Origin of the sequence: Pseudomonas agarici, assembly GCF_900109755.1 — a bacterium.
GTDB classification, from domain to species: domain Bacteria; phylum Pseudomonadota; class Gammaproteobacteria; order Pseudomonadales; family Pseudomonadaceae; genus Aquipseudomonas; species Aquipseudomonas agarici.
Genome location: NZ_FOAR01000017.1, coordinates 72,717 through 125,930, shown reverse-complemented (window position 1 = coordinate 125,930; position 53,214 = coordinate 72,717). Strand labels below are relative to the sequence as shown.

Here is a 53,214-nt window from a genome sequence, read left to right as displayed (position 1 = left end):
TCAATCTGAGCCATGATCAAACTCTTCAGTTCAAACATCTTTGGGTTTTGAGAAAACCCTAAACTTGGCTCAGCAATCGTTGGTTACATCTTTGATTTCTCGCGGAGTAACTTGTGATGCTGATAATCTAGTGACTATTCAGTCTGACTCCACAAGCACCCACACGAATTGCTTGATTCAGTTGTTAAAGAGCGGTGGGTTGAGCTGTTCGCTGAACCGAGGCGCGCATTCTACAGCAGCGCCAGTTACTGTCAAGTGATTATTTGAGAAGTTTTCAACGCTTTTCGTTCAAAAAACGCTTCAGCTTCAACCACTTGCGCTGTCGACCTGTCGGCAGCGGGAGGCGAATTCTACAGCGTTACACGCTGCTGTCAACACCTCTTCTACAGCGCTTCCGGGTTTCGACGAACTGAAGACCGCATCGACCTAAATCTACTTAACTCACTGAATGAAAAGGAATTTTTCGTTTCGACCGCGTCGGAAGTGGGGCGAATTATAGGCCCATGGAATTCGCCGTCAAGCATTGATTCAAATTTTCTATCGCAGGCACTTCTGATAGACGAGAAGGCATCCAAATTGGGCAATATATTGCTCAATCATTCATTGTTAAGCATCATAGGCTGACAGCCCCTCTTCATATGACTTATTGCCCGCTCTGGATGACACTACCCCATGACTCAGCAGTCTCGCAGACTGGCCACGGCACTCTTTCCCGTCGGCCTGCTGCTTATCGCAATGGCTTCCATTCAATCCGGTGCCTCCCTGGCCAAGAGCATGTTCCCCCTTGTCGGGGCCCAGGGCACCACTACCCTGCGCCTGATCTTTGCCAGCGTCATCATGCTGCTGATACTGCGCCCCTGGCGGGCAACGTTCACCGCCAGGTCCCTGCGTACCGTGATCATCTACGGCATCGCCCTGGGTGGCATGAACCTGCTTTTCTATATGGCTCTTCGCAGTGTGCCCCTGGGCATCGCGGTCGCCCTGGAGTTCACCGGGCCACTGGTTGTGGCGATCCTGGCCTCACACCGAGCCATCGACTATTTATGGATCGGTCTGGCGATTGGCGGCCTGCTGCTATTGATTCCAACGGGAAACACCAGCGCCAGCATTGACCTGGTCGGTACACTCTATGCGCTGGGTGCGGGTGCCTGCTGGGCCCTGTACATTCTGTTCGGACAGAAAGCCGGTGCGGACAACGGTATCCAGACCGCTGCCTGGGGCGTGATGATCGCCGCCTTCGTCGTGGCCCCGTTCGGCATCGTCCATGCCGGTGCGGCACTGCTGACGCCCTCGCTTATCCCGGTCGCCCTTGGCGTCGCCGTCCTCTCCACTGCCCTGCCCTACAGCCTTGAAATGGTCGCGATGACGCGAATCCCTGCGCGCACCTTCGGTACCTTGATGAGCATCGAACCGGCCTTCGGCGCCCTCTCGGGATTGCTGTTCCTGAGCGAGTACCTATCCCTGGCGCAATGGCTGGCTATCGCCTGTATTATCTGCGCTTGCTTCGGCGCAACCCTGACCATGCGCAACGAACCCAAGCCTGCCATGGCCGCCGATTGATACAACAGGTGACGCGGCTCTGGTATTTCTCGCGCAAATAAGACATGTTTACATCTAACTCAATGCCAGCCTTGATAATTTCGGACGAGGCATTCATGGAAGACAGCAGCGGGCACGAAAAAAAAGCCAAACTCGGACACGTTGATCCGTGGGCTGGAGATTAAGGACAGGAATGAAGCTCTTTTTGATCGTCTTGGCAGTACTCGCCGTCGCTGGCTGTAGCGCCACTTCCAAGCCAATAAAACATGGCAAGCGAGGCGTACATATCAACTGCTCGGGACTGACGTCCTCCTGGGAAAAATGCTACACCAAAGCCACCGAATCCTGCGGCGAAAATGGCTACAAGGTCATCGCCAAGTCCGGTGATGCCGTCGAAGACCCCGGCGACTACCCTTTCGGCCTGAACCCCGCGGGCTATACCAGTCGCAGCATGATCATCATGTGCAAGCGTTAGGAACGCCCCTGCGATCTGGCTTGTGGATAGACTCAATGCGCTGGCCAGTTTTGTCGCATCCCCCGACAAAAACCTGAAAACCGCGCCCTGGCAACGACGCGGTCAGCGATCAGATCGGCGCAGTGCGGGTATTCAACCAGTCCAATGCGGCACCGTTCAACAACGGGCTCAAGCGCTCACGCACTTGGGCATGATAGTCGTTTAACCACCCGCGCTCCTCCAGGCTCAGCAACGATGGCTCCAGGCAGCGAGTGTCGATCGGGCACAGGGTCAGGGTTTCGAAGCGCAGGAATTCGCCGAACTCGCTCTTGCCCGCTTCGCGGTTCATCGCCAGGTTCTCGATACGCACGCCCCAGCGACCGGGGCGGTAGGTGCCAGGCTCGATCGAGGTGATCATACCTGGCTGCATCGCCGTCTGCGGGGCCGCGACCGCCTGGTAGGCGATCACTTGCGGACCTTCATGGACATTGAGGAAGTAACCCACACCGTGGCCGGTACCATGGCCATAGTCGACACTCTCCGCCCAGATCGGTGCGCGGGCGATGGCATCGAGTAGCGGCGACAGGATGCCACGGGGGAATTGCGCGCGGGACAAGGCAATTACCCCCTTGAGCACCCGCGTGCAGTCACGCTTCTGCTCGGCGGTCGGTGTGCCCACCGGAACCATCCGAGTGATATCGGTGGTGCCGCCCAGGTATTGGCCTCCGGAGTCGATCAGCAACAGCCCGTCGCCTTCGATCACCGCGTGCTCCTGCTCGGTAGCGTGATAGTGCGGCATCGCGCCATTGGCATTGAACGCGGCAATGGTGTTGAAGCTCAGGGACACATAGCCAGGGCGGCGGGCCCTGGCAGCCGTCAGTTGTTCGTCGATGGTCAGCTCGGTGATCCGCTCACGTCCCAGCGCCGTTTCCAGCCAGGCGAAGAACTCACAGAGGGCTGCACCGTCTTGCTCCATGGCCTGGCGGATATGTACCGCATCCTCCAGGCTCTTGCGCGATTTCGCCAGGGTGGTCGGGTTCAGGCCTTCCACCAGTCTGACCTCAGCACCGAGATGGTCCAGCAAGCCGCAGGTGACACGGGCGGGATCCACCAACAGGCTCGAACCAGCCGGCACGTTCGCCAGGGCTGCGGCCATCTCGCTGTAGTCACGCAGGGTCACGCCATCCTGCTCCAGAATCTGCAGCAATTCGGCACTGACCTTATCGAGGGCGACAAACAGGCTGGCCTGGTCCTGGCTGATCAGGGCGAAGGAGAGGAACACCGGGTTGAACGACACATCGGCGCCACGCAGATTGAACAACCAGGCGATATCGTCCAGCGTTGCGATGAAATGCCAGTCGGCGCCGCGACTCTTCAGTTCCTCGCGCAACTGCACCAGTTTCTCACCGCGACTGACAGTCGCCTGTGGTGGCAGGTGCTGATAGATCGGTTGGTTCGGTAATACCGGGCGGTCTTCCCAGACTTGCCGTAACAGATCGATGTCGGTACGCAGGCGGGCACCGCGGCTTTGCAGCTTGTCTGCCAAAGTACGCGCCGAGGCCAGCGCCATCACCGCTCCATCGACTGCCACCACGCCACCTTCCGGCGTTTGCTCGGCCAGCCACTCCAGCGGTCCGGATTGCCCCGGTTGCAACTTGACCAGTTCGATGCCACTGCCGGTCAGCTCCTTGGTTGCCTGCTCCCAATAGCGGCTGTCAGCCCAGACCCCGGCAAACTTCGCCGTGACGATCAAGGTACCGACCGAGCCATGAAATCCCGATAGCCATTGCCTGCCCTGCCAGTAGGCGGGCAGGTATTCCGACAGGTGCGGATCGGCTGATGGCACCAGCAAAGCGTAGACGCCCTCGCGGCTCATCAGCTCGCGGGTACGCGCCAGGCGCTGGGGTACGGTTCCCTGACTCAAGGTCGGCGTGCTCATCATGTCTCCTGCTAATCACGTATTTAATTGTTATCCGGTGTCGATAATGGATCAGTCACCACCACGAGGCAACCGTCCAGGCGGATGGTTATCCCAAGGAGATGAGCAATGGCACACCCGCATCCGACGCTCAGGCCGAACGCCGGTACGCTAATGTTGTAGGGGGCACGGCAGTCATGGCAACTATCTGGGCGAAAACGCCAGTCAGATAGCTACCCTATAAGCACTTGAGGGACTTTGCACAGTTGGCAAAAAACTGAATCGCCGCAATTCGCACGTTCAGCTCTGATGGGTATACCGGTGACTGCCACGGTCGGCGCTGATTTCACGTTGCTCATCGAAGCCATAGACCTTGGATGGCTGTCCGAGCAATTCGGCTTTCTTTTGCTGATATTCATCGAAGGATAGCCCGCGCCGATTCAGCGCTTCCAGTGCCAGTTGCTTACTTTCTTGCGCGCTGTAGGGACGCAATTCGGGAGAGGGATGACTGGCGCAACCGGCCAACACCGACAGCAGCAGGAGCAGTAAAACCGCAGGTGAATGTCTCATGACGCAACTCCCGAAAACCTGGTGTAAGGCAATGGATACAGGCTACCCGGCACCCCGTCGAAGCAGAAATCACCCTGCTCGATAGTCGCTATCGATTGCTTTTACCGCTCCTTGGAAATTGCGCCTAATATTCCTTAAAGAATTACAAAAATTGAAATATATTCATTTAAAAAATATATAAACCCCTTATCAATCATAGAATCCGATAAGGTCGCGGCAACATTCGCTAATGAGTAAGATGGCGACCTTTGCGCGCCACCCTGCCGCGTACCCTGCCGACCTAAGCGGACTCCATGCCTTTCGATCTCAGCGTAGACCTGACCACCCTCGCCATTCTCGCCGTCGTTGCCTTTATCGCCGGATTCATCGACGCCATCGCCGGCGGCGGCGGCCTGTTGACCACCCCAGCGCTACTCACCGCCGGCCTGCCGCCGCACCTGGTGTTGGGCACCAACAAACTCAGCTCGACCTTCGGTTCGGCCACCGCCAGCTTCACCTTCTACCGGCGCAAGCTGTTCCATCCACGCCAGTGGAAACTGGCGATCTTTGGCACCCTCGCGGGCGCGCTGATCGGCGCGGTGACTGCGCATTTCCTCCCGGCCGAATGGCTGAACAAGATGCTCCCGGTGATTGTCTTCGGTTGCGGCCTATACCTGCTGTTCGGCGGCACGCCCAAGGCGCCGCTGGACAGCGATGCGCCGATCAAAAGAAAGTGGCAATTGCCTCAGGGTTTCAGCCTGGGTTTCTACGACGGTGTGGCCGGTCCCGGTACCGGCGCCTTCTGGACCGTCAGCAGCCTGCTGCTCTACCCCATCGACCTGGTGAAGGCCAGCGGCGTGGCCCGCAGCATGAACTTCGTCAGCAATATCGCAGCCCTGTCGGTGTTCATCTTTTCCGGCCAGGTGGATTGGCTCATCGGCCTGAGCATGGGTGTCTCGGTGATGATCGGGGCCTTCTTCGGCGCCCGCACCGCCATCAGCGGCGGGGCGAAATTCATTCGCCCGGTGTTCATCACCGTGGTCCTCGGTCTGACCGTGCGCCTAGCTTGGCAGCACTGGTTCAGCATGACCTAGACGGCGCGCCACATACAGGTCGATCAGGTGGCGGGCAATCGAGCGCGAGGCCGGTAGCGGTGGCAGGTTGTGGATATTGAACCACTGGGCGTCCTCGATCTCGTCAGCCTGGGGCACAATATCGCCAGCGGCATATTCGGCATGGAAACCGAGCATCATCGAATGCGGGAACGGCCAGCACTGGCTACCAACGTACTGAATATTGCTGACCTCGACCTGTACTTCCTCGCGCACCTCACGGATCAGGCACTCCTCCACCGACTCACCGGGTTCGGCGAAACCAGCCAGAGTGCTGTACATCCCGCTGACGAAACGCGGCGAGCGGGCCAGGAGTACCTCGTCGCCACGGGTGATCAACACGATCATGCTCGGTGAAATTCGCGGATAGGCCCGCAGATCGCAAGGCTGGCAATACATCGCACGCTCCCCCGGCACCTGCGTCGCCGGCTGCCCACAGCTTCCACAGAAACGGTGCTCACGGGCCCAGGTGCCGATCTGGGCGGCATAGCCGAGCATGCTGTACGTGGTAAAATCACCTTCGAGCATGAATCGGCGCAAGCCCTGCCAGCGGCAACCCGGCACATCGGCCGTGGATCTGAGCTCCAACAGGTACACCGGCTCACCGTCGTGATGACCGATCCCATGCTCGCAGAGTACCGGCAATGGCTGACGTTTGAGCCAATCGCGGGAAAATAGCACGCCGTTGTCATCCAGCAAAAAACCCTCTGGGCCTCGGGCTACGGCCCAGCCACCGGGTTGTTCGATATCCAGTACTGCGGTTGTCCAACCTTGAGTCATTGTGGTTCCTTAGGGACCGGGAAACGGCCCTCAGTCCTGAAATTCAGGTTTCTGCTTGCTCATGTGGGCCGCGATGGCCACACGTAAGTCCGTCGATTGCAACATGGCGGCGTTCCAAGTGGCAACGTATTCCAGACCGTCGTCGATACGGTGGTCACGCATGTAGCCGAGCATTTCCTTGGTGCCACTTACGGCGATCGGCGATTTACCGGCAATTTCGCGCGCGATCCCCAACACGCCAGCGAACAAGGCGTCGTGATCGGGATAGACACGATTGACCAGCCCGATACGCAGGGCTTCGTCGGCGCCGAATTGACGTCCTGTGTAGGCCAGCTCACGCAACATACCGTCGCCGATGATACGCGGCAGACGCTGCAAAGTGCCGACATCGGCGGCCATGCCGATATCCACTTCCTTGATCGAAAACCGCACATCCTCGGCGCAATAACGCATGTCGCAAGCGGCGATCAGATCGATGGCACCGCCCAGGCAATACCCCTGAATCGCCGCCAGTACCGGCTTGCGGCATTTATCCACGGCATTGAAGCACGCCTGCAACTGCAGGATCTTACGCCGCAACAAACGGGCGTTGCGACCGACATCCTGGCTCAACTCATTGCCAAGCGCGGCGAGTAGCGTTAGGTCGATGCCTGAGGAAAAGTGCTCGCCCGCACCACTCAGGACCACCACCCGCACGGCGTCGGTGTCGTCGATCCAGCGGAAGATCTCGACGATTTCGCTCCAGAACACCGCGTTCATCGCGTTGATCTTTTCCGGGCGATTGATCTGCACGTGGGCGATATGGTCGGCCAGGTCGACACGAAAGGCTTGGTATTCGGACATAACGAGCATCCTTGGCAGGGTATTGGGAAGGCTGGAACTATAGCAAGGGGTCGCACCAGGCTTCAGCAAGCGGATAGGCCAAAAAGCGGACCTACGCCTTGATCTTCATGATTTCTTACGTCACCTTGCGCGCACTCTTACAAACAAGGAGCTGCCGATGTCATCGCTGAGTTCAGCCTTCGCCCACAACTTCCTCGGGCACTCCCCTCGCTGGTATAAGGCCAGCATCCTGGCCTTCCTGATCCTCAATGCCTTGGTGCTGTGGCGCGTCGGCCCGGTCGCCGCCGGTTGGCTGCTGGTGGTGGAATTTATCTTCACCCTAGCCATGGCCCTCAAATGCTACCCGCTGATGCCCGGTGGGCTGTTGTTGGTCGAGGCTCTGCTGCTGCGCATGACCAGCCCCGAAACGGTGTACGACGAGCTGTTGCACAACTTCCCGGTAATCCTGCTGCTGATGTTCATGGTGGCCGGCATTTACTTTATGAAAGACCTGTTGCTGTTCCTGTTTTCCCGTCTGTTGTTGCGCGTGCATGCCAAGGCGCTGCTGGGGCTGCTGTTCTGTTTTCTCTCGGCGTTTCTCTCGGCCTTTCTCGATGCGCTGACCGTCACCGCAGTGATCATCAGCGCCGCCGTGGGTTTCTATTCGGTCTATCACCGCGTGGCCTCGGGCAATGACCCGCGCCAGGACAGCGACTTCAGCAGCGATCATCAGTTGCCGAGCCTGCACCACGCCGACCTCGAACAGTTCCGCGCCTTCCTGCGCAGCCTACTGATGCATGGCGCGGTAGGCACAGCGCTGGGCGGTGTCTGCACCCTGGTGGGCGAGCCGCAGAACCTGTTGATCGGCCATGAAATGGGTTGGCATTTCAGCGAGTTCTTCCAGAAAGTCGCGCCGGTTGCGTTACCGGTCCTGGCGGCGGGCCTGGTGACCTGCGTATTGCTGGAGAAACTGCGCTGGTTCGGCTACGGTGCCTTGCTGCCGGACAACGTGCGCGCCGTCCTGGCCGCCTATGCCCGTGAAGACGACGCCGAGCGTACCCCGCGCCAGTGCGCCGCGCTGATCGTGCAGGGGCTGGCGGCATTGATCCTGATTGCCGGGCTGGCCCTGCATGTCGCCGAGGTGGGCCTGATCGGCTTGCTGGTGATCGTGCTGATCACCGCCTTTACCGGCATCACCGACGAACACCGGCTAGGCAGCGCCTTCAAGGACGCGATGCCGTTCACTGCCTTACTGGTGGTGTTTTTTGCGGTGGTGGCAGTGATCCACGATCAACAACTGTTCGTGCCGCTGATTCACTGGGTACTGGGTCTGCCCGCCGACCAGCAGCCGGGCATGCTGTTTATTGCCAACGGTCTGTTGTCGGCCATCAGCGATAATGTGTTCGTCGCCACGATCTACATCACCGAGGTAAAACAAGCGTTCGCCAGCGGCCAGATGAGCCGCGAGCACTTCGAAACCCTGGCGATCGCGATCAACACCGGCACCAACCTACCGAGCGTGGCGACACCCAATGGCCAGGCAGCGTTCCTGTTCCTGCTGACGTCGGCGATTGCGCCATTGATTCGCCTCTCGTATGGGCGGATGGTGTGGATGGCCTTGCCCTATACGGTGGTGATGGGACTATTGGGTTGGTATGCGGTGAGTCATTGGCTTTGAGGGGATGGCCGTCTTTGGCGCCCTCAAGGCCACTAGCGCCGAGCCAGGATCAGCTCCTCGATGGCCCGCGCCGCGCCGTCCTCGGTATTGCTGCCGGTCACTGCATCCGCCTGGCGCTTGATCGCCTCTTCGGCCTGGCCCATGGCAATCGCCAGCCCGGCCCGGTGAAACATCGCCGGGTCGTTGCCGCCATCGCCGATGGCCGCCGTCTGTTCCAGTGGCACGCCGAGCCACTTCGCCAGCGTCACAAGCGCCTCGCCCTTGTTGGCCTGCCTCGCGGTGATATCCAGGTAGGCCCGCTGCGAACGACTGGCCAGCGCCTGATCCGCTACCAACGGCTGCAACAGCGCCTCCAGGTCGATCAGCAACTGTGCATTGCCGCTGGCGCCGACGATCTTGTCGATACGCTCCAGGTACGGACCGAAATCCTCCACCACCGTCGGCGGATAACCCAGCGCATGCTGTTCCCGAGGCACCAGGGGGCCGTGGGGATTACGCAGCAGCCACTGGTTGTCGGCAAATACCCAGACCTCGACGTCCTCATGTCGGGAGAGCAGCTCCAGGGTGCAAATCGCCGCGTCCCGTGGCACGTAGTGGGTGACTAGATAGCGGCCATCGGGGTGCATTAACGTGCCGCCATTGAACGCCGCCACCGGCAGGTCGACGCCCAGGGCCTCGATCTGCTCGCGCATCGCTCGCGGTGGACGCCCGGTGGCGAGGCTGAAGAACACCCCCGCCGCCCGCAAAGCCCGCACCGCCTCGACGGTACGCCGACTGAGGCTGTGATCGGGACGCAACAGGGTCCCGTCCATATCGCTGAGCACCAGCCGGATCGGATACCGCGCCGTGCCACTCATCCAAGGCTATGCCAGACACGGCCATCACGGGCCAATAACTCGTTGCCTGCTTCGGGACCGTTTTCGCCAGCCTTGTAGCCCTGCACCTGATTGTCCTCGCGCCAGGCATCGAGGAACGGTTGCACGGCCCGCCAGCCGTTCTCGATATTGTCGGCGCGCTGGAACAGCGTCTGGTCGCCAGTCAGACAATCGTAGATCAGCGTTTCGTAGCCAGTGGAAGGTTGCACCTCGAAGAAATCCTTGTAGGCGAAACCCAGCTCGACATTGGCCATGTCCAGCGCCGGCCCCGGACGCTTGGCCAGCAGGTCGAACCACATGCCTTCGTTGGGCTGAATCTGGATCTTCAGGTAGGTCGGTTGCAGGCGCTCGACCTCGGTGTCGCGGAACTGCGCATACGGCGCCGGCTTGAAGCAGATGGCGATTTCCGTATCGCGCACGCTCATGCGCTTGCCGGTGCGCAGGTAGAACGGCACGCCGACCCAGCGCCAGTTGTCGATCATCACCTTGAGGGCCACATAGGTTTCGGTGTTGCTGTCCGGTGCCACATGGTCTTCCTCACGGTAACCGGGCAGGGACTTACCGCCCAGTTCACCCGCCTGGTACTGGCCACGCACCGAGTTGGCCCGTGCCTCTTCGATACTCCAGGGACGGATCGCGCCAATCACCTTGGCCTTTTCTCCGCGCACCGCGTCGGCACCGAACGCCGCTGGCGGTTCCATCGCCACCATCGCCAGCAACTGGAACAGGTGATTGGGCACCATGTCACGCAGCGCGCCGGTATGCTCGTAGAAACTGCCACGGGTTTCGACACCGACGGTTTCGGCGGCGGTGATCTGCACATGGTCGATGTAATGGTTGTTCCAGAACGCCTCGAACAGGCCGTTGGAGAAGCGGCTGACCAAGATGTTCTGTACGGTTTCCTTGCCCAGGTAATGGTCGATGCGATAGATCTGCTTCTCGCTCATCACCTTGAGCAGACAGGCGTTGAGTGTCTCGGCGGTGGCCAGGTCGCAACCGAAGGGTTTTTCGATCACCACCCGGCGAAACGCCTCGGGGGTTTCCTCAAGCAGGCCCGCCGCGCCCAGGCGTCGCGCCACTTCACCGAAAAAGCGCGGGGCGGTGGCAAGATAGAACACTGCATTGCCGGTGCCGTTGGCGGCAATTTTGTCGGCCAGCGCCGCGTAGGTCGAATCGTCGAGAAAGTCGCCCTGGACGTAGCTGATGTTCTTCGCCAGTTTGCTCCAGAGCGCCGCGTCCAGCGCCTCCTCCGGGCTTTTTTTGCTCTTGGCGGCGACCTCGGCACGGCTGAAATCTTCCAGCTTCCGGGCGAAGTCGGCATCGCTGATGGCGTTGTGATCGACGCCGACGATGTGCAGGTTATCGCCCACCAGACCATCGCGACTGAGGTTATACAGCGCCGGCATCAGCAGGCGTTTGACCAGGTCGCCATGGGCGCCGAAGAGAAACAACGTGGTCGGCGGCGCCGGTTCGGCTTTGCGTTTGCTACGGATGGCAGTCATTTTTTCGGTGTCTCCACATGGCCGCCGAAGCCGAAGCGCATCGCCGACAGCAGTTTGTCGCCGTAGGTGCTTTGCTGACGGGAGCGGAAGCGGGCAAACAGCGAGTTGGCCAGTACCGGCACCGGCACCGCCTGCTCCATGGCCGCCTCGATAGTCCAGCGCCCTTCGCCGCTGTCGGCCACCGCTCCGCTGTAGCCCTCAAGTTGCGGGTCGCTGGCCAGGGCGTCGGCGGTGAGGTCCAGCAACCATGAGGACACCACGCTACCGCGCCGCCAGACCTCAGCGATATCCGCCAGATTCAGGTCGAAACGCTGGTCTTCGGGCAAGCTCGGCGAGTTCTTGGTCTTGAGGATATCGAAGCCTTCGGCGAAAGCCTGCATCATCCCGTACTCGATGCCGTTGTGGATCATCTTGACGAAGTGCCCGGAACCCGGCGGCCCGGCATGGATATAGCCGCGCTCGGCGCGATCGTCGGCGCTGACCCGGTCGCGGGTGCGGGCAATGCTGCCGACCCCGGGGGCCAGGGTGGCGAACAGCGGATCGAGGCGTTCGACCACCTTGGCGTCACCGCCGATCATCATGCAGTAGCCGCGCTCCAGGCCCCAGACTCCGCCGGAGGTGCCGACATCGATATAGTCGATACCCTGTTGCGCCAGCTCCTGACCGCGACGGATGTCGTCCTTGTAGAAGGTATTGCCGCCGTCGATGATCACATCGCCGGTGTCGAGTAGTGTGCTCAACTCGCCAATGGTGTCCTCGGTCGGCGCACCGGCCGGCAACATCACCCAGATTGCCCGGGGTTTATCCAAGCCGGCCACCAATGCCGGCAGGTCGGCGACACCTCGGGCGCCTTCTTTGACCAGGTTGGCGACAAAGTCGCTATTGCGGTCATACACCACAGTCTGATGGCCATCAAGCATCAGGCGCCGCGCAATATTGCCGCCCATGCGGCCCAGTCCGATGATTCCAAGTTGCATGCAGGGTACTCCCGATATCGATGAAAAACTCTGACACACCTTAGCCCAGCCACACGCGGATGTCTGTCTCGATAGCGGCTGAAACGCCGACACCCAGCGCCGATGCTACTATCTGTCAGTTAAGCCAACGTGCGTTTGAGCACGGGCTCGCCACACTGGCTCAGCACCTTTGTTGGCCCCCCTGTGCGGCGCAAAAGCCAGTCTGTCGCACCATTTGAAACACTGACCTCGACCGGGAGCCGAAAGTTGCGACCAATGTGGCGAGCGGGCCTAAGATCGTTCCTCACTGACAGGCATTGAACACCGAGCCACTTTTTTCAGCCGGCCCTGTCCGGTTCGTCGGTATCGAAAAACAACGCCTGGGCCATGCCCTTATCGAGAATCCGGGCACGGTGGATATCCAGTGTCAATTGCGCTCGGCCACCCTGCCCGGCCTCGATCTTCGCCGCCGCCTGCTGGCGAGCCGTGGCCTGGGCCTTGCGACCCAGGTAACGTTGCGCGAGGGTCTTCAGATGCGCGCTGACAAACTCCGTATCGACCGTGGTGGCCGCCGGATAATGAAAATGCGCATACCACAGGGGGCTGCCGTCCTTATTACTGATCACATACTCTTGCAGAAAGCCGCCCTGGCGCTGCGCCTGTCGCCCGCCGGCGCGGTGAATATCCACCTGGTCCTGTTCTTGCAAATACTGCAAACGTGCCAGCCGCGGCGCATTGCTCTTGATCGCGGCGATACGCGCCTTACGCCCTTCGGCAACCAGGCGAGTGGCTTCCTGGCGCAGGGAGTCCTTGAGTGCCTGGGCGGTTTTCACCGACGCGGATGCCCCACTGCCGTCATTGAGTACCTGTTGGATGTCGTTCGCCAGGGTATTGAGTGTCTGCCCTTTGAGTTCCAGGATACCTTGCAGATCGCGGGGATCCTTGGACGTGCCGGTCAACGCGGTGACTTGGAGAATCAAGGCCTTGACGCCATCGAGTTCAGCTTGCGCCTGAGTCACCAGTCGGGATAGGCCAACGTTACGCCGGCTCGCTGGGGCGGGCGCCGGCTTGGGCTTGACCTCCTCCCAAAAAGTATCTCCGGCATGCTCCTTGTTCTCCTTGAAGGCCGACACCAGTGCGCCGTTGGGATCGGTGATCTCGACGATTTCATCCTCCTGCTCGGGCGTGCGTTCGCGTATCCGGCCAACATAAACCTCGCGATTGCGCGTGCGGATAAACTTCTTCCGCCTGCCACCAACCGCCGGACCAGGTCTGGGCGCGGGTTCGGGTTCAACCGGTTCGGCCTCGTCCCATAACCCGGAAAGACTGCTCAACGCACCGTCGCGCAGCTGCGCCAACAGCTCGGATAAGCGGCGGGCATATTCAAGCAGACGCTGGCCCGGCATCAGCGTCTTGAGGTAATCGAGCAGGTCGCGGGTCTCGTCGTAGCGACCGATTGCCGTCAGCAAGGCGTCAATCCGGTCCTGGCGCGGATCCTCGGCACTCAGGCGATTGATAGTGTTGGTTACGTATCGGGTCTGCTCGGCACTGTGCTTGATGGCCGCGAATATCTGATCATCCAGTTGCAAGGTGATCTGCAAGGGCAACTCGTCCAGGGTCAAAGCCAGTAGGGTCGGTAGTTGCACTGCCTGCCAGTCCAGCGGTGTAAACGGCTCTATCACTGCCTGTTGCAGGGCATCGGCTTGCGCCGCCCCCCCTTCGGGAATCGCTCGCAACTCATCGAGCGCGGCGTATTCCTTGGTACTCCAGAGGATCTGCTTGTCGGTGATCTCGACATTGTTCTTCAGGTTGGCAACGACCTGGGCATAGCGGGCATCGGTGTTGCCGGCAATCATTTCGCCGATCTCTTGAGCACTCAGGCTGCCTTCGCGGCCCACCGTCAGGGATACGTTCAACAACGTCCGGCAATTGCGCACGCTGTCCGCCAAGGCCGCCACCAGCATCTGCGGCTTGGGCACCACCTGGCGATTGTCATTGAGTTCTTTGACAAGGCCGACTTTCTCTTCGAGGACCACCTGCAAATCCTCCAGCTTGCCCAGGTATTCGCGGCGTTTGTCACTGCGTTGGCGATCGCTGAAGTTTTTCGCGGTCTTGCCCTCGCTCATGGTTTCCAGGCGCTTGCGCAGCGTTTCAGCTTCGCCGATCAGACTACCGATACGTGCCGACGCTTGGCTGATTTGCCCATGCAACGCGGTGGCGCGGTCGCGCAGTTTGCGTTGCAGGCGCGCCTGCACGGTTTCGCGACCGCTGCCTCCACGCAGGCGCAAGCGCAGGTCCAGGCGCCAGCGATCTTGTCCGTCCCGGTCCAGAAACGGTCCTGGAGCTCCCATGGCATCGACCACACGGGGACCGTCGTCGCTCCATGCCACCCGATACAGAACGTTCTCGATCAGTACGTGCCAACCCTTGTCCCGAGCATCGCCAAGATGCACCAGGCCCTTATTCGGACCACTTGCAGAGACCGCACCGAGACTCTCCAGCCGCACAGGCGTCTCGAAGACCTTGACGCTGAACTTTTCCAACGCTAGACGCGAGGCCGCCGACAGGGCACGACGCGGATTCGACCAGGACAGGTCGAAAGGCATCTGGGGCCAATCATCGGCGGTCAAAGGCGAGGTGATCCGCTCCAGCCGCACCTCGCCCTCAGTCACCAGCAGCACCCGCTTATCCGCCCGCTCCGGCGGTGCTTCACGCCCGCCCGCTATCACCTCGTGTAACAGCAGTGCCGCCAGGTTGCTCAGCATATCGGCCCAGGCCTGGGCCCGGGCTTCCTCGTCGTCGCCCAACAACCCCGGCAGATCCTGGCGAACCCCTCGGTAGAGCAGAATCAGCCAGCCGGCCTGGGTCAAGGGACCGCTGGCGAACATCAGCCATGAACTGAACAGTTGCCAGCCGCTGTCCTTCAAGCGCGCCCAGCGTTTTTCCGCATTCGATAACAACTGTATATCGGCCTGTTGAATGACGGCATTGATGCAGGCATGAAACAGATGATGGATATAGCCCTCGGTCACTTCCTCGCAGCCCAAGGTGGCCGGGGCCGGTAGTGCCGGCAACGGCGCGGCTTCATCGCCTGGCAATAGCGCGCCGATATGAGGTTGGCGGAAACCGCCGTTGGCATACACGGCGACTCTGTGGCTAGCGAGCCAAGCCAGCACACTGTCCTGCAAGGCTCCGGGCTTTGCGATCGCCGCCAGCAGCGCCGACCGGCTGGCATATTCGCTCAGGGGCGGATCGAACAGTGGCCGGTACAGCACATGCGGCCCCTGGGCAAAGTCCCTGGGTTCGATAAGAAACATCCCTGTCACTTTGTCCGGGCTCGCCTCGGGACTGGCCCGAAAGGCCAGGGGCCGGAGCACGATCGGCAAACCGTCGACCTCGCGTTCATGGGCATCGAACGCCAATATCGCCTTGACCCATCGGTAGCCCCGCTCGGTGACTCCCTGCTCGCCACGGAGCTTGAGTTCCAGTGCCGTCAGGGGCAACTGGGCACGAATCTGCCGAAAAAAGCGCTGCTGGCGCACCAGCGCATAACGGTTATCGGCCAATAGCCGCTGGCGCAAGTAAGCCGGGTAACGAGCACCAATATCCACGGCGTTGACCAGTTCCACCAGATAGTCGGCCGTCATCCAGTCCGGCGGCGGGCTATCATCCGCGAGCCGGATATGCATCCGGGTGGCGCCGAAACGAAAATCGTCGAGATTTTCCAGGGCCAGTTCGGGCAGCGTTAGCTGGACTTCCTCGAACTCGCCCAGCACATCCGGCAGCATCGGCTTGCGCCGATATTTCTCCAGCCTGAGCTGGATATCCTGCATGCGGATCTCGGGCATCTGCGGATGCCGTCGCACCATGGCCTCCCTGAGCGCCTGGCGGCTGAAGCCCGACAACGAACTGATGTCGTCGAAAAGAGTGTGCGATGACGACTTGCCCAGCGCCGTGACCAGGGTCGACAGCAGCCCGGCATAGTCGCGCCGGTCGCTATCCGCCGCGTTCAACAACCACAGCGGCGCGGCCTCGCGCACCCGCCTTTGCAGACGAGTGAGTGGCGCGGGCTCAGGCATGACGAACCAGTATTGCGGATCGGTGACATGCTCGATGCGCGCCAGCCAGGACTGGCCAGCGCCGTCACTCACGCCACGCGGCAGCCGTTCCAGCGACTGCAACTGATTTTCCAGCAAGGCGCCGGCCAGGTTGTCGAAAACATTCAATTGTGAAGGGATCAGCTCCAGCCGACCGGGATCCGCCAGTTGGCCACGCAATAGCGTCCAAAGCTCATCGATGTGCCCCAGGCGTTGCACATCCTGACCTGGGCGCAGCAGGAAATAGGCAAAGGTTTGCGTCGACAACTGGCGGGCGAAAACCACCGCGACCGGCGTGACACCGAATGGTTCTCGCCGTCCCCTGGCATAGAGCAGATAGGCAACCAGGGCTTGCTTGCCCAGCAAACTGTCGCGTGTCGGCTGGTCTTCGCTGACCAGCGCTTTGGGTAGCAACTGGTTAGCCTGGAACGCCTGGCTATTGGGCAGGCGTCCGGCACCGTACATTGACACAAACAACAGGTTCGACAGCGCCGCGCAACGGCTGGGAATCTGCGGCGAGTGCCGATCCCAACCGGGCACCCAGGCGTCCGATCCTGGCACCTTGCCCGCCCATTCGGGCACCGGCTCATTCCAGAACGTGACCAGTCGTGTCTTGAACACTTCGAGCAAGGCATCGCCCCAACTATTGATCGTCGCGCCCAGCCGCTGCAGGTCTACCGCAGCAACGGGAACATCCGCCGACGAGCCGGGTGTCCGGCTCACCAACAGCAAACCGGGACCGTCATAGCGCGGGCTCCAGCCCTCGTTGAAGCGCCGCAACAACACCTCGGACAACGCGCTATAGCGGTAGCTGGAGTCCAACTGCCGCTCCCCTAGCCAGAGGGTGTCAGCCAGGATCCGCTGCCCCTGGACCCGCAGGTTGGGAACATGCTGGTCCAATGCCGCCTGAACCAGCGATTGCACCACCGACGACAACGTCGGTCGCGCGGCGAACAAGGCGCGGGCAGTGTTGCGGTACTGTTGCAGTGAAGTCTCCAGCGAGGTCATGGGGCCGCAATCCTTTAAAAGAGGGAAAGCGGCCAGTTGACAAGACCCCGCCAACTCTCGGGCGGTAGTGGAGTATCGCGTCAGCCGAGGCGATCAGCCGGGAAAAAATGCTGTTGCGCCTCGGCCAGATCGATTCGACTGCGATAGATCTGCAACGCCAGGCTGGCACTGCCGCCCTGCCCCGTCTGGATCTTCTTGAAGGCCCTCTCCTGCTCCAGTGACTGATACTTGCCGCCGAGCTTACGCTGCTCGGCAGTTTTCAGATGGGCGGCCTCGAAGGCCGTGTCCAGTGCCTTCACACTCGCGTAGTGAAAGTGCGCGTACCACAGCGGCTTATCGTCCTTATCGAGCAGCGCATACTCCTGCAGGAAGTCATGCTTGCCAAGCAGGGTCCGCGCACCCTCCTTACGAACGCTCACCTCGCCCAACCCCAGCAGGTAGTCGATACGCGGCATTTCCGGTGGGTTAGCCTTGATCGCGGCGATACGGGCGCGTTGCCCGGCCGCCAGCAACCGCGGTGCGGCCTCGCGCAACTGGCGCACCACCGCCTGGGCATTTCTGACCCGATCCGGGTTGCGCGGAGGTGTTTGCGCCACGGCCAGGAGCTTGTCGATCTCGCTGGCCTGCTGTTCCATCGCCTCGGCTTGCAGACGCAGGATGTCCTCCTGAGCCCGGGGCGCATTGGAACGCACGGCCTGCTTCATGACCCGCTCGATCGCCGAGGATTCGTCGTTGAGCAACTGGCGCGCGCTGGACACTCGCGTTTCCAAGCCGACCCGAGGTTTGACCAGCACCGGCTTGCCGGGTACTGCCGGAGCGACGACCGCTTCCCAGAGCCCATCGGTGGTATTTTGCCGGAAGGTCTCGATCACCCGCCCATAGGCATCGCTGACCTCCACGGTCTCCTCGCCATCCGCCGAGGTCGGCGCCTTGACCTCACCGGACAACAACTGCTGGTGGCGCGTGCGGATGACTTTTCTGCGGCTCTTTGCGGTCGATGGGCCGGCAACCGGCTCGGGCGGCAGCTCCCAGTCATCGATACCCAGCAACCGACGCAGATCCTCTCCGGTGTCCTGTGCAATCGCCGTCAGCGATGCGATCACCCGATCCAGTTTCTCCGTGGGCAGACCACGACTGACCAGCGTCGCCAAATAGAATTCGAACTTTTCCCGCAGATCGGCGGATTGTTCGACCACCGACTCCAGCAGCTCGACACGCTCGCCGGACGATAGATTGCCCTCCACCATGGCATCGAGAGAAGAGTAATAAGACACATGCAAGCGCTCGAACTGATCCCAGATCGCGTCGAACATCTCCTGGCCGAGCACCTCGGGCGACATTTCGCCCAGGGCAAAGCGGTTCTTCAACTGCGCAATCTTGCAGGCACGGACTTCCACCTCGATAGAGCCCCAGCCGACGGTGGCAATCACTTTCTGGTAATTTTCGCGACCGTCGCGTATCTGCCTCAATTGATTGAGCCAATCCCGTTGCTGCAAGGCCCAGCCGAGCGATTTGTCCGTGGCGGCGGCATCGCGCTCCCATTCGGCCTGTATCGACACGGGGTCCAGTTGCTCTTCAGGTTGATGGGAAATGACCGAGTGTGGCTGCTCAAATCTTTCCATCAACCAGGTCTGGTGGGCATGGAGCAAGGTCTGCAGCTCAACCACCCCACTTTCCAGGGCATTGATCTGAAAGGGCCGTACCACCTTGGTCAGCCGGTGATCGGCCATCAGCCTCAGGCTCAACTCCAGTTGTCGGCCATAGTTCTGCAAATTGGCCTCCAGCAAGGTGGTCATCTCGCCGAGCAGTTCGGTGCGTCGCTCATAGGTCACCCGCTTGGCCGTCTCGCCTTGAGTCGCCAGCTTCCAACGCGCAACACTCCTTTTGGCCAACGGTTCGCTCAACTTGGTCTGCCGATTGAGTTCCACCAGTTCCGCACGCTCCTCGATGACAGTTTGCGAGCCGCCAGCCGGGGCCCGCTTAGGCGGGCTGCCTCCGCGCAAACGCATATCCAGGCTCCAGCGTCCTTGCTCATCGCTACGCACCCAGGGACCGGCATTACCGTGAGCGTCGACGATTCTGACGCCATCCGCCTCGGCTTCCCAGGCCACCTCGTAAAGATCACCGAGGATCAATGCGCACCATTTGCCCTTGCCGGCGTCCTCGATATGGACCAACCCCCGCGCCACTCCCGAGTCCGCCACCCGCCCCAGTTGGGCCAGTGCCGATACCGGCTGATCGAACGCCCGCAGACGATAAGGGCGAACGCGCTTCATCAGCGCCTCCGGAACGGGCCAACCCGACAGGGACCACGCACTCAGTTCGGCACGGGGCAGGTCGGGCACGCGGGCGATGGTTGGCGCGGGCAACACCGCCACGGAGGGCGGTTCCAACGGGCGCAACGGCGGGACCTCAATGTCGCTCGCGGAAGCCGTGGCGCGATAGTGCAGTAGCAGGGCCGCGAGATTGAACAACAGGTCCGCCGCCCCCGCCGACCGTTCCAGCCGATTGTCGCTGTCCAGCGCCCGCAGATCGTCATGACCGATCTCCAGAGTCACCAGCCAGGCGAGCACTTCTACTAGGCGCCCTATATACGGCAGGAGCCCGGCAAACGGCAGTTGAGTGATGCTCAACAGCACTTGCCAGGCGCCTGCCTTCCAGTCCGCCCAGCGCTGCTCGGCATTGGACACCGACTGGCGGTCGGCCTGCTCGACCTGGGCCTTGACCATGGAAATGAAGATTGCCGACAGGTACTCCCCCTCGACGGTGTCTACCGCAAGGGTCGCGGGAGCGGGCTTGGGCGGTGGCGGGGCAAACTCGTCACCGCCCAGAAACTGCTGGATATGCGGTGCCTCGAAACCATTATGATCATAACGCGGACGTGCCGTTTCGCTCATCCAGGTCAAGACACTGCGCTGTAAATCGCCAGGCTCGCGGATCGCGGCGAGCAACGCTTGGCTGGTTTCGAATTGGCGCAACGGTTGTTGCAGGAATAACGGGCGGTACAGAATCAACGGCCCACGGCTCATATCCCGTGGGCCGATGAGAAACATCGCCTGTACCCGGTCAGCCTGCCAGTCGGCCTTGGCCTTGAATGCCAGGGGCCGCAGGACGGTTTCCGCACCATCGACCCACCGGCCGGGACCTGCCGGTTGAACCACGGCCTGCACGTAACGAAAGCCGTCGAGGCTAAACCCCAATTCGCCCCTGATCTTCAATTCCATGGCCTGTAGAGGCAAGCGAGCCCGCCACTGCGCGGCGAACAGGGCTTCCTGGCGCTTGGCCTCGTCGACGTCGCTGATCAACTTCGCCTTGAGCAGGTCCGGGTAGGCTTGGCCGATATCGGCCCGCGTCACCAGGCCACGCAGGTAATCCGGGGTCATCCAGTCAGGCACGGGCTGCGCCAACCCGCGTGCTTCGATGCGAATACGCATGCCGGTATGGCGCATGCCGCCCAGGTTAGCCAACGCCAGTTCCACCAAGCTCATGTCGACCGCGACCGTCACCTGTGCCTGCTGCGGGTCGAGGGTCTGGGTGGCGGAATAATCGAGCTTGTCGATATTGAGTCTGACCGTATTCGGATCGATGGCGACGGCCGGATGGTCCTCGTGCATCAGCTCCTGCAATCGCCGAGCGGCAAACTCGTTGAGGGTGCCGATGTCTTCGAGGAAGTACCGGCCGGCGGACTCACACTGCTGGCGCGCCAGTCCAGCGAGCAACTGACTGTAGCTTGCACGATCGGCAATGGAGGCATCCAACAACCAGCCCGGCAGCGATGCACTGGTCACTCCAAGCGCAGCCGGGCCGCAGCGCTCCTGTCTGAGCACCTGGAAACGCCCGGCATCGTAGGACCTCGCGGGCAGGGCGAACCAACGACCCGGATCGGTGATGTCGTCCACCCAGCGCTGAAGATGGCTTCTGCTCTGCAAGTCCCCCGCAGGCAGTGCGCTCAATGCCTGTAGTTGATATTCCAGCAAGCCTTTGGTCAGGCTGTCGCCGATCACCTCGGCGGGCTCGTTCCAGCGCCAGACCAGCGACTGCCTGATTTCCAGGCTACGCCCGACCGTCCGGTTACCGATCAGCATCGCAACCAGCTCGGCAGTGTCCAGCTTGCCCGGACGCAGGCCACCTTCGGCCGGCTGAAAATACAGTGGATAGGCCAATGGCTGTAAATTCTCGTCATACCGCAGGAAGTCGATTACCGGGAACAACTCCGGGTAGCGCCGTCCCTGGGCATCCACGCTGAAGACCCGTGTCTCGAAGGCACGAATATCCAGGGGGCGGCTTTCGCCGTTGGCATCCGTGGGCGAATGCCCCATGTAAAATGGCAGGCGGCTCAGGTCGGGAAGCCCTCGCCGGCCTGGCGTCTGCCCGGCCACGAGCAAGCGCCCGATCGCTACCGCGAGCCGCGCCCACCGACTTGGCCCGTGCCCTTGTGGCGATTGATTCCAGTACTCGATGAGTTGCTGCTTCAGATTCTCCAGCAGTGACCGCGCAGCCGCCTGGTCCAGGCGCTTGAGCAGGCCGTCGAGATCAATCGCCAGGGGCTTTCGCGCCACCGGTGGCGGGTCGCGCCAAAGCAGATTGTGGGCATCCCCACGCAAGCTCCTGGAAGCCCCCCAAACGGGGGCCCGTAGGGCAAAACGCTCAAGTATGACCTCACTGAGGCTATAGTAATTATGCCCGGCCGGGGCACCGTCGATGCCTTGGGCCAATACCCAATAGGGTACCGCCAGACGAACCCGCTCGGCTGACAAGTCGAATGCACCATAGTGCTCGTCCAACACCTCCTGAACCAGCGGTGTCGCGACTGCGAGCAAAGTAGGAGGGTCGGCGAACAGTGCTTTGGCGACTGAAGTCGGGTCCATTGATTGACTATCCGCGACTGGCGACTGCGTTGACATGGTTGGCGTCCTCGTTCGAATGATGGGAACGAGTCGTTACCTGGCGCATCGGTTCGCCGGCCACGACTCCCCAAGGATTCAACCCTGGCGACAGAAATCGTGTGCGGTAGCCCGATAATCCCTGTAGCGGTACCGGGCTATACGCGGGCTAGTGGCCTGTACGGTGAGTTCGTTAGTTCAAGCTCGGATGGATGGGCGATATCCGTAACGGCAGAAAAACATACGTTTCACTGACCGAAGCGCTGCCATTGCATCTCATGCAAACGACTGAGTGCTCGGCGAAACGGGAAGGCCAGATAACCTTCGGTGTACAGCTCATCCAGCGCTACCTGGGCACCGATATAGAGTGGCACCTTGCGGTCGTAACACTCGTCCACCAGGGCAATGAAGCGTCGCACGCTATCGTCGTGCATCGACAGCGGCGGCAGCTCGCGATCCCCAGTAGCGACGCGCTGTGCCGCGTCCTCGGTGCCACGGGCGATACGTCCGGGACGCTGACGGGCACTGAGCACCGGCACCTCGATCAGGAAAATCGCCGTGTAACGATCACACAACGCCATGAAATCCATGGCCGCCAGGGGCTGCTCGCACAACTCGCCATAGCGGCAGCACAGCACGGTAGGCGAGGCTCGCACCACCGTCAGGGTCCGATGGCCGATGGCAACCGATGCACCGCTGACTGGCTGCCCAACCGTTAACCTCTTGAACGTTTCGATCAGCTCGGTCGATTGCCCCTTGGGTACGACCCAATAGCGCTGTACCCCGGTACCCGGATGCAAACGATGATCCTCGCCACCATCGACATCCACCACCTCCATGTGCCGTTCGATGGCGGCAATTGCCGGCACAAAGCGCTCGCGATTGAAACCATCGGCATAGAGCTGTTGCGGCGGCTGGTTGGAGGTAGCGACGATGACCACGCCCTCATCGAACATCCCCTGGAACAGACGCCCGAGGATAATCGCATCGCCAATATCGCTGACGAACAGCTCATCGAAACACAGCACCCGGACCTCTCCGGCCAGCTCACGGGCCAGGGCCCGCAACGGATCGGCGATACCGCTGAGCTGGAACGAACGCTGGTGAACCCAGCTCATAAAGTGATGAAAGTGTTGGCGCCGCGACGGCACGCGCAGGGTCTGGTAGAACCGATCCATCAGCCAGGTCTTGCCGCGCCCGACCGGCCCCCAGAGATAGACCCCCAGGGGAAACTGCCTCTCATGCAACGCCGCATGGCAACGCTCCAGGGCCTGCACCGCTCGCCATTGGGACGGGTCATGGACAAAACCGTCCCGTTCGACGGCGGCGCGGTAGGCATTCAGGGGGGAATCGGCCGTCATGGCATCTTGCGAGCTCGCAATCAGGGCCGTGCAGTATGCCAGATTGTCCTGGTCGACGCCCTTATGCTCCCCCCGACATCAGCCAGCCCGCGACGCTCAGCAGCAAAAGCCGGGCGAACTCCCTGAAGGTCACAGCGTCTATGCTTGACCGTACTGCCTGACTTTCGAGAGGCCTTCGTCATGCGCAAACTCCTCGGCCTCGGCCTGCTGTTCCTGACCCTCGGTGCCTGCGCGCTGTTCCCTGACCGCGACCCGCTGAATATCAATGTGGTCGGCATCGAACCGCTGCCCAGTCAGGACATGGAGGTACGCTTCGCCGTGACTCTGCGCCTGCAGAACCCCAATGAAAACGCCATCGACTACAACGGCGTGGCCCTCGACCTTGAGGTCAACGGCCGCCCGCTGGCCTCCGGTGTCAGCAATCAGCAGGGCTCGATCCAGCGTTTCTCCGAAGCGACGCTGACGGTGCCGATCAGTGTCTCGGCGTTTTCCGTGCTGCGCCAGACCCTCGGCCTGAGCCAGACACAGAACCTCGACAACCTGCCCTACGTCCTGCGCGGCAAGCTAGCCGGCGGGCTGTTCGGCACGATGCGTTTCGTCGAGCGCGGTCAGCTGAACCTGGCGGGCCCCAACGCCGGCACCTGGTGAGCCGCCGCCCCGGGTGAGATCAACGATTTTAGCGAACCGTTCGGCGAAAAACCGCAGCCGAACTGATATGCATTTGCCATCTGCTGTTCTCGGCAAGCACCAGGGAAGGTTAGAATGGAGCAAATAGGAAAGAGTCAATGACAGAACCTATCCTCTCCGAAGCCGAGTACGATGCGATCACCGATGCCGCCGCGCATTGGTGTATGCGGCTGCATGAGCAGGATTGCACGGCGGCCGAGCGCATGCATTTCGAGGCTTGGCTCAAGGCTGATCCGCTGCATGCCGTCGAATACGAGGCGATGGTGGAGATCTGGGACCTCGCCGATCACCTGCCACCTCACCCCAAGGCCGAAGTTATCCCCTTGCCTGCCAGGCGCCGTGGTGGGTCGCGTTATGCTGTCGCTGCCGTCAGCCTGTTGGCGATTCCGCTGGCTGGCTATATGGGCTGGAATCTCGGTTGGCTGCCCAGTAGCTATCAGAGCTTCGAGACCGGCGACCAGCTCAAGCACGTCACGCTGGCCGATGGCAGCCATGTGGAATTGAACCTCGATACCCAGCTTACCTACAGCAATTACAAGGATCAACGACGGGTCACGCTGAAAAAGGGCGAAGCCTTTTTCGAGGTCAGCCATAACATCGAACATCCCTTCGTAGTGAAGGCCGCCAACGGCCAGATCAGTGTCACCGGGACCCAATTCAACGTCTGGATGTACGACAACCAGGTACGTGTAACCCTGCTTCAGGGCTCGGTATTGGTCAGTAGCGATACCCGCCAGCCCGGCGGCTATCTCCTCGATCCCGGTATGCAGGCTCACTACAAAGCCGGCGACTACGAGCCGCAGATCAACCAGACCTACGCCAACGACGCTTCCCTGGCCTGGCGCAACGGCAAGCTGATCCTCGATAACCTGAGCCTGAGCGATGCCCTGCCGCTGATCAATCGTTACCTGAGCAGCCCGGTATTGCTGGCGGACCCGGCCACCGGCGCGATCCGCATCGGCGGGATCTACAGCACCGGGGAAGTCGAGAAGCTGGTCACCTCACTGCCCAAGGTCCTGCCGGTCTACCTGACCCAGAACAAGGACGGCAATCCAGTCGTCAATTCGATTCCCCGGGACAAGCCCCGGAGCTGATTGCAATGCCGCTCACTTAAGAACGATCTGAAGTCGGGCTTGCCCACTCGCCACAGACCGCGTCACGCTATTCCCGCGCCAGCTTTCCGTCCTGCGGCACGCCAGTATGCATCTCGCTGATCACCTGCAACCGATACTGCTTGTCGGCTTTGATCTGCTGCTCGGTAAACGGCAAGACGCTCCAGGCCTTCTTCGAGAACGCCTCGGTCTGATCGCGAAAATGTGCCGAAGCCGGGTCGCTGGACAATGAGAACGCCAGCAATCCCTGGGCTTGCGGGCCATTTTCATCGAAGCTGACCACTTGCAGGTAGCTAGTGCCGCTGACCACCTCGCGCTTGCCGCCTTCGCCTGGAACACTCTGGATCGCGTTGTATACCCCCAGCGTGGCCGGCCCACCGTGCACCGGCACTGGCTGCCCGCCCTGACTGACCTGCTGGATATCGCCCCATTGCATATCGGCCTTCAGCCCCGCCTGGTTCACACTCTCGACCGACGCCAACATTGCCGCGCGCACGGCCTTGGCCACTTCGCTCCGGTCGATGTCCAGCCCGCGCGGGGTGCGCTGCGGATCGGTCGGATCGAACTTGACCCGCCAGATATCGACCCCCTCGAACAACTGCCCCATGATATTTTGGAAATGCACAAAACCCAGGCCACTGTGCAGATTGGCATGCTGGTCCCAGTTCTTCAGGCTGGCGCACAGCGGCGCCAATGCCGCCGCGTCCGCGCCCAGCTCGGCAGTACAGAATTGCAGCAGGTCCGGTAGCACCTGGCCGGCGAGGTAAACCTGGTCATCCATCACCATCCGTTGCAGATCCTCGACCTTGACCGAACCGGGCTGGTTCAGACGCGCCAGTTGCTCAAGGGCAAATCGGGCACGCAGACCCAGAGGCTGGCCGTCGCGGCTGATCACCGGCGAAAAGCCCTTGAGCGGCGCTGCCGGGTTGACCAGCCAGGCCGAGTCATTGGAGTTCTGCACATAATCACCGCGCTCAAGTTGCGGTAACTGGTCCGCCGGAAAAATCCCCTTCTGTGCGGCAGTCGCGGCCACGCTCCAGGCACAGCCACGGCGCGAACCATCGAGCACGATCAGTTCGGTGCCGGCCTTAGGATCACTGCACTCGCGCAACTTGCCGGCATCCACATACGGCACCACCGACAGGTTCATGTACAGCGCCAGACCCTGGTCATCCACCGCCAGGGTATTGACCCAGGGAATTCCCTGGATCTCATGCACTGCAGTCTGCAACGCCTTGAGACTGTCGGCCCGGTTCATCGCGTACCACTGCTGCAGCACGCGATCGTTGTCCTGGTTGGCGTCACGCAGGCTGAAGGCGACCTGATGGTTCCAGTCGAGTTTACCGGGCCATTGCACCACCGGCCCGAATACTGAGCTGTAGACCACTCGGGAGACGGCCTTGCGGTGGCCATCCGGCTGCGTGATCTGGACGGTCACCGAGCGCTTTTCCATGGGTGTGGATTGCCCATCCAACAGATAACGGGTCGGGTCCTTGGGATCGAGTTGCAACCGATACAGGGTGAAGTGCTTGGAGGTGTCGACCGTGTGGGTCCAGGCCAAGTGCTGGCTGAAACCGATATTGATCAGCGGCAGCCCTGGCAACGCGGCGCCCATCACATCGAGTTCGCCGGGAATGGTCAGGTGCATCTGATAGAAACGCATGCCGCCAATCCACGGAAAATGCGGGTTGCCGAGCAACAGGCCACGGCCGTTGAATGAGCGCTCGCGCCCGATTGCCACGCCGTTGCTGCCGCGATCCAGGGCGAACCGCTGCATACGCTCGGCGGCCAATCGGAACGGCGCCGACGGCAGTTGGGCGGTCTGCTCGGGCGGTGTCGCCGCCACTAGGGCTTCGGCGAATTGGCCGATACCGCCCTCGACCAGCAAGCGTCGGGTCAGCTTGACTGAGTCCAGCACGGTGATCGGCCGCATCCAGGCCCCTTGGCACTGCGTCGGCAAGCCTTGAGCCCGGCGCTCACGTAACTGACGATTATAACCGGCCACATACCCCTCGACCCGCTGCTTGATCTGCGGGGTCTGTGCCTGCCAGAACGCCAAGACCGCCGTCGGCGTGTTGAGCCAGTTGAAAAATAGGTCGCTGGTGAGGTTTTCCGTTTGTTCCACCGTCAACGCCTGGGGGCCGAAATACTTCGAGCGCTCGCCATTGACCGTGACAATCTCGTTGGCCAACAGACACAGGTTGTCCTGGGCATAGGCATAGCCGATGCCATAACCCAAGCTACGCTCGTCGCTCGCCAGAATGTGCGGGACACCGAAGGTGGTCCGACGGATATCGGCACTCAGCTCGCCGTTTAAGGGTCGCGCATGGACGCCCAGGCTCAGGCCGATTAACAACGCTGCCAGGCAGCACCTGGAAAATGGCTGAAAAGTGATCACGCGCACTCCTGATAAAATAATCCAATACCAGGCGGCGCGGGACATGGCAGCGAACGGGCGCCCGGCAAAAACCGGCGCCTACGAAAAAAAGCAGCCGATGCCTGCCCATACAGACGAATGTCACCCCCGGAATTTAGTCGCTCGCACGGCTCAAGACCAGCCTCTTGACATGTCTGCGACCTGATATCGACAAATTTTCTACATGCTGGGCTTCATGATTTATCCGTCTCGTTCGTATTAATAGGCGAGAGCAGACATCACTTTCCTGATCAGGCTCTGAAAAGGAGTTTTTGCATGTACGACCAGCACAGGCCAACGGACGGTATTTCCTTGCAACGCGATCCTACCTACAGCTCGGGCGCCATGTTTGCCAAACCTGCCGAGCGCAATGGCAACGAGCGTATTCGCCAACTACTCAAGCACTTCGGCTTGCGCACCAGCCTGGTCCGCCTGAAGGTAATCGATGCCCTGCTCGACGCCAGCGCCCCCCCGTGTCGCCTGGGCGTGCGTGGCGTCCACAGTCACCTGCTGGAGCTGGACATTCCGTTGTCCTTCCTCAGCGTGCGCGAAGTGCTCAAGCGCTTGTGCAGCGACGGTGTCGTGGTGCTCAACGCGGACAAGAGCTACAGCCTGCACCCCGATGCGCTGACGGCGCTGCAACGGCAGGATTGACCGGTCAGGGCTTGACCTTGCGCCGCATCACGCCGTTGATGATCACCACGACCACCGCCACGCCGATGGCGATGTACTGAAACAGCTTCTCGCTGATCACCCCCGTGTTCTGCAGGTAAGTGAGGCCGAACATGATCCCCAATACCACTAGGACGATCAGAATCGAGTACTTCAAACGTTGTGCCTGGGTCATTGCATACATCCTGAAAAAAGCCTGGAACGGAGAAATGTATCGGGTTTGTATCGGCATTCATGCCAAGCGCTTACAGCGCTCGCCGAATAGGCCGCGCCAAACGCAGTCTTATGATACAACCAGCGAGGGTTTCTGCTTCCTGGCTCTAACCATGAGGATGTATCCATGTTTCGTCGAATCACACTGCTGATTCCTGTGTTACTCATGTTGTCCATGAGCGGTTGCATCATATTTCCCCACGGCGGCGGTGGCTGGCATGACCATCGGCATTATGGAGGCGGCCCAGGTTACTACCGTCGCTGATATCCACGGGTGAGCCGTTCGGCTCACCCGTTCTAGAAATCGCGCTTGTAGAAGATATCCAGCGAACTCGCCACGCCACTCGCCGCCTCCAGGTACACCCGCTTGCTCAGCAGGTAGCGCAAGGCAATCGTATTGGCCGGCTCGAACACTCCCACCCCGTAGCGCAGGCTCAGTTTCTCGGTGATCTTGCCGCTGGCCACCACCGCTGTGTTGACGCCGCTGCCCTGGCTATCCAGCTCGAAATCCTGGATACCGAGGTTTTTCGCCAGATCGGAGGTCACCGACGAACTGCCCATCAGGCCCAACCCTAACGCGGCCTGGGCCAGCATATTGTTGTCTTCCCCGGTATTGCTCAATGGCCGTCCCAGCACCAGGTAGGACAACGCCTGTTCCTGGCTCATCGCCGGTTCCGAAAAAATCTGCGTGGTCGGTTGCTCGGCGCTGCCACTCAGGCGAATCCCGGCCACCACATCGTCGGTCTGGCGAATCGCCTCGATATCCAGATACGGCTGGTCCACCGGACCGGTAAACAGCAGGCGCGCGCGGCGAATGGTCAGGCGCTGGCCGTAGGCCCGATAACGCCCATCGTTGAGTCGCAGTTCGCCACGGGTGTCGAGATTGTCGCCGATATGCACCTGTCCCTGCAGATTCGCAGTGAGGCCAAAGCCACTGAAGCTCAGGGTGTCCTGGCCGACCACGACATCGACATCCATAGCGATGGCCAACGGCGCCTTGCCCTCCTCGGTCTGGTGCCCGACGATCACGGTGTCATCCGAGACCTTTACCGTCGAAGGCGGCAACTCGCGCACGGTGATCTGGCCCTTGGGCACCATGACCTTGCCGGCGATCGCCAGCTTATCGCCCTGCATCGAAATCTTCAGGTCCGGGGCAACTTCCAGTGCCGCGTAGGGCTCGACGGTCACCGGCAATTGCGCGCCTTTGACCGCGATATCCACCTGCAGCGCGTCAGCCCAGCCGATATGCCCGGCCAGACTGCCCTGCCCCGATTCGCCCCCCTTCCAGGTGCCGTTAAGCTGCACGTTCTCACCGGCAATCTGCGCCTGGATCTGCAGGTCGCTGATGGTGGTCGGCAGTTCCGGCCCCGAAATCTCGCCACCATTGAGGCTCAAGTTACCGTTGACCTGCGGCCCCAGCAGACCACCGGACAGGCGGCCACTGCCGTCCAGGCGCCCGGCCAGCTTCTCGACCATCGGCACGAATGGTCGGATCACGGCGAGGTCGAGACCGCTGAGGCGGAAATCGCCGCTCAGGGGTTTACTCTTCGCCAGTGGATTGATCTGCGCCTGGAGGGTCAGCTCACCCAGCTTGCCGCCGCGAAAGTCCAGGCGGGTATCGACGCGCCGGGGCGTCAGGTCGCTGGTCAACCTGAGGGTTTGATAGGGGAAGTCCAGCCACTGGCGGCGCTTCTCGCGGATACGCAAGGTGCCACCGCTGGCGTCGATCACGATCTGGCCTTTTGGTCCACTGCTCGGCAGGTCCAGTTTCAGATCGGCATTGAGCCGGCCCTGCCAGGCGAAGTCCCGAGGCATCCACGGCGCCAGGCTTTCCAGCGGAAATTGCTTGAGGTGGTAGCGCAACTTGGGCTCGGGCATCAAGCGCTGGTCCTCGCCGCACAGGCTGGCGTCGCCGGACAACCAACAATGGGCGCCGAAGGTCAGCCGGCCATCCGCCAGCCGCTCCAGCTTCGCCGGGCTCTGCAGTTTCCAATCCTGGCCACCGGTGCGTACATCGCCCGAGGCCAGGCGACCGCGCCAGTTGCCCCGATCCAACGTACCATCCAGGCCCAGGGCCAATGTCAACAGGGGTCCTTGCAGATCCAGTTGCACCTGTTGGCGGCGGAGATCGCCCTGGCCGTTGACCAACAGGTCGCCCAGATCGGTTTCGCCGAGTTTGATCACTCTGCCTTTCAGTTCGATGCGGGCGCGCTGGGCGTTGTCGAGGTTCGCTTCAAGACCCAGACTCTGCAGATGATTATCCGCAAACGCCAGTTGCTGCCCTTGTAGACTGACCTTGCCCTGAGGGGCCTTGAGGCTGCCGGAGAGATCGGCCCGGCCCTTGAGTTGTCCGCGCAATTGCGGCCAGAGCTGGCCGAGACGCGGCATATTCAGTTCGAGCTGTCCGGCCAGGCGTTGGCGCAGGCTGCCATTGCCGCTGATGCGGTTGTCACCCAGGCGAACCTCCAGGGCACTGAGATCCCACTGCTCGCCGGTCCCCGCCGCTTTGGCCTGGAACACCGCCGGTTGCCCACGCAGCCTGCCCTTGAGATCGAGATGGGCGTCCAGGTTGAGTTGTTCGTTCTTGAACTGCCCCTTGCTGCGCAACGGTCCGGCCAGGGTGCCGGGCAGCTCCGCGACCCAGTACGCCGGGTTGATCGCACTCAGATCCAGCGCGGTATCCCAGGCCACACCGTCGGCAAACTGCAATTTAAGGTAACCGCTGGCCTTACCCTGCCCCGCCGTCAGTTCAAATTGCGGCAGGGCGATCTGCCGCAGGTCGCCGCTGAACGGGCTGAGCAGGCTGAAGCGGCCTGCCGGGCCGTCGAGATCGGCCTTGAAATTGCCCAGGTAGTTGCCGTCGGTGTAGTGCACTTCACCGATAAAGGTCCGCGCCTTGACCGCCGGCTCGTCGATCTGCGGGTACAGCCGATGCCAGGGAAAATCCAGCCAGTCGACAGTGGCGTCGGCCCTTAAGCCCTGGCGCCAGTCCAGTTGCCCGCTGACTTTCAGGCGCTGGTCGGCACTGGCCGTCAGGTCCAGGGCGCTGATCTGCGCCCCATTGGCATCGACCCGGCCTTGCAGCGCGAGGTCGATCGGCCCCTGCTCGGCCGGCAGGGTCGCCCGACCCCGCAACTGGTAACCGTTTTTCAGGTCGCCATTGCCGGTCAACTCAAGTTGATTGAGTTGCAGGGTGTCCGGCAGATCGGCGCTGACCTTGAGGCCGTCGGCGGCGATCTTCACCCGTGCCGGCAGGTTCTGCGCAAGGGCCTGCACTTCTCCCGTCAGTTGACCTTGCAGATAACCGCTGCTGTCGGCCTTGAGCTGCAGGGTCTTGAGCAAGTCGCCCTGCACATCCAACGCCAGCGACCACGGCGCGCCACCGGGCGCCGGCAGCAGCAGCTTGCCGCGTACCGATAATGGCCAGTCGCCAGTGGGTTGCAACAGCCCGGACAGTTCCAGGCTCAGGTCATCGCGTTGCAGATGCACACTGTCGATCTGCAAACCGGCGTGCGTCCAGTGCGCCGCCAGTTGCAGCGCCCTGAACTGCTCGCTGCCGTCCAACAGGAAACTGCCGATACGCACCTGCTCCAGGCGAATCGCCACGGGCAACTTCAGCTCGGGCAAGGTCATCGGCCCGCTGCTGGCCTCGGCGCTCGGCGCAATATGCAGCTCGACCCGTTCGACATCCAGTTGCTCGATGCACAGGTTCAAACGTGCCAGGCATGACAACGACCAGTCGAAGCGCGGCTCAAGCAGCTCGACCTTGCTGCCGTTTTGCTGCCAGAGCAGATGATCGGCCCGCCATTGCCCGCCGAGACGACCCTGAAAATTCTCCACGCTCAAGCCCGGTATTTGCGCCAGCGCCCAGCGGCTGCCAGCCTGGGTGCCCAGCACCGCTCCCAGCACCGCCGCCACCAACAGCACTACCGCGAGGATCACCAGACCCGAGATTTTCAAACCACGCTTCACAACTCAGGCCCCATTGAAAAATGCAAACGAATACCGCCGGGATCATCCAACGCATGGGCCAGGTCGAGACGGATCGGTCCGACCGGCGATACCCAACGCACGCCAATACCGACGCCGGTCTTCAGGCTGGGAAAGTCCAGGCTGTTGAACGAATTGCCCTGGTCGACAAAGGTCGCGACCCGCCACTTGTCGGCCACGGAGTATTGGTACTCAAGGCTACCAGCCACCATGTAGCGACCACCGATCCGGTCGCCATCGGAGTTTTCCGGGGACAAGGTCTGGTAGTCATAACCGCGCACGCTCTGGTCGCCACCGGCAAAGAAGCGTAAGGACGGCGGCACCGACTTGTAGCCGTTAGTGGCGCTGCCGCCCACTTGCACACGTCCGAGGAAGCGGTGCTTGTCCCAGACGGTCGTCAGCCCCTTGACCAAGGCGGTGCTATACAGCAGGTTGTTGTCCGACCCCAGGCCCTCCTTGGCGACTTTGGCATCGAACTGCAAGCGATAGCCGTTGTGTGGATCGATACGGTTATCACTGCGCAGGTACGAGTAGCTGACACCCGGCATTAGCAAAGTACTCAGGCCCGAGTCATCGCCCAGGCGATATTCCTCGCGCTGCCATTTCAGCGAGATCACCCGCTGCCAGCCGCTGGGTAGCATGCTGTGCCATTCCGGGCCGACCGTGAGCAGCTTGCTCAGACTGTCGGTGTTGGCCAGTTCTTCATACTGATAACCGGCGGCCCAACGCAGCTTGTCGGTCAGCGGCGGGTCCAGCGGATGATCATACCAAATGCCGACGTTCTGCCGCGGCGCGGAGATTTCGCTTTCGATCCCGTAGCTGTCGCCCTCGCCATTGACCCAGTGCCGGGTCCAGTTGGCCTTGCCCCGTGGTCCGACGTCGGTCGAATAGCCAAGGCCCAGGCCCATGGTACGCGGCTTGCGGGTCTGCAACTGGACGTCCACCGGAATCACTTGGGCCGTGGCGGCAGTCGGTGTGGCATCCACCCGCACACCGTCGAAATAACCGCTCGACTGCAGGGCCTGATTGAGTTCGGCGATCAGTTCGGAGTCATACGGGGTATCGGGCTTGAATGGCACCATGCGTTGCAGCAAATCATCGTCGAACGGCGTGTCACCGGCAAAATGTACCTTGCCCAGGGCATAGCGCGGGCCGCTGTCGTAAACCAGTTCGATATCGGCGACACCGGCCTGCGGGTCAACCGAGAGTTTCTGCGCGGTAAAGCGCCCGCTGAAGAAGCCGTAGCGCGAAGCCTGGTTCTGGATCAGGCGCTTGGCGTCTTCGTAATGACCATGATTGAGCACGGCACCGGGCTTGAGCGTATCGCTCTTGGGCACCCGGAAGGTCTTCAGCCTGGCGGCCGGCCCCTCGATGCGCACGGTCACATTACGCAGGCGCACCGGTTCTCCGGGGTCGATGGTGAGGATCAGGCGCGGCGTCTTGCCTCCCTCGACCTCGCTTTCTATTTGCGGCTGGTAGTAACCCAGCGCCTGAGCGGCTTTTCGCGCCTGCTCCTCGGCCCCCCGGCTGAAGCGTTCGAGCCCGCGCTCGCCGCGATTGCCGAGGCTACCGATATAACCTTGCACATTGGACTTCAACTCATCGTTGGCCGGTTTGACCCGAACATCGAGTTCACTTTGTGCCAGCGCCGCCATGCTGCACAAAAGCGCAAGCAGGCCGCTGGTGAATCTTCCTGAAAACGTCATAAGCGCGGATGCTACCACGGGCTGGAGACCGTCATAGAACCTCGGTGGACGTTAAAAGTTCGACCCTCAAGCCATTGCTGTTTGTAACACCTTCGGGTTGGCGTGATAGAACACATGCTCCAGGATCGGTCCTACCGCCACTTCGCCGATCTCCTCATAGCCCTGACGCTTGTAGAACGCCAGGTGACGCAGGTTACCGGTATCGAGGACAACACCTTCGGAATGTTCGTCCTCGGCACACCAGTTATGCACTGCGGTCAGCAGTTGCTCGCCGTAATGCCGGCCCTGGAACTGCGGATGAATCCCCAGCAGCGGCAACACGTGGACTGCGGTGGAAGGCACGCAAGCCATCACCGCTTGATGATAATCCAGATAGCGCCGAGTGCACTTGAACCCCGTGCAGAGCAGCATGCGCAGGCGCCAGGCCCAGCTCTCGGTAATCCCCAGGCGGCGTTGCGGTGGCGCGATCAGGGCGATACCGATCAGGCGGTCGTTGACCAGCAGCCCGATGGCTGGCAGTTCCTGGAAAAAGTGCTGCTTGACCAGTTCCCGTACCGTGGCCCGGACCCGTTGTTCGTAACCTGGGCGTTCGGACTCGAACAGGTAGCCGAAGGTGGGTTCGTGACGATACGCGTGATACAGCAACGAACGCGCTTCGCGTGAATAACCGCTGCCCAGCAGGTGAATCTGGGCGACGGTGTCTGGAGTGTCGGGCATGACGGTCAGTCTCTCTGGACGCTGCGTAAACACAGCTTGTTGTTATGTACGAACGCTTGATGCCGGCGACCGTTCAAAGCGACCGCCAGTAACATCTTGATAAAAGACGTTAGCAGTGCATTTGTCCTACCGCCATGCTGGTCGAGATCCGACTTGTCGGCTAGCATCGCTGTTTTGCCAGGACTGTCGCCCATGAAGATCGTCTCGTTCAACATCAACGGCCTGCGCGCCCGCCCTCATCAGTTGGCGGCGCTGATCGAAAAACATCAGCCGGACGTGATCGGCCTGCAGGAAACCAAGGTTTCCGACGAGCAGTTCCCCCTGGCCGAAGTCGAAGCCCTCGGTTACCACGTACACTTTCATGGCCAGAAAGGCCATTACGGCGTCGCCCTGCTCTCGCGCCAAGCGCCGCTGAGCCTGCACAAAGGCTTCGAGAGCGACGACCAAGAGTCGCAGAAGCGCTTTATCTGGGGCACCTTTGCCGATCGGAACGGCACCCCGGTAACCATCATGAATGGTTACTTCCCCCAAGGCGAAAACCGCGACCACCCGACCAAGTTCCCGGCCAAGGCGAAGTTCTACGAAGATCTGCAGCACTTGCTGGAGAGCCGTTTCAGCAACGAGACGCCGCTGGTGGTAATGGGCGACATCAATATCTCCCCGCAAGACAGCGATATCGGCATCGGTGCCGAGAATGCCAAGCGCTGGTTGAAAACCGGCAAGTGCAGCTTCCTGCCGGAAGAGCGCGAATGGCTGGCGCGCCTGAAGAACTGGGGCCTGGTGGACAGCTTTCGCCACCTGCACCCCGAAGTGAACGACCGCTTCAGTTGGTTCGATTATCGCAGCCGTGGTTTTGAGGACGAGCCCAAGCGCGGCCTACGCATCGACGTGATCATGGCGTCCAACGGCCTGCTGTCGCGGGTCAAGGCTGGCGGTGTCGATTACGAACTGCGCGCCATGGAAAAGCCCTCGGATCACGCGCCGATCTGGCTGGAGCTGAGCTGAGTGGGTCAGCTGGGTGATTGACTGAGGCCCGCTATCTACCGTGGCACATACTTGCCGATCTCGAACTGGCCAATCGCCGCCCGATGCACTTCGTCCGGACCATCGGCCAGGCGCAGGGTGCGCTGCATGGCATACATGTAGGCCAGCGGAAAATCGTTCGAGACCCCGGCCCCACCATGGATCTGGATCGCCCGGTCGATTACTTTCAAAGCCACGTTGGGCGCCACTACCTTGATCTGGGCGATTTCGCTTTTTGCCACCTTGTTACCGACGGTGTCCATCATGTAGGCCGCCTTGAGGGTCAACAGGCGGGCCATGTCGATCTCCATCCGCGAATCGGCGATCTTGTCGATATTGCCACCCAGTTGCGCCAGCGGCTTGCCAAAAGCGCTGCGGTTGAGCGAGCGCTGGCACATCAGTTCCAGCGCTCGCTCGGCCATGCCGATGGACCGCATGCAGTGGTGGATCCGCCCTGGGCCAAGGCGCCCCTGGGCAATCTCGAAGCCCCGGCCCTCGCCCAGCAGGACATTCTCATAAGGCACCCGCACGTTCTCGAACAACACTTCGGCGTGGCCGTGGGGCGCATCGTCGTAGCCGAACACCGGCAACGGACGGACGATCTTGACCCCCGGCGTGTCCAGCGGCACCAGGATCATCGAGTGCTGCAGGTGACGCGGCGCGTCCGGGTCGCTCAGGCCCATGAAAATCAGAATTTTGCAGCGCGGATCGCAAGCGCCCGAGGTCCACCACTTCTTGCCGTTGATCACCCACTCGTCGCCATCGCGCATGGCACGGGCGGCCATGTTGGTGGCGTCCGACGACGCCACATCGGGTTCGGTCATGGCGAACGCCGAACGGATCTCGCCGCGCAGCAGCGGTTCGAGCCAGCGCCGTTTCTGCTCTGCACTGGCATAACGCACCAACACTTCCATGTTGCCGGTGTCCGGCGCCGAGCAGTTGAACGGCTCCGACCCCAGCAAGGATCGGCCCATGATTTCCGCCAGGGGCGCATATTCCAGGTTGGTCAGGCCAGCGCCCAGCTCGGATTGCGGCAGAAATAGATTCCACAGACCTTCAGCCTTGGCCCGCGCCTTGAGCGCTTCCATGATCGCGGTGGGCTGCCAGCGATCACCCGCGGCGACCTCACGCTCGAACACCGGTTCGGCCGGATAGACATAAACGTCCATGAACGCAGTCACACGTTCACGCAACTGCTGAACCTTGGGCGAATAGGCGAAATCCATGGGCAGCTACCTTCTTGAACAGGTGGTCGGGGTGATGGAATCGATGCTAGTTCAGCCACTGAAATCTACCAAAGCTATTCTCGGCGTGTATTAACATTCATCACCAATATATGATCGGCTGATCAAGCCTGGATAATAAGAGCGCCGCGAAATGAATCTGAGCAAGGTCGATCTCAATCTTTTCATCGTCTTCGACGCCATCTATACCGAGACCAACCTGACCCGCGCCGGGCAAATCATTGGTATCACCCAGCCGGCGGTCTCCAACGCCCTGGCACGCCTGCGCGAAACCTTCAACGACCCGCTGTTCGTGCGTACTGCTCAGGGCATGGTGCCGACGCCGATGGCGCAGAACATCATCGGTGCGGTGCGCAACGCCCTCGCGTTGCTGCGTATTTCGGTCCAGGAAAGCCGTCTCTTCAACCCTTTGCAAACGAACAAAACCTACCGCATCAGCATGACCGACCTCACCGAGGCAGTGATCCTACCGTCTCTGTTCCAGCGTTTGCGCCGCCTGGCGCCGAGCGTGGCAATCGAGAGTTTTCTCACCAGGCGTCGCGAAACCACCAAGGAGCTGGCCGCCGGGCGTATCGACTTTGCCGTCGACGCCCCGCTCAACACCGACCTGCAAGTGCGCCATGTCAAGCTAATGGAAGACCGCTATGTGTGCGCCATGCGCAAGGGTCATCCCTTGGTGGGCAAAGGCCAACTGACCCTGGACGATTACCTGGGACAGACCCATATCCATATCTCCAGCCGCCGCAACGGTCTCGGCCACGTGGACCTGGCCTTGGGCAAAATGGGCATCCAGCGCAAGATCGCCCTACGCTCCCAGCATTACCTGATGGCTTCACAGGTGCTGCAACAGACCGACATGGTGATGACGGTGCCAGAACGCTTCGCCTATCGGCATGAACTGCATTACTGGGCACTGCCGGTCAACGACGTACCGCCGGTGCAAACCCACCTCTACTGGCATGAAAGTACCGACCAGGACCCGGCCAACCGCTGGATGCGCGAACAGATGATCGAGTTATGCCAGCAGCTCGCCGCCCATGAGAACAAACCCGACAAGGCCTGAAAACACTGCCGACCTTGTGGTGAGCATGCTTGACGTATACGTCAAGCAGCCCTTAGCTTAGCGTCAGAACCTTTCCAGAGCGCTTTCATGAGCAGCCAGACCTACAGTATCTCCGACCTCGCCCGCGAGCTCGATATCACCACACGGGCTATTCGCTTCTATGAAGAACAAGGCCTGCTCAGTCCCGAACGACGCGGCCTGGAACGCATCTATTCGGCTCGGGACAAGGTGACCCTGAAATTGATTCTACGGGGCAAGCGCATCGGTTTTTCCCTGGCCGAATGCCGCGAACTGATCGAACTCTACGATCCCACCAGCGGCAACCAGAAACAGCTCAACAGCATGCTGGCGAAAATCACCGAGCGCCGTAGCCAACTCGAACAGCAACTGCTGGATATCGAGCAGATGCAACTGGAACTCGATACTGCCGAGGAGCGCTGCATCCAGGCGTTGGCACACACCCTCGACAGCCAAGCCATAACCCCCTGACTGCACTTGTGGCAGCGGGCTGGCAAGCCTGTCCCACAGCAAGTCACCCACAAAGGTGTCTTCCCATGTCATTACCCAGCCACGTCCGCCTGATCGAAGTCGGCCCCCGCGACGGCTTGCAGAACGAAGCCCGGCTCATTAGCGTCGACGACAAGGTGCGCCTGGTGGATCGCCTGACCGATGCGGGTCTGGGCTACATCGAAGTCGGCAGCTTCGTTTCGCCCAAATGGGTCCCACAGATGGCCGGCTCCGCCGAAGTCTTCGCTCGCATCCGGCGCAAGCCCGGCGTCACCTACGGCGCCCTGGCCCCCAACCTCCGCGGCTTCGAAGATGCCATGACCGCCGGAGTCAAGGAGGTGGCGGTATTCGCCGCCGCTTCCGAAGCGTTTTCCCAACGCAATATCAATTGCTCCATCAGCGAAAGCCTCGCGCGCTTCGTACCCATCATGGACGCGGCCCGCCAGCACGGCGTGACCGTGCGCGGCTATGTGTCCTGTGTGCTCGGCTGTCCCTATGAGGGTCCGGTCGCCGCCGAGCAGGTCGCCGTGGTGGCCCGCGAACTCTATACACTGGGTTGCTACGAAGTGTCCCTGGGCGACACCATCGGTACCGGTACGCCAGGGGCCACCCGGAGAATGTTCGAGGCAGTCTCGGCGCAGGTGCCGCGAGAAAAACTCGCCGGACACTTCCATGACACCTACGGCCAGGCCATGGCCAATCTCTACGCCAGCCTGCTGGAGGGCATCCAGGTCTTCGACAGTTCCATTGCCGGCCTGGGCGGTTGCCCGTATGCCAAGGGTGCCAGCGGTAACATCGCCACCGAGGACGTGCTCTACATGCTCAATGGCCTGGGCATCGATACGGGTGTCGATCTGGACCAACTGCTGCTCGCCGGCCAGGAAATCTGCACGGTACTGGGCCGCGCCACAGGATCGCGCGTCGCCAAGGCACGCCAGGGGGAATGAATGCATCCAAGTGTTACCGTTTGGAAACAAAAACGAGTAACACGGAAACAAATTTAGCTATTTTTCTGCGACGGTGGCTGGATAAAATTATCAAGTCATTGATTTTAAAGAGTTTGCAAAAGTTGGCACGCCACCTGCTATATCTCCTGCATAACAAAAATAAAAAGCAGCAAACCCATAAAAATAAGACGTACCGACTCTGACATAACAAAAACAACACGGCAGAGACGCAGCTAACAGATTTTTTTGGAGAAGGTGTGCTTTCAGGGGACTTAACCGTTACCCGCAACCGGGCAGAGAACAATAAAACTACCTCAAGGTAGCTACCGAACTGGTTGGATCACCTGATAAGGCAGATCAGCGCTCAAAAAAATACGTTTGCTCTTGATCCCGGATGGGGATCAGCCAAAACAGCGGTAAAGGGCCACGGTTGACAAAAACAACAACAGACCGCCCCTCAATAATAAAAAAGAGCCTACAACAACGCATTCAAGGGGAGCTTCGGCTCCCCTTCGTGTTTCTGCCTCTCTGTCATTCGACAACTCTCCTGGCTGTTCCATATTTATGTAAAGCACGCCTGATTCCACGGGACGGATACTGAGTCTGCCTTCGTTAACCTTGCCTGCGCGCCAGCAGCAGCGAGCAGTCCAGCACATTCAACATTCAGGAAAAATGGATTTTACCTATGTCGATTTCAACAGATGCCACGGCTCACCCTGGAGCACTCGCCCACACCTTACGCGTTTCCGACATTGTCCCTGCGCCAGGAGCCGCCGCACCTGGCGGCAACAACCAGCAGGTGCGGCTGTCACGCCTGGCGAAACAGGACGAGCGCTTCGGCCCCCTGCGCATCGGCGAACTCAACCTCAGCCGAATGCAACTTCATGCCATGGGCGCCACGCTCGCCGGTCGACCGCTCAGCGAGCAGTATGTCCGGCACGCCGACCAGTGGTTTATCGATGGACTGCAGCTAGACGCCATCAAGGTTGGACAAGCCATCACCGCGAGCGCTCAAGCCCACCAGCAAAGCGTTCCCCACATGCTGTTCGAGATTGCCGCCCAGCGCTCGATCGACGCCCCGGCACTGCTTAGCGAGCCCGAAGGGCGCGATCCACAGTCGAGCCTGCACAAGCTCGGCAGGCTGCTCGACGCGGTCCAGCAGTTGGACCTGCGTGCCCCGCCACTCCCCGACATCCAGCCGAGCTGGGTCGATAAAGCCAAAAGCCGGAGCATGACCAGTGCCGGTGTCGGCATGCAAGCCTATGGCCTGTACTGCGGTATCACAGGCACTTTCGAGGCGTTGAAAAAGGGTGATCGAGCAGAAGCGGCCATCAATGTCGGAGGGATCGTCGCGGAAGTCGGCTCGGTGACCGCCGAGCTCGGCCTGGCCAAGACCGCGCAGGCCATGATTCGCCATGGCGGTCTGGTGTTCAACGGTTTCAGCGCCACCAGTGTCGCCAAGGGGCTGGCTCGTAGCGCGGGCCTTCTGGGCTCGGCACTCACCCTGCCGTTCGATCTGTACAACGCGATCAGATCCTTCAACGACGCGGCGGCGGCCCAAGGCAAGCAAGCCCAGGATCATTACGTCAGCGCGGCGTTGAGCCTGACCAGTGCGGGCCTGTCCCTGGCGCTGGGCACCGGTGCATTGGCTGGCTTCGGTGCGGCCGGCCCGGTCGGCATCGTCGCCGGGATGGTGCTGATCCTGGGCGCAAGAATCTATGGCGCGGCTCGCCAGGTCGATGACATCGACGACTATATCGAACTGAGCCTGGGCGAACGCTGGCGCTCCGGCTGGCAAGCATTCTGGGGCATGTCCCTGGACCAGGGCATCCTCGACCGGTATCAGATCGCGGTAGCCACCGATAACCAGGTCAGTGCCCAGGAAAAGGCCGCCCGCGCGCTGCTCGATGGGGAACTGAAGGACAGTGTGCAAACCATCGTCACCGGCAAGTTCCAGATCGAACTGATATCGGTCAAACACTGGAAGCATCAATGGGACGCTCGTCGCGCGCAGACACCTTATCGTCAGGTCAATGAAACGACGCTGCGCGAAGGAAACGATACAGTGGACGCCAGCGACGGCGTGCCGTCGTCAACGCCAGGAGTTGTCGAGGGCAGCGCAGGTGAAGCGAAAGGTATCCTCTGGCAACTCGGCGGCGGGGACGACAGCATCATCGGTGTACGGAACAAACCGAACTACTTTAGCTATGGCGAAGGCCTCAAGACACTGACCGGTGGGGACAAGGACGATCTGTTCCAGTTCACCGCCGCCGGCGAGCGCCTCAAGAGTACCCCCCTCCTTGCCCGATACCATGCCCTGCGGGGCGGTTCGGGAACCGACACGCTGGCATTGCTGGGAACACCGGCCAGGCCCTCGCGCTACATTGGCTACAGCATCGACCTCAAGCACGGCAGGCTGGGCCTGCGCACCGCCAGACCACACTCTCCCGCAACCCTCCACACGACCTTCGACTCGATCGAAAACGTCGAAACCCTGGCCGGCGCCAGCAACCACGTGCAAGGCACAGACCAGGCCAACCGGATTGTCGCCCATGGCGAGGGCGACCTGATCGAGGCAGGCGCGGGAGATGACACGATCCTGCTCCTGGGAAACAATGCCCAGGCAGCAGGAGGGCCGGGCAAGGATCACTACTTCGTCGGCGCGAACAGCAACACCGCGACGATCGACGAAGACGGCCAGGCCCCCAGTCTCATCGAAATGGGTTGGGAATTCGGACGTATCCTGCGCTGGTCCGTGCAAGGCACTTCACTGGTCGTCTCATCACGGAGCGACGAGGATGGCGAGCTTGCGGAAAAGAACATCACCGTCACCCACGTCTACAAGACGCTTGGCGACGAACGGCGGTTGCAGAACGACCTGCTGGAATTCATCACCCTGGACGGCTATCGCCTCAGGCCAGACCTGCCGGCACGCTTGAGCGGCGTGACACCTCACGACCTCAAGGCCGTGGTAACGACCGTAGGTCGGCGCCCATCCGACCCGATCATTGTCACCGGTGCTCAAAAGCACGTTAGCGCAGAACAGAGCCCCGGCTTTTTTATCGCACGCTACAGCTGCGCGCAGATCGTGAGCTTGGCCGCCACCTCGACCTGTACGCTCTATATCGACTATGACAGTACTGAAATAGCCAGCGTGGAGGCGTGCTATACCGTCAGCTCCACACGCCAGGGCGCCTTCGACTACCTGAGTTATGGTGAAACCCAACTGACCCTGACGTTCAACGATGGCAAGCGCCTGGAGCTCCTGCAACCGTACCGGAACCGCTCGGCGGTCGGCAGCAATGTGGGAGGCAGCCTGGTCGCCTCCGGGCTGTCGCTCAATCGGCCCTTTGTCCTGGTAATGCGCGACGGTCGGTCGTATCGCCTGCAAACACCCCGGCACTCGTATTTCGACGATCATCGCGAACCTGGGCTCAAACGGGTCAAGAACCTGGCACTGTTGCGTCAGCGCCAGGGCGAATACCTGTTCGTCCGGCCCAGGCATGCACCCGCGACGGTATTGCAGGCCCACCGGCAGCGTATCGATATCCCGGCCGAACCCCAGGTGAGCTTCTATATCCTGGAAGGCCAGGCATCCTCCTATGACCTCTACCCCCGCGCCAATACGTCCATCAGCCTGACGACCCCCGGCGCCGCCACGCAAGAGACCAACGCTTCGCTCTGGAATATCTACCCCGACTTTCTTGACGAACCGATAGATCGCAGCCACATCAGCCTCGATCGCAACCGTCTGGCCATCGGTACAGTCAACATCATGCTGCCCGAGGACGAGGGGAGCGACCAGCCGCTGGAAAAGGTCCGGGTGTTCACCCGCGCCGGCAATCGCTACGACATTCAATACGAGTTCGGCAAAGTGCTCCTGGGTGAAGTCAATGCCAGGGCCTACGCCGATCCCGACGCGATCCTCAAGGATATTCGCCAGCACCGACAGAAAGGCGAACTGATCGCCGACCTGCTCGAGATCAGACACATCCGCCTGAAGGATGCGAGCACCGCAAACCTCTACTACGACACCGAAAACGACGACTGGACGGTGGACACCGACTGGTCACGCAGTATCCGCACGGATGAATTGCAGATCCTCGCGCCGGCTTTGTAGAGCCCTTCCATGAACGGTCCCGGGCTCGCCAGCGCGTTCGGAACCGTATTAATACCCGATTGATTACAGATCCTGAACAGGATGTTTATTTCTTTGATTGGCAGGTATCCCCATGTCTCCGAAAATCCCGATCAAACCAAAATCCCCGCCTATCAGGCGACCCGAGTTACAACCGTCAGGCCTTCCCGCATCCGCGACGCCATCCACCAGCCGCTTACCGCAGCCCGACGGTCTGCAACCGCAACACCTGGACGGCCCGGCGGTTGCTTCCGACCAGCCCCACGCCAGCTACCCTCGACCGACGACCGCCACGCCGACCGACCAGCACCTGCCAGCGACGGTGGTTGCCGACCCGCCCGGCACCGCCATCCCGCTGGAAACCTACCGGATCACCACCGGTGAAGCCTTGCCGCCGCCCAACAAGCAGGGCCTGCGGATCACCAAGAAGCGTCGTTATGTCGACCTCGAAGACGGTGGTACGGTCATGGTCGTGTATGACGCGCAACTCGACACCTATCGGGCAAAACGCTCCGACGAACTGCTGCCCTCCGGCCCCGCACTCTACCGGATAGGCACGAGCACCACCTGGGGCCTGATGCCAATGGCATCGCGTGTCGATCTGCCCACGGCCAGCCAGCCTCCACTCAAGCGGCCACGCCAGGCTGAAAGTCCAGCAGACGGCACCGAAGCCAAACCAGCGGCTGAAGCCAGCCACATACCGATGGCGCCAGGTGTGATCGTCGCCAAGTTCAGCTATTTCACCCCAAGCCCCTACACACCGCTCTTCGGCCCCGACAGCCAGGGCTACTACCGATTGAAAAATCTCGAAGCCTATAAACAACCCGGTGTTGCGGACAGCGTATTCGCGTTCAGCAGGGACGACAGCCATTGGGTACTGGTCGAACCGCCAGAGGGCCGAATGGACCTGGCCGGTCAGCCGATCCCCCCCGAACAACTCCCGACCTGGACGGACCGGGAGATCTGGGCGCTCTACGGCCTTCATGGCAACGAGATCAACCGCTTTCGTTCCGAGGCCGAGGCGATAGGCAGGCCGCCTCGATGGGCCCACGCCAACCAGGAAGGTAGCGCCAGGGACCAATTGATCCAGGCTCTGAAGTGGGCTTACCCGGACAAGAGCGCCGAAGAACGCGGACAGATACTGCGAAGATACAACCTGTTGCCGAGCATGCTGCCTCGCCTGAAACAGGCACTGCTGGAAAACGGCAAAACCCCGGAATGGGCTGAAGCGCATAAGCTCCAGTCGATGGCCGAGACCAACCCGCATCGCTTTGACTTGCTGGAACAAGAAGTACTACCGCATATCCGCCCTATCAGAAACTTCGAACCCTACTCGCTTGACCGGGATTTCGACGCTTATTACACCCGGCCATTCCTCGAAGCCTTTCTGCTTAAGATCGGCTACCGGAAAAATATCCATGGCTGCCTGTACCGCACAGATATCCCCGCCATGTTCCGAAGCGAAGATCGCACGCCGTTCGAGCTGGCAAGGGATGGCTGCATGCTCGCCCGCGAAGGCCATCCGCCCGGCTCGACCACAAAAAAAGCCTTGAGTGCCACCTTCAGCCTGAGCGACGCCCAGGGCTACGGTGTGGGCGGCGGTCCCGGCATCGGCCAATTGCGCTACAACACCCAGACCAACAAATACCCCGGCAAGCGCCCCACGTCGGACACCGGCAGTGACTCTGCCACGGGCTCATCGGATACCTCTCAGTCAACCGCGTCGACCGCCGCTAGCCAAAAGAGCGACGCGGCATCGACCGTATCGAGCTCCGGCACACCGATTTCGCTGGACAGCGAACGCGGCTATACCACCTTAAGGCACCGCCAGACTACCCGTTTCATTTATATGATCGATACGCGAAACGTTGAAGTGGTACCGGGCCAGGAGAATTATTTTTTTAACTATGAGGCCGAAAATGTCTTCTTTCCCTATGACGATATCGAGGGTCACATCTCCGTATCGCGCCGGGGAATAAACGCCGATCGGATATGGCTGGTCAACTCCAGTCTCACCCGTGCCGCCAAGGTCCAGGCGATACGAGATGCTGCGGGAGAGTTCGCAGCCAGCATCGAGAGCGCGACCTGGGAGGGTGTCGATAACGGCCATGTCTATGACCAGTTGATCGACCAGGTGGCCGACTCCGGAGAGGCGGTTCTGAATTGGCCAACCGATAAAAAAATCTTTTCCGATGACGTTATCTGGCCATCTGTGACCCGCTGAGTACACGGCTTGATCGCATGAATAGCTACCGCAATTCCAGGTAAGGCAACGCATACGCTGGCCCATTCGAATAACGAATCGGGTTTCATACAATGACGTCGACCACTCTAGCCGGCACCGGGTTGCCCACGGTCTCCACTCTTCCCCCCATGCTACGAGGGCATCGGGGGATCCACTACGACTTCATCAGGAAGCAGTTCCCCGAGTGGCTGGTCCAGGCTGATGCCTCAACGCACCGGGCGCTGGGCCAACGGGCGCTGGGCGAGCTGCCCGCCCTGAAAACCGCACCCGATGTCCTCACACACCTGCATCAAAGCTACACCGCCTGCCTGCATTACCAGCGCAAGGTCCAGACCGTGCTACGCACTCTGAGCACGGTCGAGTCCTTCGCCAAGCCGCTGCTGGAGCAGGCGCTCAAGGATGAGTTCGGGCTCACGCTAGATGCCAAGCAGACATTCCTTTATCACCCCACCCATGGCATTGCGGGCAATATCCGCTCATACGTCTCCAATCTGCTGCACGCGGCCCTGCATAACTACGAGGTTGCGCAAACCCGGGAAGGCGGGCTGGACGAACCGGGAACCGCAGCGGGGATCTACAGCGAAAACCCGGTCAATCAGCCGAACCCGACACTCCTGGCCATCTCACCAACCAGGTTTGCCGCCCTGAGTCGCCGGCTCGACCTGGGCGGGCAGTACCAGAAACACCTCGATGAGGTGTTCTTTCCAGGCGCCAAGGCGGGACAGTCGCCCCTGGAAGCACAGCACCGTGTTCGCAGCCATTTTTCACTTCATGACGCCTATGCGCTGGAAACTCAGGTCCATATCGCCTTCCTGCGCTCCCATCTGGACCCGACGGCCTATCGCTTGATGCTTGAGATAGCCAAAGGCAAAAAGTGCCGGTGCCCGCCGGGCACCCGCAACGCTGTTTCAGCTTGAGTTTGCTCAGGATCCCGCTCATCGACATTCTGATTGTACGTACCGATGACCACGCCCGCAGCTGGGTCGTCTATATACCGGGCGATCCTTTCCATCCGGTCAGGCAATACCCGTCCCGCGCCGCTTTCGAAGATCACCTGAGAGAGAAGCTACGAACACTCGATTACCTGAAGTTCTTTGTCCGCTTCATTCCTCAGCGCGAGCGGGCAAGATTCATCGACAGGTTGTACGCGCGCCTCGATCCCAAGCGTTGGAACGGCTACTTCTATCAGCCGACGCCCGACCCACGGGCCAACCTCGACCTGGCCGGTGAATTGATCGGCAGCTATCTGTTTCGCCAACGCTACCAGCAGAAGGTCGAGACCTTCTTCGACGATGCGCTGTTTATCGCGGTACCCACGGCGGACAAGGACCGGCAAAGCCTCACGGCGCACCTGCAGCACTATCTCAATATTGCCCTCAATGTCCTCAACGTCGCGGCGTTCATTGTGCCGGGGCTGGGGGAAATGATGCTGGGGGTGATCGCGGTACAACTGGGCAACAGTATTTTCCACACGATTGACAGCTTTGCCGTGGGGGACAAACAACACGCCTGGGCCTACCTGACCGGCGTATTGCAAAACGTCGCGCTGATCGCCGCGCTGGGAGCCGCCGGGGCGTCTGCCGCCGCCGCCGAGAACGCCGCAATCGCCAGCGCCAGTTTTGCCGATGGGCTGCGCCCGGTGAGGCTGCCCAATGGCGATATACGCCTGTTCAATCCGGATATAGCGCCCTTCGAGCACAAAATTGTTCTGCCCAGGACGCTGGAACCCGATGCCACCGGCCTGTATCACCATCAAGGTCGCACCTACCTGCCGATCGACGACAAATACTACGAGCTCAAGCCGGACCCATCGTCCTGGCGTTATCGTGCCCGGCATCCGCATAACCCCGATGCCTATACTCCGACCTTCAGACACAACGGCAGCGGCGGCTGGGCCCACGAATTCGAGCAACCGTTGGCCTGGGACGACCTGCACGCATTTTCACGCCTGGGGTCAGATGCCGCCGCCCTCGATGCGAGTTCCGCACGGCGTGTCATGCATATCAGCGCAATCAACGGCGACGTGCTGCGCCAACTGCATGTCAACCACATGCCGCCGCCAGCGCTGCTACAAGACACCCTGCTGCGTTTCAGGCTCGACCAGGACATCCGCCGCCTGGCCAGCCGCCTGCGGAGCGGAGAAGCGCTAGGGTATTCACGCGACGAACTGCATATGACACTGCAACTGTTAACTCACCGACCGGTCTGGCCCGCCTCGAAAGTATTGCGCCTGCTGGACAGACAAAAAGCCACGCTGACCGAATATCCCCCCAACCTGGATCCCCGGGTGACGCGCATAGACGCCACCTGGGACGATCTGCGCACCCATGATCTGCTCAGGACCGTGCTCACCCGCCTCTCGGAACGCGAGATCCGTACCCTGCTCGACGAAGAGTTCGGGCAAGGGCCGATCAGCCTGGAGGCGCGTACCGCCCAACTGCGCCGAATACTGGCCAGGGAAGCCGTCCAGCGGCGCGAAAGCCTGTTTGCCTCTCACTATGAGTATCGCACCCACTCCGTCGACCCGTCGCCGGCCGTGGCGGTGATCCAACGAGACTTTTCTTCGCTGCCCAGCCTGGTGGCCAGGGAATTGGTGAGCCAGGCCAACAATGTCGAATTACAGCGACTGGCGGCGGGGACGGTGCCGCTGCGGCTAGCCGAGGAGGCTCGCCTCTACGTGCAAAACATCCGCCTGGCCCGCGCTTATGAACAGGTTTATCTCGACTCGATCAGTCAGGCCGAGGCCTATCGGGTCGTCCTACCGATGCTGGAGAGACTGCCGGGCTGGTCGAGCGGCGTGCGCATCGAAATCCGCGACGGTGCCTTCAACGGACCATTGCTGGACAGCATCGGCCCCAAGCAGGCCGCTTCGCGCAAGGTAGTGATCAGGGAGGGCGACCGTTATGCGGCCCGCGACGCCCTGGACCAGGAACTGCATGGCCCGGACGACCTGTATGCGGCGCTGCTGCATGCGCTGCCGGACGCCGAGCGGGCGGCCCTGGGCTTGCCCCATGTCGGCCAGGGCGCACGGTTCAGGCAGGCGCTGCTCGACCTACCGCCCCTACCCCGCGAGACGTTACGTCAGCGTTTGGGCATGCCCCCCATCAGGCCGGACTTCATCTCACCGATGCGCCTGGCCAACGATCAGTTGGCCTATGGACTCAGCGGGCGCGGCGCGGGCCGGGCAGTACGTTCGTTCGAATTCAACCGTCTCGCCCAGGCGCTGTATCCGACCCTGCGACTCTCGGAAGTGGAAACCTTGCACGGCCTGAGAGACATGAGTCTGGGCGCGGGTATCGAAAAACTGCGGAAGCTGGAACTGGAATACGCCACCCTCGAAGATGAACTCGATGCCTGGGTCGGCGACCCCCAAACCTCTGTCGATGCCCGTGGCAGGCTGCGCCTGGCCCTGCAGATCAGACGCTGCTGGCGCCATGAAACCGATCTGGCGACCGACGCCAGCGGCCTGCCCATCGGCGGTCGCCAACTGAGTCTGACCGGCTATCCGCTGGAAAACCTGCCAAGGCTCTCGGCCAACTTCAATCATGTCACCGAAATGCACCTGCGGGGGCTGGCGCTGCTGCCCTCCGCTGAACTGGACAGCTTCCTCGATACTTTTCCCCGTCTGCAACGCCTGGACATGAGCCGCAATATCCTGACTCGCTTGCCCTCCGCCCTGGCACGACTGACGACGCTCAAGCACCTGGACCTCAAGGCCAACCAGATCGTCATCACGCCCGTTACCGGTGCTCCGTTGACCCATCTGACCCAGTTGGAAGTCCTCATCCTGGAAAACAACAGCACCCTGTCCATGTTACCCGACCTCAGTCCGCTGACCCGATTGTCCCACTTGCACCTACGCAACACCGGCCTGCGCCAATGGCCACGGGGTTACGAGCAACTGCCTGGTCTGCGCACCCTCGACCTCAGCGATAATCGGATCAGCAGCATTCCCGACGAAGTCTTCGCCGTCGACGAGCAACGCCAACGCCTCAACCGGGCGATCAATCTGGAAGGCAATCCGATCCCCCCGGCGCTACGCCAACGGGTGGAAAGCTACCGGCAACAGACCGGTCTTGACCTGGGACTCGACGTGCTGGTGGAGAGCGACGACCCGTCGGAGTGGAGCGGCAGTTCGCGCCCGCAATCGCGAGCCAGCTCACGGCACAGTCGCTGGGGCACACCCTCGCCTGTCCCGCGCGACAGCACACCCTGGCTCGAAGGGCTGACCAGGTCCGAACAGCAAGCCCGACGCGACCTGTGGCTGCGGTTGGCCAGCGATGATATCGAGGATTCCGAGGCCTTTTTCAAAGTGTTGGAAGACCTTAAGTACTCCGCCGACTATCACAGCCTCGAGCATCGTCTGCAATTGTCCGAGCGTGTCTGGCGCATGGTCAGGGCAGCCAGCGAAAATACCGAACTGCGCGAGGGCCTGTTCAACCGCGCCAACGCCCCAGAGCCCGATGCCTGCGAGGACGGCATCACCGTGGTCTTCAGCGACATGGGCTTGGATGTCCTGCTGTACGAGGCCAGGTCCCTGCCCCTCGAAGCACGTGAAGGCCCGCTGCTGCAACTGGCTCGCGGCAAGTCGCGCCTGGACCAGGTGAATCGGCAGGCGCGGCGCCTGATCGACACCCGCAAGGCCAGCGGTTTGACCCCGGATGAAGCAGAGGTCTACCTGGCCTTTCGCATCGGCCTGGCGCAGAGGCTCGAGCTGCCCTGGCAAGCCAGGAAAATGAACCACGCCGACATTGCCGGGGTGAAGAGCGAAACACTGGACGAAGCCTATCAAGCAATCCTGGAGCAGGAGGCTCAACCAGGTGAGATGTCCAGGAGTTTGGCCAAACAGCCTTTCTGGAAGGACTATCTGGAAAAGCGCTTTACCGAGGAGCCGCTCAAGGCGTCGCGGGAGCAGCGCGACAACATGATCGGCGCGCTCGACGACTTGCTGAGTGCACAGCGCGAGTGGTTCGGCGGCAAAGCGCTGGATACTGAGCAGAAAACCGAGCTGGCCGCCACGATCAGGCAGTCGGCGCGGACACTGGGGCTGACAGAAACCGAAGTCTTCGCCAGCGCCCTGACGGACAGCACCTACCTGAGCCTGTCAGCCGACATCGCCAGGCAGTACACCGATACGCTGGAACAATTGACCGAGCAACGCCTGCAGCGATGGATCGCGCAGGAGCCAGCCCAAACATCCGCTGGGCGCTAACACAAAGACACTGCCGGCGGTCCATAGCCGGCTGTTTTCGGCATTCGGATTGATGATTCCAACCATTTGATAAAGCTCAACTTTTTGAGCTTTTATCGGAAGATATCGCGGCTAAGCTGAAGGGCCCACCCACAGAAAAAACACCCATCATGAGCACCGAGCAACGCCCGCTTCACTCCCCTTCATTACCGCCGCGATCGACCAGAAACCATCGTGTAATCATCAGCCGACTGCCGTCCTGGCTGACCCAGGCCTCTCTCGAACAGCGCCGGGAATTCGCCGCGCGGGTCAGACTGAGCCAGACCTCCAAGACCGCACTGGCACGCTTGCTGACGGGCTTCAAGAGCGTCAAGGCGTTTGCCGCCCCGTTGCTGTCCCGCGCTCTGGACGAGCGCTATGGCCCCGGTCTGGATATTCACTATGACCGGCTCAAGCATGTGCATATCCTGGCCGCCGCGACCCTCGGCCAACCGCGCCAGGAAACCGTTATCGTGCAAAGCCTGTTGCAAGTCGCCCTGCAAAACTTCGCAATCAGCGAAACCGGTCAATTCGGTTTCGACCGTGGTTCGGCCATCCTGCGTAAGACCGGCGGCCTCCTAAAACGCCCCATCACGCCCCCGGACTTCGCCGCCCTGTGTCGCCGGCTCGACCTCGGCGGCCAATACCAAAAACACCTGGAGCGTCATCTGGGCCCGTTGTTCGACACGCTGTTCGAGCAGCACGAGCGCGACGAATTGGCCGTGCAGGCGCAGATCGCCCTGATGAAAGGTGTCTTGGACCTGTCGGCCGACCGGATGCTGCGCAGCCTCCTCGACCCCGCGCAAACACCCCGCTGGGACAATCGCCCCGTACAGTGCAGTTACCTGACCCTGCTCGATTTCACAAATGCCAGCGGCTATCGGGGCTGTCTGCTCAAAGGTGTCATGCTGATCGAACGCGACGGTTCGGTCGGCGCCGCAGATACTCCCTGCCTGGTCTACCTGTCGGGCGATCCGCAACATCCCCTCAAATCCTACCCGTCCGTCAAGGCTTTCCATGATGAGCTGCGCGAGCGCCTGAGGAATAAGCCCTATCAGGCCTTCTTCAAACGTTATCTTCACCTGCGCGATCAACCGGCATTCTTCCATGCGCTCGAGGCGCGCCTGAATCCGCTCAACCCCACCACCGGCCAACGCCAGCCAGCTGTAAACGCCGACCTGTTGCTGGAAAAAACCTCACTGCTCGAAAAACCGTTCCACGAGTTCTGTCGCCTGCAAGTGGTGAAGATATTCGACGACGCTCGCGTCACGGCGGTGCCCACCGGCGACGAAGACAAGAAAACCCGCCTGGCACGCCTCAAGTCATTGTTAAACTGGACAATCAATCTGTTGTTTCTCGTGCCCGGACTCGGTGAACCCATGTTGGCGGTGGTCGCCGCGCAGTTGTTGGTTCAGGTCTACAACGGCATCGAGCAATGGAACCATGACGAGAAAGAGCAGGCCGTGCTCGGCTTTATCGGCGTGGTGCTGAACCTCGAACTGCTAGGATTGGGAGCCGCGCTCACGGTGGATTTCCAAGGTTCGTCGTTCATCGAAGAGCTCAAGCCCGTCAAATCACCGCAAGGTGACCAGGCGCTATGGAAACCCGATCTCGGCCCTTACGAGCAAACCTTACCCGACAGACCGTCACTGCAACCCGGCGCATCGGGGCTCTATCACCATCAGGGCAAGACCTGGCTGGCGATCGACGGACGCCACTACCGGCTCCGGCCCGGCGCCACCGCCGACAGCTTCCACCTGCAACACCCAG

General features: G+C 61.0%; 32 protein-coding genes (1 of these 32 cut by a window edge). 16 read left to right on the top strand and 16 right to left on the bottom strand.

Annotation, left to right across the window (positions count from 1 at the left end):
* Nucleotides 1-672: 672 nt before the first annotated feature.
* The gene (rhtA, locus tag BMX68_RS16470; RefSeq protein WP_017132029.1) at nt 673-1,560 is read left to right on the top strand and encodes a threonine/homoserine exporter RhtA; all 888 of its coding nucleotides are present in this window, start codon (nt 673-675) and stop codon (nt 1,558-1,560) included.
* Nucleotides 1,561-1,732: 172 nt separating this feature from the next.
* Nucleotides 1,733-2,014, top strand: a complete 282-nt coding sequence (locus BMX68_RS16465) for a hypothetical protein (protein ID WP_017132030.1) — start codon at nt 1,733-1,735, stop codon at nt 2,012-2,014.
* A gap of 109 nt (nt 2,015-2,123) precedes the next feature.
* Here the strand turns inward: BMX68_RS16465 and BMX68_RS16460 are convergent, their stop codons facing one another.
* Together BMX68_RS16460 and BMX68_RS16455 are read right to left on the bottom strand one after the other, a co-directional pair.
* Nucleotides 2,124-3,932: an aminopeptidase P family protein gene (locus BMX68_RS16460; RefSeq protein ID WP_017132031.1), complete on the bottom strand. Its 1,809-nt coding sequence runs from the start codon at nt 3,930-3,932 to the stop codon at nt 2,124-2,126.
* A gap of 279 nt (nt 3,933-4,211) precedes the next feature.
* Entirely contained in the window at nt 4,212-4,481 is a 270-nt protein-coding gene (locus BMX68_RS16455; protein ID WP_017132032.1) for a hypothetical protein, read from the bottom strand.
* 293 nt (nt 4,482-4,774) lie between these two features.
* On the opposite strand from BMX68_RS16455, the gene BMX68_RS16450 reads away from it, so the two are divergent.
* Nucleotides 4,775-5,554 (top strand): TSUP family transporter, encoded by a 780-nt coding sequence (locus tag BMX68_RS16450; protein WP_074862377.1) that lies wholly within the window; start codon nt 4,775-4,777, stop codon nt 5,552-5,554.
* On the opposite strand, the gene nudC is transcribed toward BMX68_RS16450, so the two are convergent.
* Together nudC and BMX68_RS16440 are read right to left on the bottom strand one after the other, a co-directional pair.
* The gene (gene nudC, locus BMX68_RS16445) at nt 5,522-6,352 is read right to left on the bottom strand and encodes an NAD(+) diphosphatase (RefSeq protein ID WP_017132034.1); all 831 of its coding nucleotides are present in this window, start codon (nt 6,350-6,352) and stop codon (nt 5,522-5,524) included. The genes BMX68_RS16450 and nudC overlap by 33 nt on opposite strands.
* Before the next feature lie 30 nt (nt 6,353-6,382).
* The gene (locus BMX68_RS16440) at nt 6,383-7,195 is read right to left on the bottom strand and encodes a crotonase/enoyl-CoA hydratase family protein (protein WP_017132035.1); all 813 of its coding nucleotides are present in this window, start codon (nt 7,193-7,195) and stop codon (nt 6,383-6,385) included.
* Between the two features lie 157 nt (nt 7,196-7,352).
* Here BMX68_RS16440 and nhaB point away from each other — a divergent pair, with 157 nt between their 5' ends.
* Nucleotides 7,353-8,852, top strand: coding sequence for a sodium/proton antiporter NhaB (nhaB, locus tag BMX68_RS16435; protein WP_017132036.1), 1,500 nt, complete (start codon nt 7,353-7,355; stop codon nt 8,850-8,852).
* 32 nt (nt 8,853-8,884) lie between these two features.
* Here nhaB and BMX68_RS16430 read toward each other — a convergent pair whose 3' ends face one another.
* The 6 genes from BMX68_RS16430 to zapE form a co-directional block, all read right to left on the bottom strand.
* A complete protein-coding gene (locus BMX68_RS16430) occupies nt 8,885-9,709 on the bottom strand; it encodes a Cof-type HAD-IIB family hydrolase (RefSeq protein WP_017132037.1) in 825 nt (274 codons plus the stop codon).
* Nucleotides 9,706-11,229, bottom strand: coding sequence for a glucose-6-phosphate dehydrogenase (gene zwf / locus BMX68_RS16425; protein WP_017132038.1), 1,524 nt, complete (start codon nt 11,227-11,229; stop codon nt 9,706-9,708). The genes BMX68_RS16430 and zwf overlap by 4 nt, the downstream gene beginning before the upstream one ends.
* On the bottom strand, nt 11,226-12,206 hold the full coding sequence (gene gnd, locus BMX68_RS16420; RefSeq protein ID WP_017132039.1) for a phosphogluconate dehydrogenase (NAD(+)-dependent, decarboxylating): 981 nt from the start codon (nt 12,204-12,206) through the stop codon (nt 11,226-11,228). Before gnd ends, zwf begins: the two co-directional genes overlap by 4 nt.
* A 317-nt stretch (nt 12,207-12,523) precedes the next feature.
* Nucleotides 12,524-17,290, bottom strand: coding sequence for a dermonecrotic toxin domain-containing protein (locus BMX68_RS16415; protein ID WP_017132040.1), 4,767 nt, complete (start codon nt 17,288-17,290; stop codon nt 12,524-12,526).
* 80 nt (nt 17,291-17,370) lie between these two features.
* The gene (locus tag BMX68_RS16410) at nt 17,371-22,158 is read right to left on the bottom strand and encodes a hypothetical protein (protein WP_017132041.1); all 4,788 of its coding nucleotides are present in this window, start codon (nt 22,156-22,158) and stop codon (nt 17,371-17,373) included.
* Between the two features lie 263 nt (nt 22,159-22,421).
* Entirely contained in the window at nt 22,422-23,534 is a 1,113-nt protein-coding gene (gene zapE, locus BMX68_RS16405) for a cell division protein ZapE (RefSeq protein WP_017132042.1), read from the bottom strand.
* A gap of 180 nt (nt 23,535-23,714) precedes the next feature.
* Here zapE and BMX68_RS16400 point away from each other — a divergent pair, with 180 nt between their 5' ends.
* On the top strand, nt 23,715-24,182 hold the full coding sequence (locus BMX68_RS16400) for an LEA/WHy family protein (RefSeq protein WP_017132043.1): 468 nt from the start codon (nt 23,715-23,717) through the stop codon (nt 24,180-24,182).
* A 137-nt stretch (nt 24,183-24,319) separates the two neighbouring features.
* A complete protein-coding gene (locus BMX68_RS16395) occupies nt 24,320-25,315 on the top strand; it encodes a FecR family protein (protein WP_017132044.1) in 996 nt (331 codons plus the stop codon).
* A 67-nt stretch (nt 25,316-25,382) separates the two neighbouring features.
* Here BMX68_RS16395 and pvdQ read toward each other — a convergent pair whose 3' ends face one another.
* A complete protein-coding gene (gene pvdQ / locus BMX68_RS16390; protein ID WP_017132045.1) occupies nt 25,383-27,731 on the bottom strand; it encodes a bifunctional acylase PvdQ in 2,349 nt (782 codons plus the stop codon).
* A gap of 294 nt (nt 27,732-28,025) precedes the next feature.
* On the opposite strand from pvdQ, the gene BMX68_RS16385 reads away from it, so the two are divergent.
* Nucleotides 28,026-28,403: a fe2+ zn2+ uptake regulation protein gene (locus BMX68_RS16385; protein ID WP_017132047.1), complete on the top strand. Its 378-nt coding sequence runs from the start codon at nt 28,026-28,028 to the stop codon at nt 28,401-28,403.
* Between the two features lie 4 nt (nt 28,404-28,407).
* Here BMX68_RS16385 and BMX68_RS16380 read toward each other — a convergent pair whose 3' ends face one another.
* The 4 genes from BMX68_RS16380 to BMX68_RS16365 all read right to left on the bottom strand — a co-directional run bounded on the left by BMX68_RS16380 (nt 28,408) and on the right by BMX68_RS16365 (nt 35,047).
* On the bottom strand, nt 28,408-28,596 hold the full coding sequence (locus tag BMX68_RS16380) for a hypothetical protein (RefSeq protein ID WP_017132048.1): 189 nt from the start codon (nt 28,594-28,596) through the stop codon (nt 28,408-28,410).
* Between the two features lie 335 nt (nt 28,597-28,931).
* Complete coding sequence (locus tag BMX68_RS16375) at nt 28,932-32,606, bottom strand: translocation/assembly module TamB domain-containing protein (protein ID WP_074862374.1); 3,675 nt, start codon at nt 32,604-32,606, stop codon at nt 28,932-28,934.
* On the bottom strand, nt 32,603-34,330 hold the full coding sequence (locus BMX68_RS16370) for an autotransporter assembly complex protein TamA (protein WP_026013186.1): 1,728 nt from the start codon (nt 34,328-34,330) through the stop codon (nt 32,603-32,605). Before BMX68_RS16370 ends, BMX68_RS16375 begins: the two co-directional genes overlap by 4 nt.
* Nucleotides 34,331-34,396: 66 nt before the next feature.
* Nucleotides 34,397-35,047, bottom strand: coding sequence for a GNAT family N-acetyltransferase (locus tag BMX68_RS16365; RefSeq protein ID WP_017132051.1), 651 nt, complete (start codon nt 35,045-35,047; stop codon nt 34,397-34,399).
* Nucleotides 35,048-35,239: 192 nt separating this feature from the next.
* Here BMX68_RS16365 and xthA point away from each other — a divergent pair, with 192 nt between their 5' ends.
* A complete protein-coding gene (gene xthA / locus BMX68_RS16355) occupies nt 35,240-36,052 on the top strand; it encodes an exodeoxyribonuclease III (protein WP_017132053.1) in 813 nt (270 codons plus the stop codon).
* Between the two features lie 35 nt (nt 36,053-36,087).
* On the opposite strand, the gene BMX68_RS16350 is transcribed toward xthA, so the two are convergent.
* Complete coding sequence (locus BMX68_RS16350) at nt 36,088-37,296, bottom strand: acyl-CoA dehydrogenase (protein WP_017132054.1); 1,209 nt, start codon at nt 37,294-37,296, stop codon at nt 36,088-36,090.
* A gap of 151 nt (nt 37,297-37,447) precedes the next feature.
* Between BMX68_RS16350 and BMX68_RS16345 the strand changes: the two genes are divergently transcribed.
* The 8 genes from BMX68_RS16345 to BMX68_RS16305 all read left to right on the top strand — a co-directional run.
* Nucleotides 37,448-38,377: a LysR family transcriptional regulator gene (locus BMX68_RS16345; RefSeq protein ID WP_017132056.1), complete on the top strand. Its 930-nt coding sequence runs from the start codon at nt 37,448-37,450 to the stop codon at nt 38,375-38,377.
* 87 nt (nt 38,378-38,464) lie between these two features.
* Nucleotides 38,465-38,866, top strand: a complete 402-nt coding sequence (locus BMX68_RS16340) for a MerR family transcriptional regulator (protein ID WP_017132057.1) — start codon at nt 38,465-38,467, stop codon at nt 38,864-38,866.
* Nucleotides 38,867-38,931: 65 nt separating this feature from the next.
* Complete coding sequence (locus tag BMX68_RS16335; protein WP_017132058.1) at nt 38,932-39,831, top strand: hydroxymethylglutaryl-CoA lyase; 900 nt, start codon at nt 38,932-38,934, stop codon at nt 39,829-39,831.
* Between the two features lie 685 nt (nt 39,832-40,516).
* Entirely contained in the window at nt 40,517-43,951 is a 3,435-nt protein-coding gene (locus BMX68_RS16325; RefSeq protein ID WP_143063305.1) for a calcium-binding protein, read from the top strand.
* Between the two features lie 112 nt (nt 43,952-44,063).
* Nucleotides 44,064-46,193, top strand: coding sequence for a hypothetical protein (locus tag BMX68_RS16320; RefSeq protein ID WP_017132061.1), 2,130 nt, complete (start codon nt 44,064-44,066; stop codon nt 46,191-46,193).
* A 92-nt stretch (nt 46,194-46,285) separates the two neighbouring features.
* Nucleotides 46,286-47,131 carry a dermonecrotic toxin domain-containing protein gene (locus BMX68_RS16315; protein WP_143063304.1) on the top strand — a complete coding sequence of 282 codons (846 nt, stop codon included), beginning with the start codon at nt 46,286-46,288 and terminating at the stop codon, nt 47,129-47,131.
* Nucleotides 47,128-51,426, top strand: a complete 4,299-nt coding sequence (locus tag BMX68_RS16310) for an NEL-type E3 ubiquitin ligase domain-containing protein (protein WP_143063303.1) — start codon at nt 47,128-47,130, stop codon at nt 51,424-51,426. Before BMX68_RS16315 ends, BMX68_RS16310 begins: the two co-directional genes overlap by 4 nt.
* A 149-nt stretch (nt 51,427-51,575) precedes the next feature.
* Nucleotides 51,576-53,214 carry the 5' end (the start) of a dermonecrotic toxin domain-containing protein gene (locus BMX68_RS16305; protein ID WP_074862369.1) on the top strand. Its footprint extends 3,329 nt past the window's final position, so only the first 1,639 of its 4,968 coding nucleotides appear in the window; it begins with the start codon at nt 51,576-51,578; the stop codon falls past the right edge of the window.

Excerpts from the sequence above, each read along its gene's own strand:
- rhtA (WP_017132029.1), top strand. The coding sequence starts at position 673 with ATGACTCAGCAGTCTCGCAGACTGGCCACGGCACTCTTTCCCGTCGGC.
- BMX68_RS16465 (WP_017132030.1), top strand. The coding sequence starts at position 1,733 with ATGAAGCTCTTTTTGATCGTCTTGGCAGTACTCGCCGTCGCTGGCTGT.
- BMX68_RS16460 (WP_017132031.1), bottom strand. The coding sequence starts at position 3,932 with ATGAGCACGCCGACCTTGAGTCAGGGAACCGTACCCCAGCGCCTGGCG.
- BMX68_RS16455 (WP_017132032.1), bottom strand. The coding sequence starts at position 4,481 with ATGAGACATTCACCTGCGGTTTTACTGCTCCTGCTGCTGTCGGTGTTG.
- BMX68_RS16450 (WP_074862377.1), top strand. The coding sequence starts at position 4,775 with ATGCCTTTCGATCTCAGCGTAGACCTGACCACCCTCGCCATTCTCGCC.
- nudC (WP_017132034.1), bottom strand. The coding sequence starts at position 6,352 with ATGACTCAAGGTTGGACAACCGCAGTACTGGATATCGAACAACCCGGT.
- BMX68_RS16440 (WP_017132035.1), bottom strand. The coding sequence starts at position 7,195 with ATGTCCGAATACCAAGCCTTTCGTGTCGACCTGGCCGACCATATCGCC.
- nhaB (WP_017132036.1), top strand. The coding sequence starts at position 7,353 with ATGTCATCGCTGAGTTCAGCCTTCGCCCACAACTTCCTCGGGCACTCC.
- BMX68_RS16430 (WP_017132037.1), bottom strand. The coding sequence starts at position 9,709 with ATGAGTGGCACGGCGCGGTATCCGATCCGGCTGGTGCTCAGCGATATG.
- zwf (WP_017132038.1), bottom strand. The coding sequence starts at position 11,229 with ATGACTGCCATCCGTAGCAAACGCAAAGCCGAACCGGCGCCGCCGACC.
- gnd (WP_017132039.1), bottom strand. The coding sequence starts at position 12,206 with ATGCAACTTGGAATCATCGGACTGGGCCGCATGGGCGGCAATATTGCG.
- BMX68_RS16415 (WP_017132040.1), bottom strand. The coding sequence starts at position 17,290 with ATGACCTCGCTGGAGACTTCACTGCAACAGTACCGCAACACTGCCCGC.
- BMX68_RS16410 (WP_017132041.1), bottom strand. The coding sequence starts at position 22,158 with ATGGACCCGACTTCAGTCGCCAAAGCACTGTTCGCCGACCCTCCTACT.
- zapE (WP_017132042.1), bottom strand. The coding sequence starts at position 23,534 with ATGACGGCCGATTCCCCCCTGAATGCCTACCGCGCCGCCGTCGAACGG.
- BMX68_RS16400 (WP_017132043.1), top strand. The coding sequence starts at position 23,715 with ATGCGCAAACTCCTCGGCCTCGGCCTGCTGTTCCTGACCCTCGGTGCC.
- BMX68_RS16395 (WP_017132044.1), top strand. The coding sequence starts at position 24,320 with ATGACAGAACCTATCCTCTCCGAAGCCGAGTACGATGCGATCACCGAT.
- BMX68_RS16385 (WP_017132047.1), top strand. The coding sequence starts at position 28,026 with ATGTACGACCAGCACAGGCCAACGGACGGTATTTCCTTGCAACGCGAT.
- BMX68_RS16380 (WP_017132048.1), bottom strand. The coding sequence starts at position 28,596 with ATGACCCAGGCACAACGTTTGAAGTACTCGATTCTGATCGTCCTAGTG.
- BMX68_RS16370 (WP_026013186.1), bottom strand. The coding sequence starts at position 34,330 with ATGACGTTTTCAGGAAGATTCACCAGCGGCCTGCTTGCGCTTTTGTGC.
- BMX68_RS16365 (WP_017132051.1), bottom strand. The coding sequence starts at position 35,047 with ATGCCCGACACTCCAGACACCGTCGCCCAGATTCACCTGCTGGGCAGC.
- xthA (WP_017132053.1), top strand. The coding sequence starts at position 35,240 with ATGAAGATCGTCTCGTTCAACATCAACGGCCTGCGCGCCCGCCCTCAT.
- BMX68_RS16350 (WP_017132054.1), bottom strand. The coding sequence starts at position 37,296 with ATGGATTTCGCCTATTCGCCCAAGGTTCAGCAGTTGCGTGAACGTGTG.
- BMX68_RS16345 (WP_017132056.1), top strand. The coding sequence starts at position 37,448 with ATGAATCTGAGCAAGGTCGATCTCAATCTTTTCATCGTCTTCGACGCC.
- BMX68_RS16340 (WP_017132057.1), top strand. The coding sequence starts at position 38,465 with ATGAGCAGCCAGACCTACAGTATCTCCGACCTCGCCCGCGAGCTCGAT.
- BMX68_RS16335 (WP_017132058.1), top strand. The coding sequence starts at position 38,932 with ATGTCATTACCCAGCCACGTCCGCCTGATCGAAGTCGGCCCCCGCGAC.
- BMX68_RS16325 (WP_143063305.1), top strand. The coding sequence starts at position 40,517 with ATGTCGATTTCAACAGATGCCACGGCTCACCCTGGAGCACTCGCCCAC.
- BMX68_RS16320 (WP_017132061.1), top strand. The coding sequence starts at position 44,064 with ATGTCTCCGAAAATCCCGATCAAACCAAAATCCCCGCCTATCAGGCGA.
- BMX68_RS16315 (WP_143063304.1), top strand. The coding sequence starts at position 46,286 with ATGACGTCGACCACTCTAGCCGGCACCGGGTTGCCCACGGTCTCCACT.